Source organism: Enterobacteriaceae endosymbiont of Donacia bicoloricornis, from assembly GCF_012567955.1.
In the GTDB taxonomy this organism is placed as follows: domain Bacteria; phylum Pseudomonadota; class Gammaproteobacteria; order Enterobacterales; family Enterobacteriaceae.
Genome location: NZ_CP046186.1, coordinates 239,712 through 297,382, shown reverse-complemented (window position 1 = coordinate 297,382; position 57,671 = coordinate 239,712). Strand labels below are relative to the sequence as shown.

Sequence of the window (57,671 nt, the reverse complement as noted above, 5' to 3'; positions counted from 1 at the left end):
ATTTTTTCAAAAAAAAATATAAAAAAAATTACTCTTAATATTTCTATTGTAGAAAAAAATTCTATATTAAAAATTAATAAAAAATATTTAAAAATTTCTAAACCAACTAATGTTTTATCTTTTTTATTAGAAAAAAATTTTTTAAAAAAAACATTATTAGGTGAACTTATTTTGTGTAAAGAAATTATTGAATATGAAGCTTTTTTACAGGAAAAATTGTTAAAATCTCATTGGGCACATATTATTATACATTCATGTTTACATCTCTTAAATTTTAATCATAAAGATATTAAAGAAACGTGTATAATGCAATTAAGAGAGATAAAAATGCTGAATTTATTTGGATATAAAAATCCATACTTTTAATAAAATATATTTTATTAATATTAAATTAATAAATTTCAATAGTATATTTAGGAATTTTTTATATGAAAAAAGAGTACTTTCCTAAAGAAATAGAATTTTATGTACAAAAAGAATGGGAATCTAAAAAAACTTTTAAAGTAAACATAAATTATAATAAAAAAAAATTTTATTGTCTTTCAATGTTACCTTATCCTTCAGGTAAATTACATATGGGACATGTACGTAATTATACAATAGGAGATGTTATTGCAAGATATCAACGAATGTTAGGTAAAAATGTTTTACATCCAATTGGATGGGATGCTTTTGGTTTGCCTGCAGAGATCGCAGCTCATAATCATGGTATTGCTCCTAATATATGGACTAAAAAAAATATTAAATACATGAAAAAACAACTAAAATTATTAGGGTTTAGTTTTGATTGGGATAGAGAAATAACAACATGTGATCCTAATTATTATCGTTGGGAACAATGGTTTTTTTTAAAATTATATAATTTAGGTTTAGCATATAAAAAAAAAGATATAGTTAATTGGTGTCCTATAGATAAAACTATATTAGCTAATGAACAAGTAATTGATAAATGTTGTTGGAGATGCCATAGTCTTGTCAAAAAAAAATTAGTTGAACAATGGTTTTTAAAAATTACTAACTATGCTGAGGAACTACTTAGTGATTTAAATAAATTAAATTATTGGCCTCAAAAAGTAAAAAATATGCAAAAAAATTGGATTGGTAAAATAGAAGGAATAAACATTATTTTTCAACTTTATAACACTAATTATAAATTTAACGTATTTATTAAAAAAAAATATTTTTTTGCTCTTAAAAACATTTTTTTTATTAAAATTTTGTATAATCATCCAATATGTAAAAAATTTATAAAAAATAAAAAAATTAAAGATTTTATTAAAAGATATTCATCTTTATATCCTAATGATAAAGAAAATAAGTTTTTATTCAATCAAGTTAATTATATTAACAGTAAATTATTTGCACAAAATAATATTATTATTAAAAAAAAAATACAAATAATAATTGTAAATTATTTATCTAATTCTAATAAAATTAATGCAACTATTGGTATACCACAATGTAATAAAAAAGATTTTTCTTTTGTACAAAAATATAAAGCATTATTTTTGTCACAAAATAAAATATCTAATCTAGATAAATATACTAAAGGTAATAACAATTTACTTATTAAAAAACTAATTTTTAAAAAAAAAGCATTTTATAAAAAATATTATAATTTAAAAGATTGGAGTATTTCAAGACAAAGAATATGGGGAACACCAATTCCAATAATTATCAAAAAAAATAAAAAATTTGTACCACTACAAAAAAATGAATTGCCTTTAATTTTTCCAAAAAAAATTTTAAATGAAAATATCAAAGAAAATTACAATAAAAAAATTAAAAATAATTTAGATTGGTTTCAATATAATCGTAATGGTATAATAGGTCAATTAGAAACAGATACATTTGATACTTTTATTGAATCTTCATGGTATTATGCGAGGTATACTTCTAATAAAGAAAATAATAAAATGATAAATAAAAAATATGCTAACTATTGGTTACCAGTAGACCAATACATTGGTGGTATAGAACATGCAACCATGCATTTAATATATTTTCGTTTTTTTCATAAATTAATGCGAGATATTGGATTATTAAATACTGATGAACCAGTAAAAAAATTATTATGTCAAGGAATGGTATTAGCAAATTCTTATTATTATCTTGATAAAGAAAAAAAGTATCATTGGGTAAAAGAAAAAAATATTATTTTTGATAAAAAAAATAATATTTTTTTAGATAAAAAAGGAAGAAGATTAATTAATCATGGTATGATTAAAATGTCTAAATCTAAAAATAATGGAGTTAATCCCCAACATATTATTGAAAAATATGGAGCAGATTCTTTACGTTTGTTTATTATGTTTGCTGCTCCTCCTACTATAGATTTAGAATGGCAAGAAACTGGAATTAAAGGAATGCATAAATTTTTAAAAAAAATATGGAAATTTATTTATGAATATAAAAAATTATCTTTTAATTATGAAAAAATAAAAAAAGATAAATTGTGTTCTTTATATAATAAAGAACAACTAATAATGCAAGATTATGCAAATAAAACTATTATCAAAGTAACAAACAATTTTGAAAAAAATCAATCTTTTAATACAGTGATTTCTTCAATTATGATTTTTTTTAATAAAATTAAAAAATATAAAATACACAATAATGTTGATTATACTATAATTTTTGATAGTTTACTAATTATATTAAAAATGCTTTATCCTTTTACCCCTCATTTTTGTTTTGTATTATGGAAACATATGGGAAAAAAAAATGATATTGATCAAGCATCATGGCCTATAATTATAAAAATTAATACTAAAAAAATAAAAGATACATTTGATCTTGTAATTCAAATAGATGGTAAAAAAAAATATAATCTTTCTATACCAGAAAAAATTAAATATCAAGAAACTAATATTAAAAATTATGTATTATCGAATAATAATATATCGAAATTTTTAGTAAATATTAAAATTATAAAGATAATATATATTCCACAAAAAATACTAAATATAGTAACAAAAAAAAAATAATAATATTTAAAATATTATTAAAATTAAATATAAATCAACAATATACATTTTAATAAAAATGAATCAGATATTTTTAAAAAATTTTTATAAAAAAATATATAGTGAAAAACACCATTGTTACATCATAATGGGAGATGAATTATTTTTTATTAAAAAAAATATTAATATATTATTAAAAAAATTATTAGAATTAAGTTATATAAAAAATAATATAATTATTATAGATAATAATATTATTTGGGATAATATTTTTTCCAGATTTATAATTAGAGATTTTTTTTGTAAAAAACAGATAATACATCTAATTTTTTTAAATAAAAAAGATTTTATAAAATCAAAAAAAAACATTAATATATTAATTAAATATATAAGTATTAATAATATTCTAATTTTAGAAATTCATGACTATATTAATTTATATATTGAAAAAAATTTTAAAAACATTATAAATAATCAGTGTATAATACTTTATGAATTTAATAAATTAAATAATAGTCAACTTCTTAATTGGATCTATTTTCGGTTTAAACAATTAAATTTATTTATAGATAAAAATGTTTGTATTACATTATATAACTTGTATTCAAAAAATTTAATGATATTAAATCAAGTTATAAAAAATATTTATATACAAAAAAAAGATCTTGGTTATTTAAAAAATTTTGTTTTTAAAAAAAATAATAATTTAACTAATTCTATTTTAGAAAATCAAATAGAAAATAGTTTTAAAATAATTCAAAAAATGAAAAACAATAAAGAAAATATTTTTATTATTTTTAATAAATTACAAAAAAATATTTTTTTAATTTTAAAAATATATAGAAGTTTAAAAAAATATCCTTTAAACATAATTTTCAGAAAATTTTCAATATTACCAAAAAAACAAAATTTTTTTATAAAAATTTTAAAAAAAATTAATAATAAAAAAATATATTTAATAATTAAATTATTGTTAGAAATTGAAATAAATATTAAAAGTTTTATAATAAATAATTATGTAGAAAAATATTTCTGGATTGATTTAGAGAGATTAATTTTATTTTTTTCATAAAAAATATTAAATAATATAGGTTAAAATAATAATGTATATAAAATATAATTTTTCACAAAATTATAAAATAAAATCAAAAATCTTTTTCCAAAGAACAAAATTTTTAATTAAAACTTTCTTAATATTATTCAGTATTCTAATATTTAATTTATATTATTTACAAATTAGATCTTATAAAAAATATAAATTACAAGCCGAACAAAATTATGTTGGTTTTTTTTTTTTAAAGCCTAATAGAGGTTTAATTTATGATAGAAATGGTATAGTTTTAGCAAAAAATAAAAGTTTTTATCAAATTAAAATACAAACTAATAATATTAATGATTTTTTACAAAAAATTATTTTTTTACAAAAATTTTTAAAATTAAAGATTAATAAATCTGATATTGCAAAAGTAACAAAATCAAAAAAAGAAAAAAAATCATTAAAAAAAATAATTTTTAAAATAGACTTAAATAATCGTCAAGCATCAAAATTTTTAGTAAATAAATATTTATTTCCTGAAATACCTCTGAAAATTTATCAAAAACGTTTTTATCCACAAAAAAAATTATTTGCACATGTAGTAGGTTACATACATTCTGATGCTAATAAAAAAAAAAATATTTTTAAGAAAAAAAAAACAATAAAAAATTATACTGATAATTCTTCAGTAGGAATAAATGGTATTGAAAAATATTACCAAAAAAAAATGTATGGAACTAATGGTTATCAAAAAATCGCCATAAATAATAAAGGTTTTTATAAATATACAATATGTAAAGAAGAATCATATACAGGAAAAGATATTTTTCTAACTATTGATTATAAATTACAAAAATATATCTATTCATTAATGAAAGATAAAAAAGGAGCTGTCATTATTAGCGATACAAGAAATGGAGAAATTTTAGCTATGATATCAACTCCTAGTTTTGATCCTAATTTATTTCTTAATAATAAAAAAGAAAAAAGTTTACATTTTTTATTAAAAAATAAAATGATTGCTAATCATCCTTTAATTAATCGTGCTATTCAAGGTATTTATCCTCCAGCTTCTACTGTTAAGCCATATATGACTTTATTAGCATTAAAATTAAATTTAATAAATGAACATACAATATTATTTGATCCAGGATGGTGGAAAATTCCTAAATTTAACCAAAAATATAAAGATTGGAAAAAAAATGGTCATGGTTATTTAAATGTTAATAAAGCAATACAAGAATCATCTGATTTTTTTTTTTATAAATTAGCCTATAATATAGGTATTAATAAAATACATACATGGATGGATAAATTTGGTTATGGTAAATTAACAAATATTGATCTTTTTAACGAAAAATTAGGTAATTTACCAACAAGACAATGGAAATTGAACAGTACAGATACTCCTTGGTATATTGGAGATACTATTTCTGTTGGTATAGGGCAAAGTTATTGGAATGCTACTCCTATACAAATTCATAATGCATTAACTATTTTAGTTAATAATGGTATTAGTAAACCTCTACATCTTTATAAAAAAGAAAAATTAAATAATATTTTTAGTTATTATATACATAAGAAATATAAAAAAGTAGTAAATTTTCCCATCCAATATTGGAATATTGTTAAAAACGGTATGTTTAATGTAGTAAATAAAAAAAATGGAACTTTATATAAATATTTTCTTAATATAAAAAATTATAGTATAGCTGCAAAAACGGGAACTGCACAAGTTTTTAATTTAAATAATTTAAAAAAACATAATATTAATAAAATAAAAGAAAAATTAAGAGATCATAAGCTTATAATAGCTTTTGCTCCTTTTAAACATCCTAAAATAGCTATGACTATTATTATAGAGAATAGTAATAAAGATATATTTATTGGCAATATTGCAAGAAAAATTTTCGATTATATTTTTGAAAATAAAAAAGATTTGTTAATATAAAAAAATTTAATTACGTAATTTTATTATGAAAAAAAAAAACTTGAATAAATTTATTCATTATGTATTACATACAGATACAATATTATTGTTATTAATTATAATACTTTTAACAATTAGTTTATTTATAACATGGAGTTCAATAGGTTCTAAAAATCATATTTATTTAAAACATAAAATAATACAAATTTGTATCGGTTTTATAACTATGTTAATAGCTGCGCAAATTCCTCCACATATTTATAAAAAATATTCTTTTTTATTTTATTTTTTAACTATATGTTTATTAATTGCAGTAAAATGTTTTGGTTCTACTATAAAAGGAGCACAAAGGTGGTTACATATTAATTTTATTACATTCCAACCATCTGAAATAGCCAAAATATCAGTTCCTTTAATTGTATCTTATATTCTTGATAAACATAATTATCATATTCTTCAAAAAACATTCTTTCAAATAATAATTTTAATATTAATCCCTACTATATTAGTAGCTAAACAACCTGATTTAGGTACTGCTATATTAATTAGTTTATCCGGGGCTATTATATTATTTTTAGCTGGATTATCTTGGAAAAGAATTTTAAACAGTATTATTTTATTTATAATATTTCTTCCCTTTGCATGGATCTTTTTACTACATGATTATCAAAGAGAGAGAATGTTAATGTTATTACAAATGAATTATGATTTATTAGGAAAAGGATACCATATTTTTCAATCTAAAATAGCAATTAGTTCTGGAGGATTATTTGGAAAAGGATGGAAAATGGGAACACAAGCACAATTAAATTTTTTACCAGAAAAACATACTGATTTTATATTTTCTGTATTTGCAGAAGAATTTGGTTTTATAGGAGTATTATTATTAATTTTTTTATATTTATTAATAATAGTAAGAATTTTATTCTTATCATTAAAGTGTCGTGATATTTATAATCAATTAATTATTAATGGAATAATATTAATATTTTTTTTATGTATATTTGTTAATATAAGTATGGTAAGTGGTTTATTACCTGTTGTAGGTATACCATTACCTATATTAAGTTATGGGGGGACATCTCTTGTAGTTATTATGGCTAGTTTTGGAATTATAATGTCTATGTATACACATAATAGTATTATAACTTAATATTTTAAAAAAAAATTATTTTATGACTTATAATATGTTTAATAGGATTATTACTATGCAAAAAATATTTAATTTTAGTCCTGGACCAGCTTTATTACCTTATGAAGTTTTAAAAAAAGCACAAAATGAATTAATAAATTGGAATAATTTAAATGTTTCTGTTATGGAAATTAGTCATCGTACTCATGATTTCATGAATTTAATTAAAAATATAAAAAAAGATTTAAGAGAACTGATTGATATCCCATCAGAATATGAAATATTATTTTGTCAAGGAGGTGCTAGAACACAATTTTCAGCTATACCAATGAATTTATTATATTATGATGAAACAGCTGATTATGCAAATATTGGACATTGGTCAAATGAAGCAATAAAAGAAGCTACAAAATATTGTAAACCACATATTATTAATCCATTAAAAAAAAAAAATGGATTATATTATATCGAAAAAATGAAATACTGGAGTTTAAATAATAATTCAAAATATATACATTATTGTCCTAATGAAACAATAGAAGGTATTGCAATTAATGAAGAACCTAAATTTGAAAATAAAACTGTTATAGCAGATTTATCATCTATTATTCTTGCTCAAGAAATTAATATTAAAAATTATGGTATGATTTATGCAAGTGCACAAAAAAATATTGGTCCTGCTGGTTTAACTATTATAATTATAAAAAAAAAATTAATTTTGAATAACAAAAAAAGAAAAGAATTACCTTCAGTATTAGATTATAAAATTATGTCTCAACATAATTCAATGTTTAACACACCTGCTACTTTTTCTTTATATTTATCAGGATTAGTTTTAAAATGGTTAAAAAAAAAAGGAGGAATAAAATTTATTAGTAAAATAAATAAAAAAAAAGCAAAACTACTTTATTCTACTATAGATAGAAGTAAATTTTATATAAATAAAATTAAATATCGTAATAGATCAATAACAAATGTTGTTTTTCATTTACAAGATCCAGAAAAAGAAAATTTATTCTTAAAAAAATCACAAGAAAATGGATTATTTTATCTTAAAGGACATAAAAAAATAGGAGGTATAAGAGCTTCAATATATAATGCTATGCCTATAGAAGGAATTAAAAAATTAATAAATTTTATGAATGATTTTGAAACAAAATATATATAAATGATATGATTATTTTAAAATTTAATTAGATTATTAACAATATGAAAAATATTTTAACACTTCAACCTATTAATAAAGTTCAAGGTTCTATATTTTTACCTGGTTCTAAAAGTATTTCTAATAGAGTATTATTACTATCAGCCCTAGCTAAGGGTACTACTAAATTAATTAATTTACTTAATAGTGATGATATTAATCATATGTTAAATGCATTAAAAAATTTAGGTATTAACTTTTTTTTATCTACTAATAAAAAAGAATGTTTAATTATGGGAAATAATGGAATTTTTAAACCTCAAAAAAATCTAAAATTATTTCTTGGAAATGCAGGAACTGTAATTAGACCATTAACAGCTTTATTATCATTAAATAATAAATGTGATGTTATTTTAACAGGTGAACCAAGAATGAAAGAAAGACCTATAAAACATCTTGTAGATTCTTTAATAAAAGGTGGAGCTGTTATTGAATATTTAGAAAAAAAAAATTTTCCTCCAATACATATAAAAGGTGGATTTAAAGGTAATAAAGTTATTAAAATAAATGGTTCTATTTCTAGTCAATTTTTAACATCATTACTAATTATTAGTCCCTTAATAAAAGGAGATACAATAATTAATATATATAATAATTTAGTATCTAAACCATATATTGATATAACTATTAAATTAATGAAAATTTTTGGTATACATGTAAAAAATAATAATTATAAACAATTTAAAATTTATGGACAACAAAATTATATTTCTCCTGGAGAATATATTATAGAAGGTGATGCTTCTTCTGCTTCATATTTTTTATCTGCTGCAGCTATTAAAGGAGGAACAGTAAGATTAGAAAATCTAAATAAAAACAGTATTCAAGGAGATATTAGATATATTAATATTTTAAAAAAAATGGGAGCAATAATAAATTATGGAAAAAATTATATTAGTTGTACAAAAAATACTCTAAAGTCCATAAATATGGATTTAAATGATATTCCAGATGTAGCTATGACTCTAGCTGTTACTAGTTTATTTGCCAAAGGAACTACTACTATAAAAAACATATATAATTGGAAAGTTAAAGAAACGGATCGTTTACAAGCAATGTCTACTGAATTAAAAAAAACTGGTGCAAAAATTATTACAGGTAATGACTATATTACTATTTTTCCTCCTAAATATATTAATAAAGTTATAATTGAAACATATAATGACCATCGTATTGCTATGTGTTTTGCACTATTATCATTATCTAATAATTCAGTAAAAATTATTAATCCTGGTTGTACTAGTAAAACATATCCAAATTTTTTTAAAGAATTTAAAAAAATAAGTTTTTATAATTAAATTATAAATATGTAATTAAATAATTAAAATTTATAAATTTAATAATTTAAAAAAAGTATATGTATATAAAGATATACAGTTGCAGAAAAAAATTTTTAATGTTAACTTTATATATATAAATACTATTTATATAAAATTTATAGTATTAAATTATATTTAATTATCTCTCATAAAAGGAACATATGAGTTTTTTAAAAAATAAGACTTAATATGATTTAAGTGGATATTTATTATAAAACATTTAAAAGTTACTAATATGAATGAGTGTTTTGCAGAGTTATTTGAGAAATCATTAAAAAATAAAATTATTAATTTAGGATCAATAATTTCTGGAACTATTGTTTCTATTGAAAAAGATATTGTTTTAGTAGATGCTGGATTAAAATCAGAATCTTGTATTCCTATTTCACAATTTAAAAACTCCCAAGGAGAGTTAGAAGTAAAAGTAGGAGATATTGTAGATGTATCACTAGATTTAATAGAAGATGGTTTTGGTGAAACTATTTTATCTAGAGAGAAAGCTAAAAGACATGAATCTTGGTTAATTTTAGAAAAAGCTAATATAGATAATAGTAACATAAAAGGGATAATTACTGGTAAGGTAAAAGGAGGTTTCACTGTTGAACTTAACAGCATCAGGGCTTTTTTACCTGGTTCTTTAGTAGATATTAGACCAATTAGAGATACTTCTCATTTAGAAGGTAAAGAATTAGATTTTAAAGTTATTAAATTAGATCAAAAAAGAAATAATGTAGTTGTCTCTAGAAAAGCAGTAATAGAATTAGAAAATAGTGCAGAAAGAAATCATTTATTAAATACTATATATGAAGGTATGGAAATTAAAGGTTTAGTAAAAAATCTTACTGATTATGGAGCATTTGTTGATTTAGGAGGAATTGATGGATTATTACATATTACAGATATGGCATGGAAAAGAGTAAAACATCCAAGTGAAATTGTTAATATTGGTGATGAAATTAAAATTAAAATATTAAAATTTGACAAAGATAAAACTCGTGTTTCGTTAGGATTAAAACAATTAGGAGAAGATCCATGGAAGTCTATTTCTAAACGTTATCCTGAGAATAGTAAATTATTAGGACGTGTTACAAATTTAACAGATTATGGCTGTTTTGTAGAAATTGAAGAAGGAGTAGAAGGATTAGTTCATATATCAGAAATGGATTGGACAAATAAAAATATACATCCTACTAAAATAGTAAATGTTAATGATAAAATTGAAGTTATGGTATTAGATATTGATGAAGAAAGAAGAAGAATTTCTTTAGGAATTAAACAATGTACAAATAATCCTTGGTTAGAATTTTCTAAAAATTATCAAAAAGGAGATCATGTAAAAGGAAAAATAAAGTCAATAACAGATTTTGGTATTTTTATTGGATTAAATGGTGGTATAGATGGATTAGTTCATTTATCCGATTTATCATGGATAAATAATGGTGAAGATGAAGTTCATAAATATAAAAAAGGTAATAGTATTACAACTATAGTTTTACAAGTAGATTCAGAAAGAGAAAGAATTTCTTTAGGAATTAAACAATTACAGGAAGATCCTTTAAATAAATATTTAATAGAACAAAAAAAAAATAAAACAGTAAAAGGAATTATATCTAACATAGATAATAAAAATATTAAATTAAAATTTAATGATGAAATATTAGGTAATGTTAAATTATCTGAATATAAAAATAGTAAAATTGAAAATATTATAAAATATTTTAAAGTAGGTCAAAATATAGAAGGAAAAATAAATAACGTTGATCGTAAAACTAGAATTGTTAATATAATTATTGATTTAAAAAATATAGAAAGTAAAATTTTTAAAAAAAATAAAAAAAATAATTTTTCTAATATAATGACAGAAGCTTTTAAAGCTGCTAAAAAATATGAGTAATTAATATTATTAATTTTAATTAATATATTAAGAATAATTTTAAAAAAAATTAAAGTAAGTAAATTAATTGTAATAATTATGAATTATTTAGTTATCCCAGTTACAAATTTTAATCAAAATTGTTATATAATATGGTGTAAAAAAACATTAAGCGCAGCTCTTATTGACCCAGGAGGAGAATATTTAAAAATTTTAAAAATTTTGAATAAATATAAACTAAATATAGTTAAAATTTTAATAACTCATTGTCATTTAGATCATATTGGGGCGGCTTATGTTTTATCAGAAATTTTAAATATACCTATATTAGGCCCACATAAAAAAGATATTTTTTGGATAAAAAATCTAAAATTACAGAATAAACTTTTTCAACTTCCATCTTGTATTTTTAAAAAAAATATATGGCTAAAAAATTATCAAAAAATTTATATAGGAAAAATCATTTTCCAAACATATCATTGTCCAGGGCATACCCCAGGACATGTTATTTTTTTCAATAAATTAAATAATATTTTAGTATCAGGAGATACTATTTTAAAAAATAGTATAGGTCGAACAGATTTACCAAAAAGTAATTTTAATATTTTAATTAATTCTATAAAACAAAAAATCCTATCATTAGGAATGGATACATTAATCCTTCCAGGACATGGAGAAAAAACATATATTTATTATGAATTAATGAATAATCCTTGGTTAAAAAATTATAAAACTAACTACTTCTAAAATTTATTTTTTAATAAAATTATTAAATTTAAGAAATAGCTAGTAATTAATAAATATTTTATTTTATCATTTTTTAAAAATGATAAATTAAACCAACACCAAAAAGATTATTTGTAAAAATATGATTTGATTTTATATATCTATTATTTTTATTTAATAAATTAATACGGTAATCAAAATAAGCGGATAAATTTTTATTAAATTTATAAATTGTATTAATTGTTACATATTTTAGAAAATTTATATTTCCTCCATCATAATGATATCCAGCAGGAATATTACTTCCTTCTGACTGAATATATGAAATAGTAGCTTTTAAATTATTATTAAATTTATATTGTCCAATAATTTCTAAATTTGTCATTTTGTTAGCAAAATAATAATTATTTCTATCTAAATATGTTAATGAATTTTTTGCTTTACTAAAAACAGTAGCTAAATAAATATTATTTTTTTCATATTTAGCACCAATTGAAAAAGCACTTATATCATCATTTTTATTATTATTTTTTATGAAAAAAATTTTTTTTAATTCATCATTTTTATCAATTATTTTGGAAGAGTTAAAATAAGATCCAGTAATACTAACTCCAGAATCTCCTATTTTATATTTAAATGATGCTCCCCATCCTTTCTTATTTTTTTCCTTCTCTATAAAAATATTACGGTTTTTATTATCATTTTCATTATGAAAAACATCATTTTCAGTATACAATAAAGGACTTTTATATTGTAAAGCAATATCTAATCCTTTAATTAGACCAAAAAAATTTTTATTTCTATATGTTAGAAGATTATTTGCTCTTCCAAACATAAACTTATCATTGTAATTATACATTAAGTCACTTATAAAAAAAGATTCTTTTTTAATTAAAGAAGTTGTATCATACAAAATTCCATAATTCCTTCCAAAATCAATAGAACTATTTCCATTATTAAAGTTAAAACCTATAAATCCTAACCGTATTGAGGGAAAAATGTTTTTATCCATTTCAGTTTGATTTATTGGTAAGCTATATTCAAATTGTGCATAACCATCAATATTATTAAAAATATTTGTGTTACTTTTAAAACCCAGAATCATATTTGAGATAATATTTTCATATTTTTTTGGTATATCTTCTCTATCTTTATTAGAAGAAGCTTTTTTAATATCTAAAAATCCATATAAATCTATTTTTTGTCCATTTTTATTATAAATTTCACTTGCATTAACAGTAGTAATACTACTAATTGTTAATAAAAAAGATATTAAAATTTTTAATATATTACATTTCATCATTTTTATCCTTATTAATAATAAAAATTTTTATAAATTTTTTAAAATTTTGCATTATAAGGAGTTCTTGGAAAAGGTATTATATCTCTAATATTATATATTCCAGTAATATACGATATCAGTCTTTCAAAACCTAAACCAAATCCAGAATGAGGTATAGTGCCATATTTTCTTAAATCACGATACCACCAATAATTATTTTTATTAAGTTTTAATTCTTCTAATCTTTCATCTAGAATATTTATTCTACTTTCACGTTGAGAACCTCCTATAATTTCTCCAATATCAGGAAATAAAACATCTATAGATGCTACAGTTTTTTTATCATTATTTAAATACATATAAAATGCTTTAATATTTTTAGGATAATTATATATTATTACTATATTCTTAAAATATTTATTTGTTAAATATTTTTCATGTTCTATTAAAAGATCTTCCCCCCAGGTAATTAAATGAGAAAAATTTTCTTTACATTTTGTAAGTATATTTATTACTTCATTATATTCAATAATATTAAATTTATTTAATAATATTTTATTTATTTTATTAAATAAATTATTATCTTCTCGTTGAGATAAAAAAGAAATTTCACTTTCATGAAAATTTAAAAAGTATTTAAAAATACTTTTTAACATTTTTTCTATAAAATTAATAATATATTCTAAATTAGAAAATGCTATTTCTATTTCTAGCATCCAAAATTCGGCTAAATGACGTTTAGTATTTGAATTTTCAGCTCTAAAAGTAGGACCAAATGTATAAACTTTAGACATAGAACAAGCATATGTTTCTAAATTTAATTGTCCTGAAACAGTTAAAAATGCTTCTTTCCCAAAAAAATCTTTTTTAAAAATATTTTTATTTTTTTTATATTTAATATTAGATAAGTCTAGAGTAGATACTCTAAACATTTTTCCCGAACCTTCAGTATCTAATGTGGTAATTAAAGGAGTATTTACCCAAAAAAAATTTTTTTTATTTAAAAAATTATGTATATACAAAGCTATGTTATGTTTTATTCTTGTAATACAACTGATTATTTTTGTTCTAGATCTTAGATGAGATACTTCTCTTAAATATTTTAAACTATGTTTTTTAGGAGAAATAGGATATTTTCCAGGATTATAAACCCAACCTATAACTTTTATTTTTAATGCATGTATTTCATATTTTTGTAAATTTTTAGGAGAATATTTCAATATTCCTTTTACTGTTAAAGAACATCCACTAGTAATATTTAAAATTTCTTTTTTATAATTATTTAATTTATTATTTGCAATAATTTGTATATCATTAATACATGAACCATCATATAAATTAATAAAAGAAATACCTAATTTAGAATGTCTTTTATTACGAACCCAACCACCTATAAATACTTTACTATTAATTTTTATTTTTTCAGTCATTAATTGAGATATATTAGAAGTTAAATACATTATTGTTTTCTCTTGAATAAAATTTTAAATTTAAAAATTAATATTATTATTCACTATTAAATAAATTTAAATCTATAAAAATTAAAATTTAAAATATTTATATTTAATTTAAATTAAAAATATTAAAAGCATTTTTTTCTGTTTGAATATCTAAAATTGAATATGTTTCTTCTCTTAAAGATACAATTTTTTTTAAAAGATTAGGTAATAATGAAGGTTCATTTCTCCCTTTAAATTTTTTATATATTTTAAAATACATTTCTTTAAATAATAAAAATGGAGAATCAGTTCCAATTAATAATTTTTCTTTAGGAATTAATTCAACATCATTTATAGATCCTATTCTATATTTTTTATTAAAAAATAATTCACTTAAACCTATTGACATATTCATATCTAAACATTTTTCTAATTCATATTTATTACCAGAAAAACAATGTATTATAATTTTAGAAATTTTATAATTCCAAAATTTTAATATTTTAAAAAAAAAACTAAAAGCATTACGACAATGTAAATATATAGGTACAGAATAAGATGCAGCTAATTCAAGTTGTGTATTAAAAGCTAATAATTGTTTTTTTTGAGATGAAAAATTTCTATAAAAATCTAATCCACATTCTCCTATTGCTACAATATTTTTATATTTTAATAATTTTTCTATTTTGTTAATAGAATTATTTTCCCATAAATTAGCATAATGAGGATGAATTCCTACTGTAGACCAACAATAATTTTTATATTTTTTAGTTATATTATAAGCATTTAAGCTATCTTTTAGATTACAACTAATAATTAACATTCCATTAACTTTATTTTTAATAGCTCTATTTATAACAGTACTTATATCTTTTTTAAATTGTTTATTTGTTAAATTAACACTTATATCGAACATAAGTATACTCTTTATATATTTTTTTTAAAACTATTTTATTTTTTTTCTATAAAATTTTTATTAATTTTATTTATTACTTTAATACCTAAATTACGAAAATTTTCTGCTTGAGAAATTATATTACCTTTACCTTTAAATAATTTTTTAATCACTAAATTATAATTTAATTGTAGTTTATTAATATTTTTTTCCAAAAGATGTATGTCATCTACAAACAATCTGATTTTATCATATAATTTTGTAGCTTTACTTGCAATAATTAAAGAATTTTTATTTTGTTTATCAAAACGCCATAAATTTTCTATTGTCCTTAAAGAAATCATTAAAGTTGTAGGACTAACTAACATAATATTTAATTTTAAAGCTTCATATAATAAATTAGGCTTAAAATTAATTGCTAAAGAAAATGCAGATTCTATGGGAATAAACATTATAATATAATCTAATAATTTTAGTTTTAATAGACATTGATATTCTTTATTACTTAATAAATGTAAGTGCGTACGAATAGCTAATATATGTTCATTTAATGCTTTTTTTTTTTTGTTTTTATCGTTAGTATTAAAATAACGTTCATATGCTATTAAAGTCATTTTTGAATCTATGATTACTTTTTTATCATATGGTAAATTTATAATTACATCCGGTTGTATTATTTTTTCATTTTCTAATTTAATTTTTTTTTGTGTTTCATATTCATATCCTTTTCTTAAACCAGAAGATTCTAAAATTTTATTTAATATTAATTCTCCCCAAATACCTTGAATTTTATTATTACCTTTTAAAGCATTAGTAAGATTAATAGCTTCTTGAGATATATGTATATTTAATTTTTTTAAATTTTTAATTTCATTAGTTAATATATTTCTTTCTAATGATTCTTGATTTAAATTTTTTTGTAACTGTTCTTTTAAAGATTCTAACTGTATATTTAAAGGATGAATAATATTTTTAATATTTTGAGTACTATATTCGTTTATTTTTTTTTCACTATTTTTAAAAATTTTATTAGCTAAATTTTGAAATTCTATATTTAGAAAATGATTATTATTAATTAATAATTTTTCTTTTTTATCAAAAAAAATAATAGTATCATTGAGTTTTGTTTGAAGTTCTTTAATTTTTATTTTTAAATTTAAAATAGTTTCAAATTGATTAGATATAATCTTATTTAAATTTTTATTTTTTATTTTTATTTTTTGTAAAAATTCAATTTTTTCTGTTTTTTTAATCAATTTAATCTCTAATTCTCTATTTTCTTTTATTTTTTTTATCAAGTAATTTTTAGAAATTTTTTTTTGTTTTTTAAAACAAAAAAATATAATAATAATTAATATAAATTGTATAAAAAAATAAATAAAATTTTTATCAAAAAACATTAAATTTATAACCTAAATATAAAAATATCATTATTATTTTTTTTTTTAAAAAAATAAAGTTTATTTATTAAAATAAATATTATATTATTATTGACATTTATTGATAAATATGAATTAATTAAAGTCTATTTATGATAGTAAATAGGCTTGTAGCTCAGAGGTTAGAGCACACCCCTGATAAGGGTGAGGTCGGTGGTTCAAATCCACTCAAGCCTATAAAATTTAATGGGGCTATAGCTCAGTTTGGTAGAGCATCTGCTTTGCACGCAGAGGGTCAGCGGTTCGACCCCGCTTAGCTCCAACATTATTATTTTAATAAAACTAAAAATTATTATTTTTAAATAAAAAATTTATCATTTCCTGTTCTAAAAAGGAAATATCTTTTTCTTTTGTCATATTTAATTTTTTTTCATTAATTAATTTAGTTTGATATATTAACCATTGCATCCACGCTTTTTTAGAAATATGATTATAAATTATTTCTCCTATATTACCGGGATATACTTTATAATTTAATTTTTGCATTTTACATTGAAAATATACACAAAAAATTTTTTTTGACATAAATTTTCTTTTATATTTTTTTATTAAAATAATATAATATATAATCTATTTTTTTCAACATTGTCTATTTATTTTAAAGCATGAATAATATAAAAAGTTTTGTTTGTCGTTATAGAAAATTAAAAAAATTAAAACAAATAATTTTTAATAAATATTTTAATTTTTTTAATATTTCTTATAAAGAAAAAAAAATAAATTTTATAAATATTTTTAATAATAAATTACCAATTATAATTGATATTGGTTTTGGTAGAGGTAATAATATAATTAATTTTGCTATGAATAATACTAATTATAATTTTATTGGAATAGAAGTTTATATACCAGGAATTATAAATTGTTTACAAAAAATAAAAAAAAATAAGATTAAGAATCTAAAATTAATTTATTATGATGCTTTTTATGTATTAAAAAATATGTTTCCAAATTACTCAATTGAATTAATTCAATTATATTTTCCTGATCCTTGGCCAAAAAAAAAACATAAAAAAAGAAGATTATTAAAAATAGATTTTTTAAAAATTATTTTTTTTAAACTAAAAAATAATGGATTGTTGTATATAATAACTGATTGTTTAGATTATAAAAATAGTATTATATCAAACATAAAAAATATTAATAATATTAATAATAAATTTATTATTTTAAAATCTAATCAATATCAAAATATTTATAAAAACTTTAACTTAAATTTATTAAAAACTAGATTTTTAAATCAAGCAAAAAAAAAGAAAAGAAATATTTATTGTATAGAATATAAAAAAATTTTACTTATTAAATAAAAATTTCTAATAGATCATTTAAATATAAATGTCCTTTATTAGTTATAAACCAATAATTATTATTTTCTTTTAAATAATTTAATTTTAATGCTTTTTTTATTAAAGGTAAAATTTTTGTGATTTTTATTCCAGTAATTTTAAAAAATTCTTTTTTATTAATTTTTTTATATAATCTAAAACGATTTAAGAAAAATTCGAATATTATTTCTTTATCTAAAATTTTTTTTGTAGAATAAAAATAGTAACCGTTTATATATTGTTTTATATTCTTATTTTTAATAATTCTAATAATTTTTTTATTTAATAGAGTAATTTTACTATGAGAATTACAACCAATACCCAAATAATTACCAAAATACCAATAATTTAAATTATGTTTACACACAAATTCTTCTTTTCTTACAAAAGAAGAAATTTCATATTGAAAATATTTATGCTTAAAAAGCATTTTTTTACCCTGTAAAAACATTTTCCATAATAAATCATCATTTAATAAATTTTTAGGTTTAATTTTTTCAAATATTGTATTTTTTTCAATAGTTAATTGATACCATGAAATATGACTAGGCTGAAATAAAATTGCTTTGTATAAATCATCATAAGAATTTTTTAATGATTGACCTGGTATACCATAAATGATATCTAAATTAAAGTTTGATATATTATTTTGAATTAAAATATTAATAGCATTAATAGCTTCTTCAGAATTATGTATTCTTCCTAAAATTTTTAAACTTTTATTATTAAAACTTTGAATACCAATAGAAAAACGATTAATACCACTATCAATATAACTTCTAATTTTTTTTTCAGAAATAGAAGATGGATTTATTTCAATTGTAATTTCTGCTGTTTTTAAAACATTCACATTTTTTTTTATTTTATTTAAGAGTAATGAAATTAGTTTTTTATTTAATAAACTTGGTGTGCCTCCTCCTAAAAAAATACTTTTAATATAAATTGTTCTTTTAATTAAAAATAAGGTTTTTTTTAAATCTAGTAATAAACTATTTATATATTGTTCTTGTACTTGTTTATTTTTTTTTATAAAAATAGTTGAGTAAAAATCACAATAAGGACATTTTTTTAAACACCAAGGAATATGAATATATAAACTGTAATATTTATTAAAATTTATCATATTTTTTTTATATTAAAAACCAAAATTGTGGAAATAAATCTATTAATAAATTACTTAAAAAGTATAAAATTATATTAGTGATTAATAGAATTATATTAATATTATAAGTATTAAAAAAATTATTTTTTTTAAAATTATATATTTGATTTATAAATATTTCTAAAAGATCGATTAAATCATTATTTTTAAAATTAAAAATGTTAGAAATTAAATATATAGTAATTAACCAAAAAAATAAATATCCTAAAAATTTTAATAAAGTTAAAATACTAACAAAAAGATAAGCATTTAATTTATAAAAAAATAAATTTTTATCTTGTATTAAAATTAATATTGGATATTTTAAAAATAATAGTAATATAATTATTACTAATATTAGTAATAATTCATTTTTTTTTTTTTTTAAAAAAAAAATTTTAAAATATTTTAAAATAAAGTTTGTTAATAACATAATATATCTTACAAAAGAATTATAATAATCATTAATTGAAAAATATATCCATAATCTTAATAAAAAAATAAAAAGAATAATTTCTATTAGATGTTTATAAAAACATATTATTGTTATCATAATATAATAACCTCAAATTATATAAAATATTTTTTATAAAAAAAATTAATTATTTTCAAACCAACTTTGTAAAATAATACATGCTGATAATGAATTAATATCATCTGTTTTTAATTTTTTCCAACCTCCTTTTGAAAACAAAATATATTTAGCTTCAACTGTACTTAATCTTTCATCATGAAAAATTATTTCTATATTAAATTTTTTTTTTATATTAAAAGCAAAATTTTTAGCTAAAACAGTAGTATATTGTTGGCTTCCATCCATTTTTAATGGTAATCCAACTATAATTTTTTTAGGTTTCCACTGATTAATTAAATCATCAAATTTCATCCAATCAATATTTCCTATTTTTTTATTTTTTATAACTTTTAATTTATGTGCTATACGAATTAAACTATGTCCTACTGCAACTCCTATATTTCTAACACCATAATCAAAGGCTAATAATGTTATGTTATTATTATGTTGTTCATTCATTTTAAGTAATAAGTCTTTATATTAAAAGATAATAATTTTCATTATACTTAATAAGTAATATTATATAATTTTTTATATTTTATAAATGAAATATATTGCTTTAATGATACTTTATAAGTCATAATAATATGATTTTTATTTTTTATAAAATCAAATAGGTCTCTCAATATATATTTTATAGAGAGTTATTTTTATTTTTAAACAAGAGGCTCTGGTCTAATGCAGAACCAAAGAATCCGTATTCGTCTAAAAGCTTTTGATCATCGTTTAATTGATCAATCAACAGCCGAAATTGTTGAAACAGCTAAACGTACTGGTGCTCAAGTTCGTGGTCCAATACCTTTGCCTACTCGCAAAGAAAAATTTACAATATTAATATCACCTCATGTTGATAAAGATGCAAGAGATCAATATGAAATCAGAACTCATAAACGTTTAGTTGATATTATAGAACCAACAGAAAAAACTGTAGATGCATTAATGAGATTAGATTTAGCTGCAGGTGTTGATGTACAAATAAGTTTAGGTTAATAAAATCTATTATAATTTTTTTAACATATAAATAGAGTATATATACAATATGATTGGATTAATAGGGAAAAAAATGGGTATGACTCGAATTTTTACTAAAGAAGGTTTATCCATTCCAATAACTGTTATACATTTTGATACAATTCGTATTACTCAAATTAAGACAATTTTAAATGATGGATATAATGCAATTCAAATGACTACAGGATTTAAAAAAACAAGTCGTATTAATAAAGCTGAAATGGGACATTTTTTAAAAGCACAAACAGAAGCAGGATATATTTTATGGGAATATCGTCTTAAAAAAAATAATCTTGAAAAATTTTATGTAGGACAAAAAATTAATATTGATATTTTTAAACAAATAATAAAAGTAGATATTACTGGAATATCTAAAGGAAAAGGATTTTCAGGAACTGTAAAAAGATGGAATTTTAAAACTCAAGATGCAAGTCATGGAAATTCTCTCTCACATAGAGTTCCTGGATCTATTGGACAAAATCAAACTCCTGGAAGGGTATTTAAAGGTAAAAAAATGGCTGGACAATTAGGTAATAAAAAAATTACTATTCAAAATTTACATATAATAAAATTAAACACTATAAAAAATTTATTACTTATAAAAGGAGCTGTTCCTGGATATACTGGGAGTAATGTTATTGTTAAACCAGCAGTAAAAAATTTAATTTAATAAAATTATTACATTAATTAATTAGGCATTTATAATGGAAATTATAACAGAAGATACTAAAGATATAGTTATAGTTTCAGATAATATTTTTAATAGGAATTATAACAAATCATTAATACATCAATTAGTAGAATCATATAGAACAATAGGCAGACAGGGTACTAAAGCACAAAAAACAAGAGGAGAAGTAAAAGGATCAAGTAGAAAACCCTGGAAACAAAAAGGTACAGGTAAAGCTAGAGCAGGATCTTTTAAAAGCCCAATTTGGCGTTCTGGAGGTGTTACTTTTGCAACAAAAAATAAAATATACAATAAAAAAATTAATAAAAAAATGTTTCGTAACGCATTAAAAAGCATTTTGTCAAAATTAATTAAAGAAAAAAGATTAATTTTAGTAAAAAATTTTACTATTAATCAACCAAAAACTAAAATATTAATTGAAAAATTAAAAAAATATTTATCTCATAAAATAATGATTATTACAACATTTATTGATCAAAATTTATTTTTGGCATCAAGGAATTTATATAATATCAAAATTAAAAATTCTATCAATATAAATCCTATTTATTTAATAAATGCTAATAAGATTATTATAACCGTTAATGCTATTAAACATATAGAAGAGATATTAAAATGATTTTTAAAGATCATGATTTTAAAATCATAAAAGGAACACATATTTCTGAAAAATCTTCTTTTGTTACAGAAAAAACAAATACTTTAATTATAAAAGTTTTAAAAAAAGCAACAAAAATAGATATTAAAAAAGCAATAAAAAAAATTTTTAATATAAAAGTTAAACATGTTAATACTTTAATTGTTAAAGGTAAAAAAAAGAAAAACAAAAGATATAATTATAAACGTAGTAATTGGAAAAAAGCATATATAATTTTAGAAAAAAATCAAAAAATTGATTTTAATATCAACAAAAATTTATAAGGATTAAATTTATAAAACATGATAGTAAAAAAATATAATCCGACATCTCCTGGTAGACGTCACATGATTAAGGTTATTAATCGTCATTTATATAAAGGAAGACCTTTTTCTTCTAAAGTCGAAAAAAAAAATAAAACAGGAGGAAGAAATAATAATGGTCGTATTACAACTCGTCATATTGGAGGAGGTCATAAAAAATTATATCGTATTGTAGATTTTAAAAGAAATAAAGATAATATTCCTGCTATAGTAGAACGTATTGAATATGATCCAAATCGTTCAGCTCATATTGCATTAATTAAATATAAAGATGGAGAAAAAAAATATATTTTATCTCCTAAAAATCTTAAAGTTGGTGATATTGTAGAATCAGGAATAAATGTTAATATTAGAATCGGCAATACATTACCTTTAAACAATATTCCTGTTGGAACTATTTTACATAATGTTGAAATGAAACCAGGAAAAGGTGGACAAATAGCAAGAGCAGCAGGAACATATGTGCAATTAATTGCAAAAGAAGGAACTTACATAACTTTAAGATTAAAATCAGGAGAAATTCGTAAAATTTTATCTAATTGTAGAGCTACATTAGGAGAAATAGGGAATAATGAACATATGTTAAAAACTTTTGGTAAGGCAGGAGCAAAAAGATGGAAAGGAATTAGGCCTACAGTTAGAGGAACAGCTATGAATCCTATAGATCATCCTCATGGTGGAGGAGAAGGTAAAAATTTTGGGAAACATCCCGTAACCCCATGGGGAATACAGACTAAAGGAAAAAAAACAAGAAAAAATAAAAGAACAGATAAATATATTATTAAAAATCGTAACAAATAATTTTAATAAAAGGGAATAAAAAATATGCCACGTTCTTTAAAAAAAGGTCCTTTTATTGATCAACATTTATTAAAAAAAGTTGAAAAATCAATAAAAAATAAAGATAAAAAACCATTACGGACATGGTCCAGGCGTTCAACTATTTTTCCTAATATGATTGGATTAACCATTGCTGTACATAATGGTAGACAACATGTTCCAATATATATTTTAGATGAAATGGTTGGTCATAAGTTAGGTGAATTTGCACCAACACGTACATATAGAGGACATACAGCTGATAAAAAAATTAAAAAAACTTTAAAAAAATAAATATATATATGAAATATATTTTACTTAAGGTAAAAAATGGAAATTCTTGCAAAATATAAATATGCTCCTTCTTCTGCACAAAAATTAAGATTGGTAGCTAATATTATTAGAGGTAATAATATCTCTAAAGCTTTAGATATATTAAATTTTTCTAATAAAAAATCAGCTTTTTTAATTAAAAAAGTATTAAATTCAGCTATAGCTAATGCTGAACATAATTATGGATTAGATATTGATAGTTTATTTATATTTAAAATCTTTATAGATTTAGGTACAAATATAAAACGTATTATGCCTCGTGCTAAAGGTCGTTCAGACCGAATTTTAAAATATACAAGTCATATTACTATTGTGTTATCAGATAAAATAATTGGGGAAAAAAATTAATGGGGCAAAAAACACATCCTAATGGATTAAGATTAGGAATTACAAAAATATGGAATTCTATATGGTTTGCAAATACAAAAAATTATGCAAATTATTTATACAGTGATTTACAAGTCAGAGAATTTTTAAATAAAAAATTAATAAAGGCTTCTGTATCTAAAATTATTATAGAAAGACCATCAAAAAGTATTAGGGTTAATATACATACTGCACGTCCTGGTATTGTAATTGGTAAAAAAGGAGAAGATGTAGAAAAACTTAGAAAAATAATTTCTAAAATTACAGGAGTCCCTGCTCAAGTAAATATAACAGAAGTTAGAAAACCAGAATTAGAAGCAAAATTAGTAGCTGATATAATTTCAGCACAATTAGAAAAAAGAATAATGTTTAGAAGAGCCATGAAAAGAGCTGTACAAAATGCTATGAGATTAGGTGCTAAAGGAGTAAAAGTAGAAGTAAGTGGACGCTTAGGTGGTGCAGAAATTGCACGTACAGAATGGTATAGAGAAGGCAGAGTGCCATTACATACTTTAAGAGCAGATATTGATTTTAGCTTATCAGAAGCAAATACTACTTATGGAATAATAGGAGTAAAAGTATGGATTTTTAAAGGAGAGATATTAAAAAATACTTTTAAAAAAAAATTAATTTTTACAAAATCTATTACACATCATCCACAACCTTATAGGTTACAACGTAATAAAGGACGTAAATAAAAAAGAGGATTTAAAATAATGTTACAACCAAAACGTACAAAATTTAGAAAAATGCATAAAGGTAGAAATCGTGGTGTCATCATAGGAATGAATATTAATTTTGGAAGTTATGGTATTAAGGCAATAAATAGAGGAAGAATTACATCTAAACAAATAGAATCTGCAAGAAGAGCGATTAGTCATTCAATGAAAAGACAAGGAAAAATATGGATTAGAATTTTCCCAGATAAACCTATAACAGAAAAGCCTTTAGAAGTAAGGATGGGGAAAGGTAAAGGTAATGTAGAATATTGGGTAGCTTTAATTCAGCCTGGTAGAATTTTATATGAAATTGATGGAATATCTGAAATTATAGCACGTAAAGCACTTAAATTAGGTGCTGCAAAATTACCTATTAAAACTATTTTTTTAACAAAATAAAATAAATTTTATATGAAAATACATGATATTTTAAAAAAAAATAATAAAGATTTAGAAAATGAGTTATTAAGTTTGTCTAGAGAACAATTTAATTTAAAAATACAATTAACATCTGGTAATTTAAAACAAACTCATTTACTTAAAAAATCTAGAAGAAATATTGCAAAAATAAAAACAATCTTATCTCAAAGAAAAGGAAAAATAACAAAATTATGCAAAAGAAAATAAAAATTTTAAAAGGAAAGGTAATAAGTAATAAAATGCAAAAATCAATAATTGTCAGTATTAATAGATTAATAAAACATCCTATATATGGTAAATATATTAATCGTACAACAAAATTACATGTTCATGATGAAAAAAATATATGTAATATTGGTGATTTTGTTGAAATTAAAGAATGCCGTCCATTATCAAAAACTAAATCTTGGATTTTAGTTAATATTATAAAAAAATCAATAATATAATAAAATATCTATATTCATTAATTTTCAAAAAATTTAAAATTACAATTTTTATTTTTCAAAAATAGAGATAATATATGATACAAGAACATACTATATTAAATATAGCAGATAATTCTGGAGCTAAAAGTGTTATGTGTATAAAAGTTTTAGGTGGATCAAGACGTCGTTATGCAAATATTGGAGATATAATTAAAGTCACTGTAAAAGATGCTATTCCTAGAGGAAAAGTTAAAAAAGGTGATGTATTAAAAGCAGTAATTGTTAGAACAAAAAAAGGGATAAGACGCTCTGATGGTTCTATCATAAGATTTGATCATAATTCATGTGTATTATTAAATGATACTAATGAACAATTAATTGGTACAAGGATTTTTGGTCCTATTACTAGAGAATTACGACATGAAAAATTTATGAAAATTATTTCATTAGCTCCTGAAGTTATTTAATTAAATAAAGAGATAGAAATATATGATACACAAATTTCGTTGTAATGATGAAGTAATAATTTTGGCAGGTAAGGATAAAGGAAAAAAAGGAAAAATTAAATTTTTTATAAAAAAAGAATTAGTAATAATTAAAGGAATTAATATAGTTAAAAAACATAGTAAACCTAATCCTGCGATATCGCATACAGGAGGTATTTTAGAAAAAGAAGCTGGAATTCATATATCTAATATTGCTATTTTTAATAAAAATACAGGTAAAGCTGATCGTATTAAAATTAAAAATAATAAAGGAATAAAAAAAAGATTTTTTAGATCTAATAATAAAAATATAAAATAAATTCGAGATAATATTTAATGTCAAAATTATATAATTATTATAAACATAAAGTAAGAAAAAAATTGATGCTAAAATTTAAATATAAATCTATTATGCAAGTTCCTTGTATAAAAAAAATTACTTTAAATATGGGAGTTGGGAAAGTAATATCTGATAAAAAATATTTAGATAATGCAATAAATGATTTAACTATTATTAGTGGACAAAAACCAATAAAAACAAAATCACATAAATCAATAGCTGCTTTTAAAATAAGAAAAGGATATCCAATAGGATGTAAAGTTACTTTAAGAAAAAAAAAAATGTGGAATTTTTTTGAACGTTTACTATGGATAGTTATTCCTAGAATTAGAGATTTTAGAGGATTATCTAAAAAATCTTTTGATAAAGATGGTAATTATAGTATAGGAATAAAAGAACAAATAATTTTTCCAGAAATTAATTTCGATAAAATCGATCGTATTCGTGGATTAAATATTACAATTACAACTAATAATATTTCAAAAGCAGAAAGTTATTCTTTATTTAAAGAATTTAAATTCCCATTTAGATCATAAAAAAGGTTTATAAAATGACTAAAGAATCTATTAAAGCACGTGAATTAAAAAGAATTAAACTAGGAAAAAAATTTTTTTTAAAAAGAAAAAAATTAAAAAAAATTATTTTAAATATAAATACTACTGATAAAGATCGTTGGAATGCTGTATTTAAATTACAATCCTTACCAAGAGATTCTAGTTTATCAAGACAAAGAAATAGATGTAAAATAACTGGACGACCACATGCTTTTTTAAGAAAATTTGGACTAAGTAGAATTAAATTAAGAGAAGCAGCAATGAAAGGAGATATTCCAGGATTAAAAAAATCTAGTTGGTAAATTTTATTATAAATTAGTATAGGACAATTTTAATATGAGTATACAAAATCCCATTGCAGATATGTTAACACGTATACGTAACGGACAATTATCACATAAATCTAAAATTTTTATGCAATATTCAAAATTAAAGAAGTCTATTGCTCAAATTTTAAAAGATGAAGGATATATTAAAAATTTTAATTTTATTAAAGAAAAAAATTTTTTATTAGAAATTACTTTAAAATATTTTAAAGGAAAAGGAGTTATAGAAAAAATACATTGTGTTAGTCGTCCTGGATTAAGAATTTATAAAAAAAAAAAGTTTTTACCTAAAATTATGGCCGGTTTAGGTATCGCTATTATTTCAACATCTAAAGGAATAATAACAGATCATACTGCACGTTATTATGGAATAGGTGGAGAAATTATATGTTATGTATCTTAAATAAAAAAGGTATATGAATAATGTCTAGAATAGCTAAAAAATTTATTATTATTCCTAGTAATATTAAAATTAATATTAATGGACAAAACATAAATGTTAAAGGGAATAATGGGATATTAGAAAATACTTTTAATAAAAAAATTAAAATAATCTTTAATAAAGATAAATTATTATTTAAACCTAAAAAAAATTGTAAAAAAAGTTGGGCACAAGCTGGAACAGCTAGTTCTATTATGAACTCAATGATTATTGGAGTAACAATAGGATTTTCAAAAAAATTGATATTATTTGGTGTAGGTTATAAATTTTCAATTAAAAATAATATACTTAATTTAATTTTAGGTTTTTCACATACTATAAATTTTAGTTTTCCCAAAGGTATTTTTGGAAAATGTTTAAATCAAAATGAAATAATTTTAACAGGAGCTAATAAGCAACTTTTAGGGCAAGTAGCTGCGAAAATAAGATCTTATCGTCCTCCTGAACCATATAAAGGTAAAGGTATTCGTTATACTAATGAAATAATTAAAATTAAAGAAACAAAAAAAAAATAAAATAAAGATAGAAGGTTTAAAATTAATGAATTTAAAAAAAATTGCTCGTATACGTAGAGCTACTAAATTACGTAAAAATTTAAAAAAGTTAAAAATGATACGTTTATCCATACATCGAACTTCTCGTCATATATATGCACAAATAATTTCTTTAAATAATAAAGTTTTAGTTACTGCTTCAACTTTAGAAAAAAAAATTAGAGAGAAATTAACATATACTGGAAATATAAAATCTGCTATTTTTATAGGGGAAACAATAGCTATCAGAGCTATAAAACATGGTATTTTAAATATATCATTTGATCGTTCGGGATTTAAATATCATGGACGTATTAAAGCATTAGCAAATGCAGCACGTCAAACAGGTTTAAAATTTTAAACATTTTTTAAAAGAAAAAATATGAATATTTATGAAAATAAAAATCAAAATTATGATCTAAAGGAAAAATTAATTTCTGTTAACAGAGTATCTAAAACCGTTAAAGGTGGTCGAATTTTCTCTTTTACAGCTTTAACTGTAGTAGGTAATGGAAATGGAAGAATTGGTTTTGGATATGGAAAAGCAAAAGAAGTTCCTAATGCAATACAAAAAGCAATGGAAAAAGCTAGAAAAAAAATGATTAATATTATTCTTAATAATAATACAATCCAATATCCTATTAAAGGATATCACACCGGATCTTTTGTATTTATGCAACCGGCTCATGAAGGTACAGGTATTATTGCAGGTGGAGCAATGAGAGCTGTATTAGAAGTAGTAGGAATATATAACATTTTAGCTAAGGCTTATGGTTCTACTAATCCTATTAATATAGTAAAAGCAACTATTAAAGGTTTATCTAATATACAATCATTAAAGATGATTGCTGCTAAAAGAAATAAAACTATAGAAGAAATAAAAAGGAATATGAATAGTGTTAAAAAATATTAAAATTACACAAATTAAAAGTTCTATAGGGAGATTACCTAAACATAAAGCAATTTTAATTAGTTTAGGGTTAAAACATATTGGACATACTGTTGTAAAAAAAAATACACCTAGTATTTTAGGAATGATTAAAAAAATATCTTATATGCTAAAGGTTTTATATTAATATGAATTTAAATAATTTATCTTCTAAAATTAGAAATAATAAAAAGAGATTAGGAAGAGGAATTGGGTCAGGAAAAGGAAAAACAAGCGGTAGAGGTCATAAAGGACAAAAAGCTAGATCTGGTTTTAATATTAATAAAATATTTGAAGGAGGACAAAGTCCCTTACATAGGAGATTACCAAAATTTGGATTTAAATCAAAAAAAAATATTTTTTTAAAAGAAATTAGATTAGGAGATTTAGAAAAAATTCATGGTAATTATATTGATTTAAATATTTTAAAATCTACGAAAATAATTAGTAAAAAAATTAAATATGTAAAAATTATTAATAAAGGAAATATTAAATCTCCAAAAAAAATTATCAAATTAAATTGTACAAAAAGTGTTAAAATAATTATAAAAAAATTAGGTGGTATAATTGAGGAATAGATAATAAATGATTAAATCATTTAAAAAATTAAATTTTCAAAGTACTAAAAAAGGTTTTATTGAATTAAAAGAAAGATTTATATTTTTAGTAACATCTATAATTATTTTTCGCATAGGTTCATTCATACCAATTCCAGGTATTAATATTAGTATTTTACATTCTTTAATTGTTAAACAACATGGTACTATTATTGATATGTTTAATATGTTTTCTGGAGGTGCTCTTAGTAGAGCTTCTATTTTTGCTTTAGGAGTTATGCCTTATATATCATCATCTATTATTATGCAACTTTTAACAGTAGTTCATCCATATTTTATAACTTTAAAAAAAGAAGGAGAAGAAGGGAAAAAAAAAATTAATAAATATACGAAATATACTACATTAGTTTTAGCGTTTATTCAAGCTATAGGTATAACAACTGCATTACCTAAATTACCTGGTATGAATAATTTAGTTATTAATCCTAATATTTATTTTTTTATAATTTCTAATTTGAGTTTAATTACAGGTACTATATTTTTAATGTGGTTAGGAAGACAAATAACAAAAAGAGGAATTGGAAATGGAGTTTCTATTATTATAGTAATTGGTATAATAACTACATTACCTTTAAATATAGGACAAATTATAGAACAAATAAAACAAGGAAATTTAAAATTTTTTATGGTTTTTGTTTTATTATTTTTAGTATTTTTAATAATTTTATTTATTGTTTTTATTGAAAAAGGACAAAGAAAAATTAATGTGCAATATGCTAGAAGATATTTTGGAAAACAAATGTATAATATACAACAAAGTACTCATTTACCATTAAAAATTAATATGGCTGGAGTAATCCCCGCAATATTTTCTTCTAGTATTATTTTATTTATTTCTACTATATTTTCATGGTTTAGTAATATTACTAATTATAGTTTACTTAAAAAAATTGCTATATTTCTACAACCTAGACAACCACTATATATTTGTTTATATATTTTAGCAATTATATTTTTTTGTTTTTTTTATACTATTTTAGTATTTAATCCTCAAGAAACTGCTGATAATTTAAAAAAATCTGGTGCATATATTTCCGGTATTAGACCAGGTGAACAAACAGCTAAATATATAAAAAAAATTATTATGAGATTAACATTTACTGGTAGTTTATATATTACTTTTATTTGCCTTGTACCAGAATTTTTAAAAAATATAATTAATGTTCCATTTTATTTAAGTGGTACATCATTACTTATAGTAATAGTTGTAATTATTGATTTTATTACACAAATCCAAACATTAATTATGTCTACTCAATATGAGTCTATACTTAAAAAAATTAATTTAAAAGGATAATATTTATATAATATTATTTGGAGATGTAATACAATGAAAGTTCGAACTTCGATAAAAAAAATGTGTCGTAATTGTAAAATTATTCGTAGAAATAGAATTTTATATGTTTTTTGCAAAACAGATCCCAAACATAAACAACGTCAAGGATAATTATTTTCTATTTTTTTTAAAAAAATTATAAAAATTAAATAAAGGATTTAATATGGTTCGTATAGCTGGTGTAAATATTCCTGATAATAAACGGACAATAATAGCATTACAATATATTTATGGTATAGGTAATTCACATGCAATTCGTATATGTAAAATTGCTAATATTTCTCAAAATATTAAAATTAATCAACTTACTAAAGAAAAAATAGATTTATTAAGAAATTTTATATTAAAATTTAAAGTAGAAGGTGATTTAAGAAGAAATATTAATTTAAATATTAAAAGATTAATTGACCTTAATTGTTATAGAGGTTTACGTCATAAAAAAGGATTACCAGTTAGAGGACAACGCACTAAAACTAACGCACATACTAGAAAAAAATTATATAAATATTCCAAAAAATAAATTTCTAATTATAGAAGAGTATATATAATGAAAAAAAAATCTTTGAATTTTAAAAAAAAAATCAAAAAACAAATTGTAGACGGTATTGCACATATACATGCTTCTTTTAACAATACAATTGTTACAATTACAGATAGACAAGGTAATTCTTTAGGATGTGCAACAGCCGGAGGTTCTGGTTTTAGAGGATCAAGAAAATCAACTCCATTTGCGGCACAAGTAGCTGCAGAAAAATGTGCTGAAATTGTTAGACATTATGGTATTAAAAACTTAGAAATTATGGTAAAAGGCCCAGGTCCTGGTAGGGAATCTACTATTAGAGCATTAAATAATGCTGGTTTTAAAATTACTAATATTACAGATATTACTCCTATTCCTCATAATGGATGTAGACCTCCAAAAAAAAGAAGAGTATAAATTATTATTAATAATTAAAATATTTTAGGAGAAAATATAATGGCAAGATATTTAGGACCAAAATTAAAATTATCTCGGAGAGAAGGTACTGATTTATTTTTAAAATCTAATGTACGTGCTATTGACACCAAATGTAAATTAGAACAAATTCCAGGGCAACATGGGATAAAAAAATCTAGATTATCTGAATATGGTATCCAATTAAGAGAGAAGCAAAAAATACGTAGATTATATGGTATATTAGAAAAACAATTTCATAATTATTATAAAAAAGCTTTACATATAAAAGGAAATACTGGATTTAATTTATTATGTTTGTTAGAAAAAAGATTGGATAATATTGTTTATAGAATGGGTTTCGCTGTTACAAGAGCAGAATCTAGACAATTAATTTCTCATAAATCTATACAAATTAATAATCAGATTGTTAATATAGCTTCCTATCAAGTATCTTTAAATGATAAAATTTCTGTATGTAAAAAATCTCAAAAACAACTAAGGATTAATGCTTCAATTGATTTATACTCTCAAAGAGAGAAACCTAACTGGTTAGAAGTGAATAATAAAAAAATGGAAGGAATTTTTAAAAGACTTCCTGAACGTTCTGATTTGCCTGCAGATATTAATGAACACTTAATTATTGAATTATATTCAAAATAATTTTTTAAAAGAAAGAGAGAGTATATACATGGATCAAAATTCTGTAACAGAATTTTTAAAACCTAAATTAGTTGATATAGAACATATTGGTAATAATTCTATAAAAGTTACTTTAGAACCTTTAGAACGTGGTTTTGGTCATACTTTAGGAAACGCATTAAGACGTATTTTATTATCTTCAATTCCTGGTTATGCAGTAACAGAGGTAGAAATAGAAGGAATATTACATGAATATAGTATTAAAGAAGGGATTAAAGAAGATATAATTGAAATACTTTTAAATTTAAAAAAATTAGCTATAAAAATAGAAAATAATAAAAAGGAAGTTGTTTTAATTTTAAAAAAAACAGGAATTGGAATTGTAAGAGCTTCTGATATTTCTTATGGAAATGATATAAAAATTGTAAATAAAAATCATATTATTTGTCATATTACTAATATAAATACATCAATTAATATGAAAATAAAAATAGAATTAGGACGAGGATATGTAGCAGCACATACAAAAATTAATAATAATTTTCAAAAAGATCATAAAATAGGAAGATTATTATTAGATGCATCTTATAGCCCTATTAAAAAAATAATATATAATGTAGAATCAGCTAGAGTAGAACAAAGAACAGATTTAGATAAATTAATAATAGAAATGGAAACAAATGGAACAATTGATCCAGAACAAGCTATTAGAAAAGCAGCAACTATTTTAGCTGAACAATTAGAATCATTTGTAAATTTAAAAGATATTAAACAAAAAAAAGAAATAAAAGAAGAAAAACCAGATTTTGATCCTATCTTATTACATTCTGTAGATGATTTAGAATTAACTGTTCGTTCGGCAAATTGTTTAAAAACTGAATCAATTCATTTGATTGGCGATTTAGTACAAAGAACTGAAGTAGAATTATTAAAAACTCCAAATTTAGGGAAAAAATCTCTAACAGAAATAAAAGATATTTTAGCGTCTAGAGGATTATCATTAGGAATGAGACTAGATAATTGGCCTCCAATTTTAAAAAATAATAATCAAAAATAATTAATTTAATTAGGTAAAAATATGCGTCATCGTAAAACAGGTCGTTATTTTAATAAAAATAGTTCACATCGTAGTGCAATGTTGTTTAATATGGTTAATTCATTAATTAATAATGAAATTATTAAAACTACTCTAATGAAAGCAAAAGAACTTAGAAAAATTATAGAACCAATAATTACAATTGCTAAAAAAAATACTATTTCTAATAAAAGATTAATAAGATCTAAAATAAATAATAAAATCAATATGATTAAACTTTTTAATGTTATTGCTCCTAAATTTCAAAATAGATTAGGAGGATATACACGTATAATAAAATGTGGTTTTCGTAATGGAGATAAAGCACCTATGGCATATATAGAATTAATAGGAAGAAAAATAATGCTAAAAAATAAAAATCTTAAATAATAACAGTATTTTTTGTAAAAAGATTTTTATAATGTTTAAAATTTAAAAAATTTTGAATATTCATTTGTTTTTTACCACTAGGTTGAATAATTTGAATATTTAAAATTCCATTTATAGTATTTATTTGTATACCATATCTATTAATTAATAATATTGTACCAGGTACTTTATCTACATAATTACTGTTAAAGCTATTAATAACTTCTGCTTGCCATACTTTAAACCTTTGTTTTTTTATCATAAAAAAAGTACCTGGTCTAGGATTAAAGGCACGAATCATACATTCAAGTTTTTTAGCAGATAAATTCCAATCTAATTTACATTCCATTTTAGATATTTTTTTTGCATATGTAGGTTTTATCATATTTATATTTTGAGATTTAAATTTTATTTGTTCTCCTTTGGAAATTTTTTTTAAAATAAACAATAATCCTTGTAATCCTAATATAGCTAATTTTTTATATAATGAACCATATGTATCATAAAGTAGAATACTATATTCTATTTGATAAATAATATCGCCTTCATCTAAAAAATTATTCATTTTTATTATACTAATACCTGTTTTTAAATCATTTGCTAATAATGCTCTTTGTATTGGGGCAGCTCCTCTCCATCTAGGTAATAATGAAGCATGTATATTCATACAAAATAACTTAGGTATATTTAATATTTTACTAGGTATTAATAAACCATAATCTACAACTATAATAATATCACAATTATAATTAATAAGATTTTTAATTAATTTTAAAGAATTTAAAGATTCTGGTTGTAATATATTAATTTTATATTTTACTGCTAATTTTTTTACAGAATTAAAAGTTAATTTATATCCTCTATTAGCATAAGTATCTGGCTTAGTAATAACACAAGATATTGTGTAGATATTATTTATTAATCCTTTTAAATGATAAGCGGCAAATTTTGAAGTACCTATAAAGATAATTTTTATTTTTTTTTTCATTTTATGTAATTCTGTTTTTTTAAAAACATTATTTTATGATTAATTTTATTTATTTTATCATAAATTCTTTGATATTTTAAATTTGATAAATAATCGATGAATAAAATTCCATTTAAATGATCAATTTCATGTTGTATGCAAAAAGATAATAAATTATTTGCTTCTATTTCAATGATTTCATTCATTAAATTTTTAGCTTGAATTTTTATTTTATTAAACCTTGGAACAAAATATTTTTGTTTTATAGGTATAGATAAACAACCTTCTTTACTATTAATTTTTAATTTATTAAATTTTATTATTTTAGGATTAATAAGAATAATAGGATTATTTTTTTTTTCAGTTATATCAATAACTATAATTCTTTTATTTATTCCTATTTGTGTAGCTGCTAAACCAATACCATTGTAAGTATACATAGTTTTAAGCATACTACTTCCTAGTAATTTAATATCCTTATTAATATTTTTAATTGATTTAGCTATATTTCTCAATTTTTTATTAGGAAAATATAGTAATTTAAGTATAGACATATTTAATATCTTTTTTAAAGATGATTTTTCTAAAATAATAAAAATTTTTTTAATTTTTAATATAATTATACTATTAATATATAATTCATTTACAACTTTATCAAATAATTTATAAAAAAATTATGGATATAAAAATTTTTATTAATGCATTAAAAATGGGTAAAATTATAGCTTATCCAACTGAATCTGTTTTTAGTTTAGGATGTGATCCAGATAATAAAAAAGCAGTATATAAATTATTAAAAATAAAAAAACGTAGTATAAAAAAAGGATTAATTTTAATAGCATCTAATTATAATCAATTATTAAAATATATAAATGAAAAAAAAATTCTTAAAAGCCAAAAAAAAAAAATTTTATCTACTTGGCCTGGTATTATTACATGGGTTATGCCTATTAAAATAAATACTCCTTATTGGTTAATTGGAAATTTTAATTCTATAGCGGTTCGTGTAACTAATCACTATTTAACTAGTAAATTATGTAATTATTTTGGCAAACCTATTATTTCTACCAGTGCAAATATTTCAGGTAAAAAACCATGTTTAACACATCAAGATGTATTACATCATTTTTATGATGTTAAAGAACATATTTTAATTCTAAATGGAAAAACTGGAGGTTATTTAAAACCATCTGAAATCAGAGATAGTTTTACTAATTTAGTTATACGTAAAGGATAAATATGAACATTTTTGCGGTATTAGGTAATCCTGTTAAACATAGTAAATCTCCAATTATACATCAACTATTTGCAAAACAAACAGGAATATTACATAATTATAAAAAAATTTGTATTCCATTGAATAATTTTTATAAATCTTTTTTCCATTTTTTTAAAAATGGAGGGATAGGAGCAAATATTACAGTTCCATTTAAAAAAAAAGCATATAAGTTATGTGATTTTGTAACAAAAAGAGCTAAATATTCTGGTGTAGTAAATACAATAAAAATTATTAATTCAAAAAAAATTTTAGGTGATAATACTGATGGTATTGGTTTATTAAAAGATCTACAAAATTTAAAATTTATTAATTCTAAAAGTAATATTTTATTAATAGGTGCTGGCGGAGCTGCACAAGGAATTATATATCCGTTAATTAATTTTGGTTGTAATATTACAATTATTAATCGTACTTATCAAAATACTAAAAAAATTGTTAAATTTTTTAAAAATATAAAAAATATTAATTATCTAAAATTAGAAGATTTATTTATATTTTATAATAAATTTAGATATAATTTAATTATTAATGCTACATCTAGTAGTATTAAAGGAAATATTCCTAATATACCTTCTAATATTATTGGTCCTGATGTTTTTTGTTATGATCTTTTTTATAATTCTAATAATACACCATTTTTAAAATGGTGTATTATTAATGGAGCTAAAAAAGTATCAGATGGTATTGGCATGTTAATTGAACAAGCAGCACATTCTTTTTATTTATGGCATGGTATCATGCCCAATACTAAATTAATAATTAAAAAATATAAAAAATATGATTAATAATTATATTTTATTTTAAAGGATTTTTATGACTTATAAACTACCTAATTTGTTATATAAATATTCAGATTTAGAACCATTTTTTGATACAAAAACAATGGAAATACATCATAAAAAACATCATCAAAATTATATTAATAATACAAATTTAATACTACAAGAAAATAATATAGAAAATATTAAAATTAATAAATTAATTTCCAATTTAAATAAATTATCAATTCCTTCTTCACAAAGAATATTTTTACGTAATAATGCAGGAGGACATGCTAATCATAGTTTTTTTTGGAAAATTTTAAAAAAAAATATTCAACCAAATAGTATTATTTTAAATATTTTAAAAAATGAATTTGGTAATTTAATAAATTTTAAAAAAGAATTTGAAAAAAAAGCTTTAAATTTTTTTGGATCTGGATGGATTTGGTTAATAAAAAAAAAAAATATGTTAAAAATAATTACAACAATAAATCAAGATAATCCATTAATGGATGATAATACATCAACAAGTTTACCTATTATAGGATTAGATTTATGGGAACATGCATATTATTTAAAATATCAAAATCAAAAAAATTTATATCTTAATGCTTTTTGGAATGTTTTAAATTGGGATAAAGTTACACAATTATTTTTAAATAAATAACTATTTATGATGTATTTTATAAAGAAATAAAATACATCATTTTTTTAAAAAATTTATATAATAAGATAATTATCCTTAAGTAAGGGATACTATGTATTTTTATACATTATAAATATAATAATATACAAAATTTGTATTAATAAATTACCAAGTTTTAAAAATTCTAATTTAAAAATTAAAAAATATTTAAAACATCCATATCATCTAATATGAAAATAAAAAAATTAATAATTTATTGAGAAAGATAAAATAATATTTAATAATAATTAGAGTATTAATTAATGCTTTTAAATTATTAACTTTAGATAAACTTATTGCAAGTATTAATTGTAAATTACAATAATTTTAATATTTTCTTTCCTACAAGAAAAGAATTTTTAAAATTGTTAATATTGGTGGAATACTTTGAAAAACCTTAATGTATATAATAAGATGGATAGTGCAACTCTACCTGACACACTAAATAACCCTGACGCGTTTAATACATTCTTCCAGAATTCTGCCCCAAACATTCCATTATCTAATGAAATACTGCATAAATATAGCCACTCCAGTTCCAAAACAAAATTTACTCTAAGACTCCGTCCTGTAGGTAGTAAGGAAATTATTGATTCCATATCTTTGATAAAGTCGAACTCCTCGGGTGAGGACACATTTACTACACACATTCTGAAATTATTTCTACCATATAGCCTTCCTACCATAAAACATATTATAAATTATTCAATTACAAAAAATGTCGTTCCACTTTCATGGAAGACTGCAATTGTTGTTCCCCTGCCAAAAAAATCCAACCCTGAGGCTTATAGCGACTGTCGCCCAATAAGCTTATTAAATGTTATGTCTAAAATTCTCGAAAGAGTTGTTCAGAATCAATTATTGACTCATGTAAATTCAAATCAGTTATTACCGCAAAATCAGTCAGGTTTCAGAAAAGCACACAGTACCATTACAACACTGCTTGAGGTAACTGATGATATTCTGAAGAGCTTTGATGAAGCAAAAGTAACCACTAGTGTTCTACTGGACTACACAAAAGCCTTTGACTCTATTAATCATAAACTACTAATTGCAAAGCTCCGCTATTTTGGAGTCCATGATGATTCAATAAATTGGTTTCATAGTTACTTAACAGATCGTAAGCAAAAAGTTAAACTATGCGGAGAAAATGGTGTTGTTTTTTCACAGTATTTAAATATAAAATCTGGTGTGCCGCAAGGTTCAATTTTGGGTCCCTTACTCTTCGCAATTTACATTTGTGATCTACCTAACATTGTCAAATATACAAAAATTCATTATTATGCTGATGATAGTCAAATGTATATATCTTATCACCCTGATGAAATGGACGTCGCAATGGAACTTTTAAACATAGATCTGCAAAATATTCTCTCCTTTTCTACATCACATTGTTTACAGCTAAATGCAACCAAATCGGTTGTTATAAATTTTCATTCAAAACATGTTAAATTTACCCCACAGAGGCAGGATGTTAAAATAGGGAGCCAAAATCTTTTAGTTGTCAAATCATCAAGAAACTTAGGAATTACTTTCGATCAACACTTAACCTTCCAAAATCACATAACAAATATTGTAAAGTCATCATACGCGAAACTTAGACAGCTATACAATTTTAGGTATGTACTTCCTACGGATACAAAAATAAAGCTGACCGAGTCTCTCATTATATCTACCTGTGAATATGGCAGTGTAGTTTTCGGTTCTTGTATTACCACGTCTGAAGCACACAGACTACAGAAAATACAAAACTCATGTCTTAGATTTGCGACATTAACGAAAAGGTCCCAGCATGTTACACCACTCTATATAAATAATAACATACTAAATATGAACCAAAGATGGAAATATCGGTTAATCTGCTTGGTGCATAAAATTCTGCAAAATCGTATGCCATTGTATCTGTATAAAAGATTAGTGTTTAGAGGTAGCTTACATCAAACTCAGCTTCGTTATGTTGATAGAACACTGCATACACCAAGGCATAGAACGGAAATGTATAAATCTTCGTTTTCCTTTTCAGCAGCCTTCCAGTACAATAATATACCGGAAAATATTAAGTCTTTAAGTCTTCGAAACTTTAAATTAGAACTTTGTAAATTTTTATTTGCTCAGAAATAATTGTTCAATACCACAACATATAAATGTCCAAGAATTAATAAGCCTTTTTTATATTAATTTCTTATATTTTTAAAATATTATTTATTATCTTGCAATACAATTATTATTTATATATAATGAAAATAAAATATTAATTAATTTTAAATAGAATTTAATCAAAAAATCTATTACAAAATTAAAATATTTATATTCATCTTATAAAAGATAATTAAATATAATATTTATACAGGAATATTAAATTCATGCAACATAAGAATAACGTTTTAATACATTTAAATGATAAAAATTTTCAATCTGAAATAGAAAAAAAAAAATTGGTTTTAGTTGATTTTTGGGCAGAATGGTGTAATCCATGTAAAATATTTTCTGAGGTTTTAGAAAAAGTATGTCATAAATATGAAAATATAGTTTTTACCAAGTTAAATATTGAAAAATATAAAAATATTGCAGAACGATATAATATTCGTAGTATACCAACAGTTTTTTTATTTAAAAACGGAAAAATTATTGATAAAATAATTGGATCTATAAATATCACACAATTAGAAAATTTTTTAAATAAAAATTTAAAATAATTTATTTAAATAATTACTTATCTTATAACAAAAAAATATATTAATTATTAATATTTGTTTTAGTAACTAATAAAATTATTTAAAAATTTTATTATATTAAATATAAATGTTATTAAATTATATAAATTTTATATAAATATTTAAGAATTATTCAAGTTTAAGACCTCACCATTATGAATCTTACCGAATTAAAAAATAAACCAATATCTGAATTAATAGATTTAGGTGAAAATATTTATCTAGAAAATTTAGCTAGAATGAGAAAACAAGATATTATTTTTACTATATTAAAACAACATTCCAAAAGTGGAGAAGATATTTTTGGTGATGGAGTGTTAGAAATATTACAAGATGGATTTGGATTTTTACGTTCTTCTGATAGTTCTTATTTAGCAGGACCTGATGATATTTATGTATCTCCGAGTCAAATTAGACGTTTTAATTTACGTACAGGAGATACTATTTCTGGTAAAATACGTCCTCCTAAAGAAGGAGAAAGATATTTTGCATTATTAAAAGTAAATCAGGTAAATTTTGATAAACCAGAAAATGCTCGAAGCAAAATTCTTTTTGAGAATTTAACACCATTACATGCAAATTCTAGATTAAGTATGGAAAGAGGTAATGGATCTGCAGAAGATTTAACAGCACGTGTTTTAGATTTAGCTTCACCAATAGGTAGAGGACAAAGAGGTTTAATAGTAGCTCCTCCTAAAGCAGGAAAAACTATGTTATTACAAAATATTGCACAAAGTATAGCATATAATCATCCTGATTGTGTATTAATAGTTTTACTTATCGATGAACGTCCAGAAGAAGTTACTGAGATGCAAAGATTAGTTAAAGGAGAAGTTATAACTTCAACTTTTGATGAACCTCAATCTAGACATGTCCAAGTATCAGAAATGGTAATTGAAAAAGCTAAAAGATTAGTAGAACATAAAAAAGATGTTATTATTTTATTAGATTCTATAACACGTTTAGCTAGAGCATATAATACTGTTGCTCCTGCATCTGGGAAAGTTTTAACTGGAGGAGTTGATGCAAATGCATTACATCGTCCTAAACGTTTTTTTGGTGCGGCAAGAAATGTTGAAGAAGGAGGTAGTTTAACAATTATAGCAACAGCATTAATTGATACAGGATCAAAAATGGATGATGTTATTTATGAAGAATTTAAAGGAACTGGTAATATGGAGCTGCATTTATCACGTAAAATTGCAGAAAAACGAGTTTTCCCCGCTATAGATTATAATAGATCTGGAACTAGAAAAGAAGAATTATTAAGTTCACAAGAAGAATTACAAAGAATGTGGATTTTAAGAAAAATAATTCATCCTATGAATGAAATAGATGCAATGGAATTTTTAATAAATAAATTGTCAATGACAAAAACTAATAATGATTTTTTTGATATGATGAAAAGATCTTAATATTATTTATATTTTTTTATCAAAAATTATTTTTAATTAAATATTATTTAATATAAGTTATTATTTTTAAATATAAAAATTATTAAAAATTTTATAAAAAAACTAGACATTAAAGAAATGAATTTGTATTATATAATATAATAATCTGTTGCACCCGTAGCTCAGTAGGATAGAGTACTGTTTTCCGAAAACAGAGGTCTCAGGTTCAATTCCTGTCGGGTGCAAAATTATAAGATTGTTTATTATATTTTTAAATTAATTGTAATGGTGGTTATAGCTCAGTTGGTAGAGTACTGGATTGTGGTTCCAGTTGTCATGGGTTCGATTCCCATTAACCACCCAAAAATAAATATTTATACGGCGAGTAGCGCAGCTTGGTAGCGCAACTGGTTTGGGACCAGTGGGTCGGAGGTTCAAATCCTCTCTCGCCGAGGTTTTTTATAATTTAAAATTAAGTAATAATATTATTTTTAATAATATATTTTTTTATATCATTAATAGTAATTAATTCCATTTTATTTTTTTTGGCAAAAGATATAGCATCAAAAATTTTTGCCATGGAACCATCCTCGTTTGTTAATTCACATAATACTCCAGTTGGTTTCATTTTAGCAATTTTTAATAAATCTATTGTAGCTTCAGTATGTCCCTCTCTTTTTAATAAACCTCCATTAACTGCTCTTAATGGAAAAACATGACCAGGTTGATTTAAATCTTCAGGAATAACATTATTTGAAATAGCTGTTTTAATTGTTGTAAATCTATCTTTTGCAGATACTCCAGTAGAAATTCCTTTTGCTGCTTCAATAGTAACTGTAAATCCTGTTTTATAAAAACTGGTATTTTTTTTTACCATCATAGGTAATTTTAATTTTTTCCGTAAATATTCTGTAATACATAAACAAATAATACCACTACCATATCTAATAGAAAAAGCTATATCTGATATAGATATATTTTCTGCTGCAAATACTATATCACTTTCATTCTCTCTTTTTTTATCATCTAGAATTAAAATACCAGATCCTTTTTTTAAAGAAGAAATGGCATTTTCTACACGTGTTTTATAATTACCAAATTTTTTATCAAGTATATTCATAAATAAAATTTTTATTATTATTATTTAATATTATTATATATTAATTTTATTAAATAAATTTTCTTTAAGAAAGACAAATACTATACTAGTAGTAATAATTTATTTTTTAATAAAAAATATAATGTTATTTTCAGGAGTAAAAATTGAAAATTTATTTAGTTGGTGGAGCTATACGTGATAGTCTTTTAAATATCAAAGTAACTGATAAAGATTGGGTTGTTGTAGGATCAAATATTGATTCAATGTTAAAATTAGGTTTTAAATTAGTCGGCAAAGATTTTCCTGTTTTTTTACATCCTAAAACTCATGAAGAATATGCATTAGCTAGAACAGAATATAAATTTGGACATGGGTATAAAGGTTTTAAATATTGTGCATCTTCTAAAATTTCTCTTAAAGAAGATTTATTACGTAGAGATCTTACTATTAATGCTATAGCAAAAGATGAATTAGGAAATTTTTATGATCCATATAATGGTTTACAAGATATTAAAAATCGTTTATTAAAACATGTTTCCTCATCTTTTCAAGATGATCCATTAAGAGTTCTACGTGTAGCTAGATTTGCTGCAAAATTAAAATATTTAAAATTTAGAATTCATAATAATACATTAAAACTAATGAAAATTATGAGTCATTCAGGAGAATTATCTTATTTAAAACCAGAAAGGATTTGGAAAGAAACATATAATGCTTTACAAGCAGCACATCCTCAAGTATTTTTTCAAGTTTTAAAAAAATGTGATGCTCTACCTATTATTTTCCCAGAAATAAATTCATTATATGGGATTCCGGCACCATTAAAATGGCATCCAGAAAAAGATACCGGAATACATACCATGTTAACATTAAAAATAATATCTAAACTTACTAAAGATATATCAACTAGATTTGCAGCATTATGTCATGATCTAGGTAAAGGATTAACTCCTAAAAAATTATGGCCAAGACATCCTGGACATGGAGAAAATGGAATCCCTTTAATAAAGGGATTATGTAAAAAATTAAAAATTCCTAGTAATTTTAAAAAATTGTCTATTTTAGTTGCTAAAATACATGATATTATTCATGATATATATAATCAAAAACCAGAAGATATATTAAATATATATAATATAATTGATGCATGGCGAAAACCTGAAAGAGTTAAACAAATTGCTTTAGTTAGTGAAGCTGATGCTAGGGGTAGATTAACATTAGAATCTATGAAATATAAACAAGGAAAATATTTTATTAATATGTATAAATATATTTCTAAATTAAATATAAAAAATATTATTAATAAAAATAATTTAAAAGGAGATAATATAAATAAAAAAATTCAAAATGAAAGACTAAAATTAATAAAATGTTTTCTTGAAATAAAAAATCAAAAATATTTTATAAAAAAATAATTAGTTTAAAACTAATAATATTATTATTAAAAATAAACGATATAAAATAAACCATTTTAAAGAAATATTTTTTATCATATAAATTAATTTTTTAATAATAATTAAACTAATAAAAAATGAAATTAAAAAACCTATAAAAAATATTTTTATATTATAAAAATCGATTACTGTATAATTTTTATATAATTCTAATAAATTAGCTCCAAAAATAATAGGTATGGATATAATAAGACAGAACTTAATCGCAATAGTACGTTTTATTCCAAGTAACAAACTAATTGATAATGTTGAGCCTAACCTTGAAACACCCGGTAATAAAGCTAAACATTGAAAACATCCAATAAAAAAAGTATTTATATATAAAATATTATTAATATTGTTAATTTTATATTTTATAGGTTTAAATTTTTCAGAAATATATAATAATATATTGCCAATAAATAACCCATAAATAACATAATTAATATTATTTATTATTTTAATTTTTTTATAAAAAGTTAATCCAACCAATATTATTGGGAATATAGATATAAATATATGTAAAATATTTATTTTTTCTTGAAGAATAGAATTATATTTAATTTTATTAAATATAATTTTAATAATTTTATCCCAAAAAAATATTAATATTGCTAATGAAGATCCTAATTGGATAATAATTTTAAAAAATTTAAAATTATTATTTTCCATAATATTTAATATTTTAGAAAAAATAATAATATGAGCATTTGAAGATATAGGTAAAAATTCGGTTAAACCTTGTATAATACTAAGTATTATACAAGAAAAATAATTTAATAACATTATTATTATTCTCAATTAAATTAATAAAAAATATTTTTGTTTAAAATGTTTTTTACAAAAATTTTTATAAAATTTTAAATTTAAATTTTATCTTCTAAAGATAACTTAGAATTAATACTAATAGTATTCAATATATATTTATTTTTTTTTAGAATTTTTTTTTTTGATCCGAGATAAGCAATCATTGCTGCATTATCAGTACATAATTTTTTATTACTATAAAATAATTTAATATTATTTTTTTTTAAGTTTTTATATAAAAATTTTCTTAATTTTTGATTTGAACTAACTCCACCTGCAATTACTAATTGATTAATATTATATTTTTTTAAAGCCCACAAACTTTTAATATAAAGAGTTTCTATAACTGCATCTTCTAATGCACAAGCAATATCTGCTTTTATTTTAAAATCATTTAGATTTTGTTTTTTTATAAAATTTATTACAGAAGTTTTTAATCCAGAAAAACTAAAATTAAAATTATTTTTTTTTGATACCATAGGTCTTGGGAAAAAAAATTTTTTTGAAGTTCCAAATTTAGATAATTTGAATAAATTTTTACCTCCAGGATAATCTAATCCTAATAATTTAGATACTTTATCTAAAGTTTCTCCTACTGCGTCATCTATATTTGTTCCTAATATTTTATATTTTTCAAATTTATGTGCATAAATTAATTGTGTATGTCCTCCAGAAATTAATAATCCTATAAAAGGAAAAATTGGTTTTTTTTTTTGTAACATAATGGAAAATAAATGTCCTTCCATATGATTTATAGGGATAACAGGAATATTTAAAGAAAAAGCTAAAGTATGAGAAATAATTGCTCCTATTATTAAAGAATTTATTTGCCCTGGGCCTGAAGTATAAGCTATTACATCAATATCTTTTAATTTCTTTTTTATTTTTATTAGTGATTTTTTAATTAAAGGAATCATTTTTTTTAAATGATTTCTTGCAGCTAATTCGGGAACAATACCTCCATATTTAGAATGAATTTTTTGTGTATAAATATTATTACATAATATTCCTTTATTTTTATCATAAATCGCTACTGCTGTATCATCACATGATGTTTCTATACCCATGAAAAGCATATTTAATCTTCTATTAATTAGTTAATCGATTATTTTAAACAATATAAAAAATTATTTATATATTCTTCATTATATATTATAATAATTTATTACGATAATAAAATAAATATAAAATAAATTTAGGTTTATATATGCCAATTATAAAAGTACGTGATAATGAACCATTTGATTTAGCTTTAAGACGTTTTAAACGTGCATGTGAAAAAGCAGGGATTTTATCCGAAGTAAGACGTAGAGAATTTTATGAAAAACCAACAACTGAAAGAAAAAGATCTAAAGCTTCTGCAATAAAAAGACATGCTAAAAAAATATCTAGAGAAAATGCTAAAAGAATACGTTTATATTAAAACTATTTTTTTTAAAAAATAATAAATTATAAAAAATTATTTTTATGGTTAGATATATATCTCGTTTATTTATTAGTAATTTATTAGATCAAATTGATATTGTATCTTTAATTAAAAATAAAATAAATTTAAAAAAAAAAGGAAAAAATTTTTTTGGTATTTGTCCTTTTCATTTAGAAAAAAATCCTTCATTTGTAGTTAGTTCTTCAAAACAATTATATCATTGTTTTGGATGCGGGATACATGGTAATATTATTGATTTTATTATGAAATATGATAATTTATCTTTTCTTGAAAGTATAGAATCTATAGCAAATTTATTTAATATTCCTATTATTTATAATAATAAATCTAATTTTTCACAAAAAATTTTTCAAAAAAATAGAATTTATTATAAACTAATTGCTAATTTAAGTTTTTTTTATAAAAATTCTTTGCTAACTCCCTTAGCGAAAGAAGCATATCAATATTTATTAAATAGAGGATTAAATCCATATATTATAGAGTATTTTTCTATTGGATTTTCTCCTTTATTTTGGCAAAAAAAAATTTTAAATAATAAAAAAATTATAAAAATTTTATATAAAAAATTAGGTATTTTAAAAAAAAATACTAAAAATAATAATTTTTATGATATTTTTTACAATAGAATAATATTTCCAATAAAGAATATAAATGGTATTATTATTGGATTTGGGGGAAGAGTTTTTAAAAATATTAACCCTAAATATTTAAATTCTGCAGAAAATCATATTTTTCATAAAAGTCAAGAATTATATGGATTATATGAAACTAAAAAAGAAAATAATATTATAAAAAAAATATTAATAGTAGAAGGATATATTGATGTTATCAGTTTATTTCAATTTAATATAAAATATGCTGTAGCTATATTAGGATCTTCTATTACTAATATTCATATAAAAAAATTGTTTAGTATAACAAACAAAATTATTTATTGTTTTGATGGTGATGAAACCGGGATAAAAGCACAATGGAAATCTTTAAAAATTAGTTTACCTTATTTAGTTAATGGGAAAAAAATAAAATTTATGATTTTACCTAATGGAGAAGATCCTGATAGTTTAATCAGAAAAGAAGGTCAAATTCTTTTTAAAAAAAGAATTAAAAACACTTTATCTTTTTCCAAATTTTTTTTTAAACAATTATTTTTAAATAATGTTTTTTCTTCTTGTGAACAAAAAACAAATTTTATTTATAAAGCTTTGTCATTTATTAAAATAATTCCTGATTATTTATTTCAAATAAATTTAATTAAAAAATTAGGAGAAAAAATAGGTATTATCAATCTTGTAGATATATATCATTCATTTAAAGTTAAAAAAAAAATAATTATAAATAATAATTTTAAAAAAACTACTATTCGTATATTATTAAGTTTATTAATACAAAATCCCAAATTAATAAAATTCGTTCCTCAATTAAAATTTTTTAAAAGTTCAAATATTAATGGATTATTTTTTTTAATAAAATTTGTAAATTTTTATAAAAATAAAAATATAACAACAGTTAATATATTAGAACAGTTTAGAGGGACAAAATTAAAAAAAATTTTTGAAATTTTAGTTACATGGAACCATATGATTCCTGATCATAAGATAGAACAATTTTTTATAAATTTAATAAAAAAATTAAAAATAAATATTTTAGAAAATAGAATAGATTATTTAATATCTTTAGATAGAAAAAAAGGATTAGATCATAAAAAAAAAAAAGAATTATGGTCTTTAAATCAAAAATTAATTAAAAAAAAAATAATTTTAAAAATTTAATAAAATATATTTAAAATATTATTAATAATAAATAAAATTTTATTTATTAAATAAATAATTTGTTTTTAATTTTATTTAATTTAAATTTATTTAAATATTAGTAAATACAAGTATGGAACTATTTATGGATCATAACTCAAAATCACAGCTTAAAATTCTTATAACACTTGGAAAAGAAAAAGGTTATTTAACTTATTCTGAAGTTAATGATCATTTACCTGATAATATTATTAATTCTCATCAAATAAAAAATATTATTCAAATGATTAATGATATGGGTATCCAAGTAATGGAAGAAGCTCCTGATAATGATGATTTAATATTAAATAATAATACAAATAATTTAACAGCATCAGAAGATGCAGTACAAGTATTATCTAATGTAGAATCGGAAATGGGAAAAACTACAGATCCAGTACGGATATATATGCGCGAGATGGGGACTGTAGAACTCTTAACAAGAGAGGGAGAGATAAATATAGCTAAACGTATAGAAGAAGGTATTAATCAAGTACAATATTCTATAGCAAAATATCCTTATTCAATTAAATATTTATTAGATAAATATAATAAAGTTAAATCTGGAGATATTCGTTTATCAGATTTAATCCATGGTTTTATTAATTATGATATTAAAGAAAAAATTATATCTTCTTTTAACCATCAAGAATTATCTCACAATATTAAAACAGAAAATAATGAAAATATTATAGATTATAATTTAGCAGAAAAAAATTTTTTAGAATTAGAAAAACAATATTATAGAACATTAATTTTTATTAAAAAAAAAGGTAGAAATCATCGTCAAACATTGATTGCATTAAAAAATCTTGCAGAAATTTTTAAGAAATTTCGTTTGGTTTCAAAAGAATTTAATTATTTAGTATCTAAAATACGTTCTATAATGTTACATATACGTATAGAAGAATTTAATATATTAAAAATATGTTTAAAAAGATATAATATATCAAAAAAAAAATTTTTATATATATTCTATAATAATGAAACAAATACAGATTCTTTTTTAAAAAAATTAAAAAATTCTAAATTGAGAAAAAAATTTTATTTAAATGAAAAAAACAATTTTTTTAATAAAATTAACAAAAGTATTATTAAATTAATTAATATTGAAAAAAAAACAGGATTAAAAATTAAAGAAATTAGAGAAATCAACAAAAAAATTTCTATGGGTGAATTAAAATCACAAAAAGCAAAAAAAGAAATGATTGAAGCTAATTTAAGATTAGTTATTTCCATTGCTAAAAAATACACCAATAGGGGTTTACAATTTCTTGATTTAATACAAGAAGGTAATATAGGTTTGATGAAAGCAGTAGATAAATTTGAATATAGAAGAGGATACAAATTTTCTACATATGCCACATGGTGGATTAGACAAGCTATAACAAGATCTATTGCTGATCAAGCTAGAACAATAAGAATTCCTGTACATATGATTGAAACTATAAATAAACTTAATAGAGTTTCCAGAAAAATTTTACAAGAACTAGGTAGAGAACCTACTCCTGAAGAATTATCTTCATATATGCTTATTCCAGAAGATAAAATCAGAAAAGTATTAAAAATAGCTAAAGAACCTATTTCAATGGAGACACCTATAGGAGATGATGATGAATCACATTTAAGTGATTTTATTGAAGATAGTACTTTAGAACTACCATTAGATTCCGCAACTTCAGAAAGTTTAAAAACAGCAACATATAATATTTTATCTAGTTTAACACCAAGAGAAGCAAAGGTATTAAGAATGAGATTTGGTATTGATATGAATTCCGATCATACATTAGAAGAAGTTGGGAAACAATTTGATGTAACAAGAGAAAGAATTAGACAAATAGAAGCAAAAGCATTAAGAAAATTACGACATCCTAGTAGATCAGAAATATTAAAAAGTTTTTTAGATAATTAAAAATTACAAAATAAATTCTGATATAGTTAAGCAACTATAAACTTATAATTACTTAACTATATCAAATCTATAGATTATTAAATATCTCTTTCTCTTCTTTACGTAAAGTTAAAATTTTTTTCCCCAAATTAGTAATAAGTACAGTATGCTCATATTGAGCTGAATTAGTTCTATCTTTAGTTTTCACAGTCCAATTATCATTAGTTAAATATACACTATGATGTCCTACATTTATCATAGGTTCAATAGTAAATATCATTCCAGGTTTTAATAAAATTCCATAATCATATGATTTATAATGTAAAATTTGTGGATCTTCATGAAAATTTTCCCCGATACCATGTCCACAATAATTTCTTACAACAGAAAATTTTTTTGATTCTACATATTTTTGAATTATTTGACCAATTTTATATAATCTAATTCCTGGTTTTAAAATACTGATAGCTTTATATAAACTTTTTTGAGCAGTTAAACATAATAATTTAGATTGTTTTGAGATTTTTTCTCCAACAAAAAACATTTTTGATGTATCACCATAATAATTATTATATAAAATAGTAACATCTATATTAACAATATCACCTTGTTTTAATATATCATTTTTATGTGAAATTCCATGACATACAATATCATTTTTAGAAATACATACAGATTTTGGGAAACCATTATATCCTAAAGTTGCAGGTATAGCTTTTTGAATATTTGTAATATAATTATGACATATATTATTAATTTCTTCTGTACTAATACCTGGAATTATATAATCTTTAATCATTTCTAATACTTTTGCTGCTAATTGGCAAGATTTGTAAATTTTTTTTATTTCTTTAGAATTTTTAATTAAAATTTTCATTATTTTATTTTATAGATTTCTTAATTTTATATATATAAATGTTATATTATAATAACTAAATTAAATTTAAATATTATTAAATTTAATCAATTAAATTATTTTTTGTATAAATATTAATTTTATAATAATATTTTAATATTATAATAAATAAGGATAAATAATAATGTCTATATCTGTTAATAAAATGTTCAAAGTTGGGGCCCATTTTGGTCATCAAACTCGTTATTGGAATCCTAAAATGAAAAAATTTATTTTTAAATATAAAAATAAAATACATATTATTAATTTAGATAAAACTATTTTAATGTTTAATAATGCATTAAAAGAACTTAAGAAGATAAGTTCTCGTAGAGGTAAAATTTTATTTATTGGTACTAAAAAAGCAGCATCTGAACTTATAAAACAAACAGCAATTAATTGTAATCAATTCTTTGTTAATCATCGTTGGTTAGGAGGCATGTTAACTAATTGGAGAACTGTAAAACAATCTATAAAAAAATTAAAAGAACTAGAATTACAAAAAAAAAATGGAATTTTTAAACAATTAATAAAAAAAGAAGCATTAACACGAAATAGAGAATTATTAAATTTAGAAAAAAGTTTAGGTGGTATAAAAAATATGGGAGGATTACCCGATGCTATATTTGTTATAGATGCAAATTATGAAAAAATTGCTATAAAAGAAGCTAAAAAATTAAATATTCCTATATTTGCTATTGTAGATACTAATTCAAATCCTGAAGGAATAAATTTTGTTATTCCTGCTAATGATGATGCTATTCGTGCAATAAAATTATATTTATATTATGTAACTAAGGCTATATTAAAAAATAATTTAAATATTTCTAATAAAAAAGAATTAAAAATTAATTAGGAGTCAAGATTGAAAATTGATATTAATAAAATTAAAAAATTAAGAGATATAACGAATATTAGTATTATAGAATGTAAAAAAGCATTAATTATAACAAAAGGAAATATTAATGAAGCATTAGATCATATAAGAAAATATTCAAAAATAGAATCTATTAAAAAATCAAAAAATAAAACAAAAGAAGGATTAATTTTAGATTATGTAACTAAAGATTTCGGAATATTATTAGAAATAAATTGTCAAACAGATTTTGTAGCAAAATCAATACAAATAATAAACTTTGGAAAAAAAATTTTAACATATGTTTTTAAGTATAAACAAGAAAATATTTCTATAATAAGAAAAGTATTTAATCAAGAAAGAATAAAATTAATTGGAATTTTAAAAGAAAATATATATATTCATCGTATAGGTTATATTAAAGGGGAATTTATAGGTAAATATATACATCATAGTAAACGTATTGGTGTAATTATTAAATCTAATATAAATAATAATTTATTAATGAAACAAATTTCTATGCACATAGTAATGTTAAAACCTAATTATATTTGTGAAAAAAATATTCCAAAAAATATTATCAATCATGAATATGATTTACAAAAAAGTATTGCGATAAAAAATAATAAATCAAAAATAATTATAAAAAAAATAATAGAAGGGCGTGTAAAAAAATTTATAAATAATATTACTTTATATAATCAAAAATTCTTATTTAACAATAAGAGAACAGTATTTGATGTTTTAAGTGAAAATAATATGAAAATTTCTGAATTTATATGTTTTGAATTAGGTTCAAAATATAACTAAAAATTAATTGTTTTATTTATATAATTTAATAAAATATATTCTATCTAAAAAATAGAATAAGTAATATATGAATATTAAACCAAAAATAATCTATAATCGTATAATATTAAAAATAAGTGGTGAATTTTTACAAGGTAAAAACTTATCTGGTATAGATAATAAATTATTAGATTATATCATAAAAGAAATAAAAAGTATTTTACCTTTAGGTATTGAAATAGCAATTGTGATAGGAGGAGGGAATTTATTTAGAGGTAAATATTGTAATGGAAATAATAATTTAAAAAGAGTTTTAGGTGATCAAATTGGGATGTTATCAACCATTATTAATGGTTTAATATTATATCAATCAATTAGAAATAAATTAATTAATGTGTATTTAATGTCATCTATTCCAATACAGGGAATATGTAAAGAATATAATACTTTTAAAGCAATTGATTTAATTAAAAAAAATATAATTATTTTAACAGGTGGTATTGGTAACCCCTTATTTACTACAGATACTACAGCATGTTTAAGAGGAATTGAATTAGAAGCTAATGCTATATTAAAAGCAACAAAAGTTAATGGAGTATATTCAAAAGATCCTATTAATTATTCTGATGCTAAATTTTTTAATAAAATAGATTATGATTATGTAATAAAAAAAAAAATTAAAATTATGGATAATACAGCTTTCATTTTAGCACGTGATTATAATGTTCCTATACATATTTTTAATATAAAAAAACCAGGATCACTTTATAGAATTTTAACTGGTAAAATTGAAGGAACAATAATTAAAAATAATTAAATAAAATATATAATTTAAATTAAGGTGATTATATGTATAATAATATTATAAATAATAATAAAAAAAATATGCAGAAATGTTTAGATTTATTTATAGATAAAGTTAATCATCTATCGCAAAATAGGTTATCTTCTAATTTATTAAATAATATTTCTTTAAAATTAAATAATAAATTTACATTAATTCATCATATTTCTTCTATAGTTGTAGAAAATTCTTCTACTCTTAAAGTAACTCCATTTGATTATACAATAATTAAAAATATAGAAAAAAGTATTGTACTTTCAAATTTAGATTTACTAACTAAAGTAGTAGGTTCTAGTATTTATGTTAAAATTCCTATTATGACTGAAACTAGAAAAATAAAGATTTTTAAAAATATAAAAATAGAAGCAGAACTTTATAAAATAAATATTCGTAATATACGTAGAAAAACAAATAATAAAATTAAATTTTGTTTAAAAAAAAAATATATTGATGAAAATCAAGAAAAAAAATTATATAATCTTATTCAGAAACAAACTATATTTCATATTGATAAAATAAAAATATTTTTAAAAAAAAGAGAAAAAGAATTATTTAATTAATAATTTATATTAAAAAAAATTTTATATTTTTTTTAAATATAAAAATTTTAATTTTAAAAAAATGAAAATAAATAAAATTAGTAAAGAAAAAAATAATATTGTTTCTTATCCTAATCATATTGCAATTATTATGGATGGTAATAGAAGATGGGCTAAAAAAAATAAAAAATTAAATTTTTTAGGTCATAGAGAAGGTGTAAAAACTGTAAAAAAAATAATTGGTTTATGTTTAAAATATGATATAAAAGCATTAACTTTATATGCTTTTAGTAGTGAAAATTGGAAAAGATCTATTGATGAAGTGTCATTTTTAATGAATTTATTTAAAGAAATATTAGATCTTGAAACAAGAAATTTAAAAAAAAAAAAAATACGTTTGAAAATTATTGGTAATAAAAAAAAATTTAATTTTGATTTACAAAAAGCAATCATCAAAGCAGAAAATTTAACAAAAAATAATAGTAAATTATTACTAAATATAGCTGCTAATTATGGTGGTCGTTGGGATATTGTAAATAGTATAAAAAAAATTGCTGTAAACATTAATAAAGGATTATTAGATCCTGAAAATATTAATGAAAATATTGTAAATAATTATATTTGCTTAAATGATATTTCTCCCGTAGATTTAGTGATAAGAACAGGTGGTGAATATCGTATTAGTAATTTTTTAATTTGGCAAATTGCATATTCAGAGTTATATTTTACTAAAAAATTATGGCCTGATTTTAATAAAAAAGATTTTAAAAAAGCACTAAATTCTTTTACAAAAAGAAATCGTCGTTTTGGTGGAGATTAATAAATTTTAATTTTATTAAAATTTATTTAACAAATAAATTTTAGTTTACATTTTATTAATATAAATAATGAATCCTAATTTTTAGGAGTACAATTTTGTTTAGTATTTTATATGATATAATTATATTTATTATAACTATAAGTAGTTTAATTATAATACATGAATATGGACATTTTTATATAGCACGATTATTTAATATTTATATAGAATGTTTTTCTATAGGTTTTGGTAAAAAAATTTTTCAATATCGTGATAAATATGGAACTAATTATGTATTAAGATTAATCCCATTAGGTGGTTATATTAAAATGCCTAGTATTATTAATGATAATGATAAAAAATATACAAAAAAATTTAAATTATTATTTTTTAAAAAAATAAATTTTTTTAAACAATTATTAATTATTTTAGGTGGCCCCATTGCAAATATTATTTTAGCGATATTAATTTATTGGATAATTTTTTTTATAGGATTACCGATAAAAAAAAATATTATTAATGAAATTAATTATGTTTCAATTGCTAATATAGTTGGATTAAAACCTAATTCAGAAATTAGAAAAATTAATAATAAAAATATTAATAATTGGAATGTTTTAAATTCAAAACTTAATCAATTTACTAATTTAAATAATGAAATAAATATAGAAATTAATAAAAATAATTTTAATTTTATTCAAAATAAAAAATTAAATATTGATAAAAATTTTATAAGATTTTCAAAAGAAAAAAATTTAATATTAATGTTAGGAATTATACCTAAAGGATTAAAAATTAATCCTGTTATTACATATATAATTCCTGGATCACCAGCAGATAAATCAAAATTACATATTGGTGATAGAATTCTAAGTATAGAAGGAAAAAAATTTATTTATTGGTATAACTTTCAGAAATTAATATATAATAATCCAAATAGATTTATTCATATTAAAATAAAAAGAAAACAAAAAAACATGAATTTTGTTATATTAACTTCTGTTAGAAAATCCAAAAAAATAGGTTTTTTAGGGTTTTTACCACAAGTAATAAGAGTTAAGGATACTTCAACAAGTATATATAAATTAAATTTAATTGAATCATTAAAAAAATCTATCAGTGAAACTTTAAAATCAATTAAATTAATTTTAAATTCTTTATTTTTTTTATTAAAAAATAAAAAAAATTTTTATAAATTAAATGGTCCTATTTCAATAGGACATATTGCAAGTATATTAATTCGTAATAATTTTATTTATTATTTTATGTTTTTTTCTTTAATAAATATTAATTTAGGTATAATTAATTTATTACCTATTCCAATTTTAGATGGTGGCCAATTATTATTTTTGATTTATGAAAAAATTATTGGTAAAAAAATACCATATAAAATTAAACAATTAATTTATACTATTAGTATAATTATTTTAACCATAATTATGGGGTTTACATTTATAAATGATTTTAAACAGTTTTAATAAAAAAAAATATTTTATAAAAAATTTTAAATATTATAAATATTTACTTATTTTTTTCTTATTTTTTTATACAAATCATGTTTGTTATTCAAATATTTTAAAAAAAAAATCTTGTATTAACAATATAATATATTTTGGTTTAAAAAATATTAAATTACAAGATTTGGGAATACCTTCATATATAAATATGAAAAATTGTATTTCTTTAAAAAAAATATCTAACATCATGCATATGTTATTAATAACTAATAAAATAAATAATATTAATATTTTCCAATATAAAAATTTTATTTTTATAAACATTAAAGAAAAACCAATTATCGATAACATAATAATTAAAGGAAATAAAGTTATTAATAATGATGTTCTTAATTTTTTATTAAGTAAATTAAAAATAAAAAAAGGGGCAATATTAGATAATAGTTCATTATTTTTTTTTAAAAAAAATATAGAAATATTTTTTTTAAAATCTTCAATGTTTTCTTCATTTGTAAAAATAAAGATCATAAAAAAAAAAGATAATAAAGTAACCATTTTAATAGTTTTAAAAGAAGATGGTTTATCAAAAATTCATCAAATTAATTTTATCGGTAATAAAAAC

At 20.8% G+C, this 57,671-nt stretch carries 69 protein-coding genes and 5 tRNA genes (1 of these 74 only partly in view); 60 read left to right on the top strand and 14 right to left on the bottom strand.

Features of this window, described 5'->3' with window-relative positions; translation table 11 throughout:
- From ybeY to GJU03_RS01440, 9 genes are all read left to right on the top strand, one after another.
- Nucleotides 1-366, top strand: the 3' portion of a protein-coding gene (gene ybeY, locus GJU03_RS01480) for an rRNA maturation RNase YbeY (protein WP_168918926.1). It extends 93 nt beyond the left edge of the window; the window shows 366 of its 459 coding nt (coding positions 94-459); the start codon falls outside the window, past its left edge; the stop codon is at nt 364-366.
- A 62-nt stretch (nt 367-428) separates the two neighbouring features.
- Nucleotides 429-2,987 (top strand): leucine--tRNA ligase, encoded by a 2,559-nt coding sequence (gene leuS / locus GJU03_RS01475; RefSeq protein WP_168918925.1) that lies wholly within the window; start codon nt 429-431, stop codon nt 2,985-2,987.
- A gap of 127 nt (nt 2,988-3,114) precedes the next feature.
- Nucleotides 3,115-4,038, top strand: coding sequence for a DNA polymerase III subunit delta (gene holA, locus GJU03_RS01470; protein WP_168918924.1), 924 nt, complete (start codon nt 3,115-3,117; stop codon nt 4,036-4,038).
- 31 nt (nt 4,039-4,069) lie between these two features.
- The gene (gene mrdA / locus GJU03_RS01465; protein ID WP_168918923.1) at nt 4,070-5,953 is read left to right on the top strand and encodes a penicillin-binding protein 2; all 1,884 of its coding nucleotides are present in this window, start codon (nt 4,070-4,072) and stop codon (nt 5,951-5,953) included.
- A 25-nt stretch (nt 5,954-5,978) separates the two neighbouring features.
- Nucleotides 5,979-7,085: a rod shape-determining protein RodA gene (rodA, locus tag GJU03_RS01460; protein WP_168918922.1), complete on the top strand. Its 1,107-nt coding sequence runs from the start codon at nt 5,979-5,981 to the stop codon at nt 7,083-7,085.
- A gap of 55 nt (nt 7,086-7,140) precedes the next feature.
- Nucleotides 7,141-8,232, top strand: coding sequence for a 3-phosphoserine/phosphohydroxythreonine transaminase (serC, locus tag GJU03_RS01455; RefSeq protein WP_168918921.1), 1,092 nt, complete (start codon nt 7,141-7,143; stop codon nt 8,230-8,232).
- A gap of 41 nt (nt 8,233-8,273) precedes the next feature.
- On the top strand, nt 8,274-9,566 hold the full coding sequence (gene aroA, locus GJU03_RS01450) for a 3-phosphoshikimate 1-carboxyvinyltransferase (RefSeq protein WP_168918920.1): 1,293 nt from the start codon (nt 8,274-8,276) through the stop codon (nt 9,564-9,566).
- A gap of 256 nt (nt 9,567-9,822) precedes the next feature.
- Nucleotides 9,823-11,481: a 30S ribosomal protein S1 gene (gene rpsA, locus GJU03_RS01445; RefSeq protein WP_168918919.1), complete on the top strand. Its 1,659-nt coding sequence runs from the start codon at nt 9,823-9,825 to the stop codon at nt 11,479-11,481.
- A 78-nt stretch (nt 11,482-11,559) separates the two neighbouring features.
- Complete coding sequence (locus GJU03_RS01440; RefSeq protein WP_168918918.1) at nt 11,560-12,207, top strand: MBL fold metallo-hydrolase; 648 nt, start codon at nt 11,560-11,562, stop codon at nt 12,205-12,207.
- A gap of 73 nt (nt 12,208-12,280) precedes the next feature.
- Here GJU03_RS01440 and GJU03_RS01435 read toward each other — a convergent pair whose 3' ends face one another.
- From GJU03_RS01435 to rmuC, 4 genes are all read right to left on the bottom strand, one after another.
- Nucleotides 12,281-13,486 carry a porin gene (locus GJU03_RS01435; RefSeq protein ID WP_168918917.1) on the bottom strand — a complete coding sequence of 402 codons (1,206 nt, stop codon included), beginning with the start codon at nt 13,484-13,486 and terminating at the stop codon, nt 12,281-12,283.
- Between the two features lie 41 nt (nt 13,487-13,527).
- Nucleotides 13,528-14,928, bottom strand: a complete 1,401-nt coding sequence (gene asnS, locus GJU03_RS01430; RefSeq protein WP_168918916.1) for an asparagine--tRNA ligase — start codon at nt 14,926-14,928, stop codon at nt 13,528-13,530.
- Nucleotides 14,929-15,031: 103 nt separating this feature from the next.
- Nucleotides 15,032-15,823: a TatD family hydrolase gene (locus tag GJU03_RS01425; protein WP_168918915.1), complete on the bottom strand. Its 792-nt coding sequence runs from the start codon at nt 15,821-15,823 to the stop codon at nt 15,032-15,034.
- A gap of 35 nt (nt 15,824-15,858) precedes the next feature.
- Nucleotides 15,859-17,202 carry a DNA recombination protein RmuC gene (gene rmuC / locus GJU03_RS01420; RefSeq protein WP_168918914.1) on the bottom strand — a complete coding sequence of 448 codons (1,344 nt, stop codon included), beginning with the start codon at nt 17,200-17,202 and terminating at the stop codon, nt 15,859-15,861.
- Nucleotides 17,203-17,345: 143 nt separating this feature from the next.
- Here rmuC and GJU03_RS01415 point away from each other — a divergent pair.
- Nucleotides 17,346-17,418, top strand: a tRNA-Ile gene (locus GJU03_RS01415).
- Nucleotides 17,419-17,429: 11 nt separating this feature from the next.
- Nucleotides 17,430-17,503, top strand: a tRNA-Ala gene (locus GJU03_RS01410).
- 20 nt (nt 17,504-17,523) lie between these two features.
- Here the strand turns inward: GJU03_RS01410 and GJU03_RS01405 are convergent.
- Entirely contained in the window at nt 17,524-17,766 is a 243-nt protein-coding gene (locus GJU03_RS01405) for an oxidative damage protection protein (protein ID WP_168918913.1), read from the bottom strand.
- Between the two features lie 80 nt (nt 17,767-17,846).
- On the opposite strand from GJU03_RS01405, the gene trmB reads away from it, so the two are divergent.
- Nucleotides 17,847-18,548, top strand: a complete 702-nt coding sequence (gene trmB / locus GJU03_RS01400; protein ID WP_168918912.1) for a tRNA (guanosine(46)-N7)-methyltransferase TrmB — start codon at nt 17,847-17,849, stop codon at nt 18,546-18,548.
- On the opposite strand, the gene hemW is transcribed toward trmB, so the two are convergent.
- From hemW to ruvX, 3 genes are read right to left on the bottom strand one after another with little or no spacing between them, the layout of a single operon-like run.
- Nucleotides 18,541-19,689 (bottom strand): radical SAM family heme chaperone HemW, encoded by a 1,149-nt coding sequence (gene hemW, locus GJU03_RS01395; protein WP_168918911.1) that lies wholly within the window; start codon nt 19,687-19,689, stop codon nt 18,541-18,543. The two genes, trmB and hemW, sit on opposite strands and share 8 nt — an antisense overlap.
- A 7-nt stretch (nt 19,690-19,696) precedes the next feature.
- Complete coding sequence (locus GJU03_RS01390) at nt 19,697-20,260, bottom strand: hypothetical protein (protein ID WP_168918910.1); 564 nt, start codon at nt 20,258-20,260, stop codon at nt 19,697-19,699.
- Nucleotides 20,261-20,305: 45 nt separating this feature from the next.
- Complete coding sequence (gene ruvX / locus GJU03_RS01385; protein ID WP_168918909.1) at nt 20,306-20,740, bottom strand: Holliday junction resolvase RuvX; 435 nt, start codon at nt 20,738-20,740, stop codon at nt 20,306-20,308.
- A 219-nt stretch (nt 20,741-20,959) separates the two neighbouring features.
- On the opposite strand from ruvX, the gene rpsJ reads away from it, so the two are divergent.
- The 28 genes from rpsJ (at nt 20,960) to rplQ (ending at nt 34,627) form a co-directional block, all read left to right on the top strand.
- Nucleotides 20,960-21,271: a 30S ribosomal protein S10 gene (gene rpsJ, locus GJU03_RS01380; RefSeq protein WP_168821827.1), complete on the top strand. Its 312-nt coding sequence runs from the start codon at nt 20,960-20,962 to the stop codon at nt 21,269-21,271.
- 49 nt (nt 21,272-21,320) lie between these two features.
- Nucleotides 21,321-21,962: a 50S ribosomal protein L3 gene (gene rplC / locus GJU03_RS01375; RefSeq protein ID WP_168918908.1), complete on the top strand. Its 642-nt coding sequence runs from the start codon at nt 21,321-21,323 to the stop codon at nt 21,960-21,962.
- A gap of 34 nt (nt 21,963-21,996) precedes the next feature.
- Nucleotides 21,997-22,602 (top strand): 50S ribosomal protein L4, encoded by a 606-nt coding sequence (rplD, locus tag GJU03_RS01370; RefSeq protein WP_168918907.1) that lies wholly within the window; start codon nt 21,997-21,999, stop codon nt 22,600-22,602.
- Nucleotides 22,599-22,904 (top strand): 50S ribosomal protein L23, encoded by a 306-nt coding sequence (rplW, locus tag GJU03_RS01365; protein ID WP_168918906.1) that lies wholly within the window; start codon nt 22,599-22,601, stop codon nt 22,902-22,904. Before rplD ends, rplW begins: the two co-directional genes overlap by 4 nt.
- Nucleotides 22,905-22,922: 18 nt before the next feature.
- Nucleotides 22,923-23,744, top strand: a complete 822-nt coding sequence (gene rplB, locus GJU03_RS01360; protein WP_168918905.1) for a 50S ribosomal protein L2 — start codon at nt 22,923-22,925, stop codon at nt 23,742-23,744.
- A gap of 24 nt (nt 23,745-23,768) precedes the next feature.
- On the top strand, nt 23,769-24,056 hold the full coding sequence (gene rpsS / locus GJU03_RS01355) for a 30S ribosomal protein S19 (protein ID WP_168918904.1): 288 nt from the start codon (nt 23,769-23,771) through the stop codon (nt 24,054-24,056).
- Nucleotides 24,057-24,092: 36 nt separating this feature from the next.
- Nucleotides 24,093-24,443, top strand: coding sequence for a 50S ribosomal protein L22 (rplV, locus tag GJU03_RS01350; protein WP_168918903.1), 351 nt, complete (start codon nt 24,093-24,095; stop codon nt 24,441-24,443).
- Nucleotides 24,443-25,159, top strand: a complete 717-nt coding sequence (rpsC, locus tag GJU03_RS01345; RefSeq protein ID WP_168918902.1) for a 30S ribosomal protein S3 — start codon at nt 24,443-24,445, stop codon at nt 25,157-25,159. Before rplV ends, rpsC begins: the two co-directional genes overlap by 1 nt.
- An 18-nt stretch (nt 25,160-25,177) precedes the next feature.
- Nucleotides 25,178-25,579, top strand: coding sequence for a 50S ribosomal protein L16 (gene rplP / locus GJU03_RS01340; RefSeq protein WP_168918901.1), 402 nt, complete (start codon nt 25,178-25,180; stop codon nt 25,577-25,579).
- Nucleotides 25,580-25,591: 12 nt separating this feature from the next.
- Nucleotides 25,592-25,807 carry a 50S ribosomal protein L29 gene (gene rpmC / locus GJU03_RS01335; RefSeq protein ID WP_168918900.1) on the top strand — a complete coding sequence of 72 codons (216 nt, stop codon included), beginning with the start codon at nt 25,592-25,594 and terminating at the stop codon, nt 25,805-25,807.
- Complete coding sequence (gene rpsQ, locus GJU03_RS01330; protein WP_168918899.1) at nt 25,792-26,046, top strand: 30S ribosomal protein S17; 255 nt, start codon at nt 25,792-25,794, stop codon at nt 26,044-26,046. Before rpmC ends, rpsQ begins: the two co-directional genes overlap by 16 nt.
- Before the next feature lie 74 nt (nt 26,047-26,120).
- On the top strand, nt 26,121-26,492 hold the full coding sequence (gene rplN / locus GJU03_RS01325) for a 50S ribosomal protein L14 (protein WP_168918898.1): 372 nt from the start codon (nt 26,121-26,123) through the stop codon (nt 26,490-26,492).
- A 22-nt stretch (nt 26,493-26,514) separates the two neighbouring features.
- The gene (gene rplX / locus GJU03_RS01320; RefSeq protein ID WP_168918897.1) at nt 26,515-26,829 is read left to right on the top strand and encodes a 50S ribosomal protein L24; all 315 of its coding nucleotides are present in this window, start codon (nt 26,515-26,517) and stop codon (nt 26,827-26,829) included.
- A 17-nt stretch (nt 26,830-26,846) separates the two neighbouring features.
- Nucleotides 26,847-27,386, top strand: coding sequence for a 50S ribosomal protein L5 (gene rplE / locus GJU03_RS01315; RefSeq protein WP_168918896.1), 540 nt, complete (start codon nt 26,847-26,849; stop codon nt 27,384-27,386).
- A gap of 14 nt (nt 27,387-27,400) precedes the next feature.
- A complete protein-coding gene (gene rpsN, locus GJU03_RS01310) occupies nt 27,401-27,706 on the top strand; it encodes a 30S ribosomal protein S14 (RefSeq protein ID WP_168918895.1) in 306 nt (101 codons plus the stop codon).
- 34 nt (nt 27,707-27,740) lie between these two features.
- Complete coding sequence (gene rpsH, locus GJU03_RS01305; protein WP_168918894.1) at nt 27,741-28,133, top strand: 30S ribosomal protein S8; 393 nt, start codon at nt 27,741-27,743, stop codon at nt 28,131-28,133.
- 20 nt (nt 28,134-28,153) lie between these two features.
- A complete protein-coding gene (rplF, locus tag GJU03_RS01300; protein ID WP_168918893.1) occupies nt 28,154-28,687 on the top strand; it encodes a 50S ribosomal protein L6 in 534 nt (177 codons plus the stop codon).
- Between the two features lie 25 nt (nt 28,688-28,712).
- Nucleotides 28,713-29,066 carry a 50S ribosomal protein L18 gene (rplR, locus tag GJU03_RS01295; RefSeq protein ID WP_168918892.1) on the top strand — a complete coding sequence of 118 codons (354 nt, stop codon included), beginning with the start codon at nt 28,713-28,715 and terminating at the stop codon, nt 29,064-29,066.
- 21 nt (nt 29,067-29,087) lie between these two features.
- Nucleotides 29,088-29,618, top strand: a complete 531-nt coding sequence (rpsE, locus tag GJU03_RS01290; protein WP_168918891.1) for a 30S ribosomal protein S5 — start codon at nt 29,088-29,090, stop codon at nt 29,616-29,618.
- Nucleotides 29,602-29,781, top strand: a complete 180-nt coding sequence (gene rpmD / locus GJU03_RS01285) for a 50S ribosomal protein L30 (RefSeq protein WP_168918890.1) — start codon at nt 29,602-29,604, stop codon at nt 29,779-29,781. The genes rpsE and rpmD overlap by 17 nt, the downstream gene beginning before the upstream one ends.
- 1 nt (nt 29,782) lies before the next feature.
- A complete protein-coding gene (rplO, locus tag GJU03_RS01280) occupies nt 29,783-30,211 on the top strand; it encodes a 50S ribosomal protein L15 (protein WP_168918889.1) in 429 nt (142 codons plus the stop codon).
- A 7-nt stretch (nt 30,212-30,218) separates the two neighbouring features.
- The gene (secY, locus tag GJU03_RS01275; protein ID WP_168918888.1) at nt 30,219-31,547 is read left to right on the top strand and encodes a preprotein translocase subunit SecY; all 1,329 of its coding nucleotides are present in this window, start codon (nt 30,219-30,221) and stop codon (nt 31,545-31,547) included.
- Nucleotides 31,548-31,580: 33 nt separating this feature from the next.
- Nucleotides 31,581-31,697 carry a 50S ribosomal protein L36 gene (gene rpmJ / locus GJU03_RS01270; protein ID WP_168918887.1) on the top strand — a complete coding sequence of 39 codons (117 nt, stop codon included), beginning with the start codon at nt 31,581-31,583 and terminating at the stop codon, nt 31,695-31,697.
- Nucleotides 31,698-31,749: 52 nt separating this feature from the next.
- Complete coding sequence (gene rpsM, locus GJU03_RS01265; RefSeq protein WP_168918886.1) at nt 31,750-32,106, top strand: 30S ribosomal protein S13; 357 nt, start codon at nt 31,750-31,752, stop codon at nt 32,104-32,106.
- A gap of 27 nt (nt 32,107-32,133) precedes the next feature.
- Nucleotides 32,134-32,523, top strand: a complete 390-nt coding sequence (gene rpsK / locus GJU03_RS01260) for a 30S ribosomal protein S11 (RefSeq protein ID WP_168918885.1) — start codon at nt 32,134-32,136, stop codon at nt 32,521-32,523.
- Nucleotides 32,524-32,562: 39 nt separating this feature from the next.
- Nucleotides 32,563-33,183: a 30S ribosomal protein S4 gene (rpsD, locus tag GJU03_RS01255; protein ID WP_168918884.1), complete on the top strand. Its 621-nt coding sequence runs from the start codon at nt 32,563-32,565 to the stop codon at nt 33,181-33,183.
- 28 nt (nt 33,184-33,211) lie between these two features.
- On the top strand, nt 33,212-34,219 hold the full coding sequence (locus GJU03_RS01250; protein WP_168918883.1) for a DNA-directed RNA polymerase subunit alpha: 1,008 nt from the start codon (nt 33,212-33,214) through the stop codon (nt 34,217-34,219).
- Nucleotides 34,220-34,240: 21 nt separating this feature from the next.
- Complete coding sequence (gene rplQ / locus GJU03_RS01245; RefSeq protein ID WP_168918882.1) at nt 34,241-34,627, top strand: 50S ribosomal protein L17; 387 nt, start codon at nt 34,241-34,243, stop codon at nt 34,625-34,627.
- Here rplQ and fmt read toward each other — a convergent pair.
- Together fmt and def are read right to left on the bottom strand one after the other, a co-directional pair.
- Nucleotides 34,620-35,594, bottom strand: coding sequence for a methionyl-tRNA formyltransferase (gene fmt, locus GJU03_RS01240; protein ID WP_246208757.1), 975 nt, complete (start codon nt 35,592-35,594; stop codon nt 34,620-34,622). The two genes, rplQ and fmt, sit on opposite strands and share 8 nt — an antisense overlap.
- A complete protein-coding gene (def, locus tag GJU03_RS01235) occupies nt 35,591-36,127 on the bottom strand; it encodes a peptide deformylase (RefSeq protein WP_168918881.1) in 537 nt (178 codons plus the stop codon). Before def ends, fmt begins: the two co-directional genes overlap by 4 nt.
- Nucleotides 36,128-36,249: 122 nt before the next feature.
- On the opposite strand from def, the gene tsaC reads away from it, so the two are divergent.
- From tsaC to GJU03_RS01190, 9 genes are all read left to right on the top strand, one after another.
- Entirely contained in the window at nt 36,250-36,810 is a 561-nt protein-coding gene (gene tsaC, locus GJU03_RS01230; RefSeq protein ID WP_168918880.1) for an L-threonylcarbamoyladenylate synthase type 1 TsaC, read from the top strand.
- A gap of 2 nt (nt 36,811-36,812) precedes the next feature.
- Nucleotides 36,813-37,637 carry a shikimate dehydrogenase gene (aroE, locus tag GJU03_RS01225; RefSeq protein ID WP_168918879.1) on the top strand — a complete coding sequence of 275 codons (825 nt, stop codon included), beginning with the start codon at nt 36,813-36,815 and terminating at the stop codon, nt 37,635-37,637.
- A 28-nt stretch (nt 37,638-37,665) separates the two neighbouring features.
- Nucleotides 37,666-38,280 (top strand): Fe-Mn family superoxide dismutase, encoded by a 615-nt coding sequence (locus GJU03_RS01220; protein ID WP_168918878.1) that lies wholly within the window; start codon nt 37,666-37,668, stop codon nt 38,278-38,280.
- 405 nt (nt 38,281-38,685) lie between these two features.
- Entirely contained in the window at nt 38,686-40,419 is a 1,734-nt protein-coding gene (locus GJU03_RS01215; RefSeq protein ID WP_168918877.1) for an RNA-directed DNA polymerase, read from the top strand.
- A gap of 242 nt (nt 40,420-40,661) precedes the next feature.
- Complete coding sequence (gene trxA / locus GJU03_RS01210) at nt 40,662-40,994, top strand: thioredoxin (protein ID WP_168918876.1); 333 nt, start codon at nt 40,662-40,664, stop codon at nt 40,992-40,994.
- Nucleotides 40,995-41,167: 173 nt separating this feature from the next.
- Nucleotides 41,168-42,427 carry a transcription termination factor Rho gene (gene rho, locus GJU03_RS01205; protein WP_168918875.1) on the top strand — a complete coding sequence of 420 codons (1,260 nt, stop codon included), beginning with the start codon at nt 41,168-41,170 and terminating at the stop codon, nt 42,425-42,427.
- A gap of 150 nt (nt 42,428-42,577) precedes the next feature.
- Nucleotides 42,578-42,651, top strand: a tRNA-Arg gene (locus GJU03_RS01200).
- A gap of 43 nt (nt 42,652-42,694) precedes the next feature.
- Nucleotides 42,695-42,767 (top strand) — tRNA-His (locus tag GJU03_RS01195).
- An 18-nt stretch (nt 42,768-42,785) separates the two neighbouring features.
- A tRNA-Pro gene (locus GJU03_RS01190) sits at nt 42,786-42,859 on the top strand.
- A gap of 19 nt (nt 42,860-42,878) precedes the next feature.
- Here GJU03_RS01190 and ribB read toward each other — a convergent pair.
- Nucleotides 42,879-43,526: a 3,4-dihydroxy-2-butanone-4-phosphate synthase gene (gene ribB, locus GJU03_RS01185; protein ID WP_168918874.1), complete on the bottom strand. Its 648-nt coding sequence runs from the start codon at nt 43,524-43,526 to the stop codon at nt 42,879-42,881.
- A gap of 143 nt (nt 43,527-43,669) precedes the next feature.
- Here ribB and GJU03_RS01180 point away from each other — a divergent pair, with 143 nt between their 5' ends.
- Entirely contained in the window at nt 43,670-44,920 is a 1,251-nt protein-coding gene (locus tag GJU03_RS01180) for a multifunctional CCA addition/repair protein (RefSeq protein ID WP_168918873.1), read from the top strand.
- Here GJU03_RS01180 and GJU03_RS01175 read toward each other — a convergent pair whose 3' ends face one another.
- Entirely contained in the window at nt 44,921-45,724 is an 804-nt protein-coding gene (locus tag GJU03_RS01175) for an undecaprenyl-diphosphate phosphatase (RefSeq protein ID WP_168918872.1), read from the bottom strand. It lies immediately after the preceding gene.
- Nucleotides 45,725-45,804: 80 nt separating this feature from the next.
- Complete coding sequence (gene tsaD / locus GJU03_RS01170) at nt 45,805-46,821, bottom strand: tRNA (adenosine(37)-N6)-threonylcarbamoyltransferase complex transferase subunit TsaD (protein ID WP_168918871.1); 1,017 nt, start codon at nt 46,819-46,821, stop codon at nt 45,805-45,807.
- 131 nt (nt 46,822-46,952) lie between these two features.
- On the opposite strand from tsaD, the gene rpsU reads away from it, so the two are divergent.
- The 3 genes from rpsU to rpoD all read left to right on the top strand — a co-directional run bounded on the left by rpsU (nt 46,953) and on the right by rpoD (nt 50,891).
- Nucleotides 46,953-47,168, top strand: a complete 216-nt coding sequence (gene rpsU / locus GJU03_RS01165; RefSeq protein ID WP_168918870.1) for a 30S ribosomal protein S21 — start codon at nt 46,953-46,955, stop codon at nt 47,166-47,168.
- Nucleotides 47,169-47,212: 44 nt separating this feature from the next.
- The gene (dnaG, locus tag GJU03_RS01160) at nt 47,213-48,961 is read left to right on the top strand and encodes a DNA primase (protein WP_168918869.1); all 1,749 of its coding nucleotides are present in this window, start codon (nt 47,213-47,215) and stop codon (nt 48,959-48,961) included.
- A gap of 124 nt (nt 48,962-49,085) precedes the next feature.
- Complete coding sequence (rpoD, locus tag GJU03_RS01155; RefSeq protein ID WP_168919057.1) at nt 49,086-50,891, top strand: RNA polymerase sigma factor RpoD; 1,806 nt, start codon at nt 49,086-49,088, stop codon at nt 50,889-50,891.
- A 67-nt stretch (nt 50,892-50,958) separates the two neighbouring features.
- Here rpoD and map read toward each other — a convergent pair whose 3' ends face one another.
- Complete coding sequence (gene map / locus GJU03_RS01150) at nt 50,959-51,747, bottom strand: type I methionyl aminopeptidase (RefSeq protein ID WP_168918868.1); 789 nt, start codon at nt 51,745-51,747, stop codon at nt 50,959-50,961.
- Between the two features lie 163 nt (nt 51,748-51,910).
- Here map and rpsB point away from each other — a divergent pair, with 163 nt between their 5' ends.
- From rpsB to GJU03_RS01115, 7 genes are all read left to right on the top strand, one after another.
- Nucleotides 51,911-52,621 (top strand): 30S ribosomal protein S2, encoded by a 711-nt coding sequence (gene rpsB / locus GJU03_RS01145; protein WP_425482909.1) that lies wholly within the window; start codon nt 51,911-51,913, stop codon nt 52,619-52,621.
- 9 nt (nt 52,622-52,630) lie between these two features.
- Complete coding sequence (tsf, locus tag GJU03_RS01140) at nt 52,631-53,431, top strand: translation elongation factor Ts (RefSeq protein ID WP_168918867.1); 801 nt, start codon at nt 52,631-52,633, stop codon at nt 53,429-53,431.
- Nucleotides 53,432-53,498: 67 nt separating this feature from the next.
- Nucleotides 53,499-54,227, top strand: coding sequence for a UMP kinase (pyrH, locus tag GJU03_RS01135; protein ID WP_168918866.1), 729 nt, complete (start codon nt 53,499-53,501; stop codon nt 54,225-54,227).
- A gap of 32 nt (nt 54,228-54,259) precedes the next feature.
- Nucleotides 54,260-54,814 (top strand): ribosome recycling factor, encoded by a 555-nt coding sequence (locus GJU03_RS01130; RefSeq protein ID WP_168918865.1) that lies wholly within the window; start codon nt 54,260-54,262, stop codon nt 54,812-54,814.
- A gap of 61 nt (nt 54,815-54,875) precedes the next feature.
- Nucleotides 54,876-55,613: a polyprenyl diphosphate synthase gene (gene uppS, locus GJU03_RS01125; RefSeq protein WP_168918864.1), complete on the top strand. Its 738-nt coding sequence runs from the start codon at nt 54,876-54,878 to the stop codon at nt 55,611-55,613.
- 95 nt (nt 55,614-55,708) lie between these two features.
- Nucleotides 55,709-57,070, top strand: a complete 1,362-nt coding sequence (gene rseP, locus GJU03_RS01120) for an RIP metalloprotease RseP (RefSeq protein WP_168918863.1) — start codon at nt 55,709-55,711, stop codon at nt 57,068-57,070.
- On the top strand, nt 57,051-57,671 hold a 621-nt coding region (locus GJU03_RS01115), incomplete at its 3' end, for a hypothetical protein (protein WP_168918862.1). The genes rseP and GJU03_RS01115, both read left to right, overlap by 20 nt.

What these genes read in the sequence shown, in the direction of transcription:
- leuS (WP_168918925.1), top strand. Translation starts at nt 429, where the DNA reads ATGAAAAAAGAGTACTTTCCTAAAGAAATAGAATTTTATGTACAAAAA.
- holA (WP_168918924.1), top strand. Translation starts at nt 3,115, where the DNA reads ATGGGAGATGAATTATTTTTTATTAAAAAAAATATTAATATATTATTA.
- mrdA (WP_168918923.1), top strand. Translation starts at nt 4,070, where the DNA reads ATGTATATAAAATATAATTTTTCACAAAATTATAAAATAAAATCAAAA.
- rodA (WP_168918922.1), top strand. Translation starts at nt 5,979, where the DNA reads ATGAAAAAAAAAAACTTGAATAAATTTATTCATTATGTATTACATACA.
- serC (WP_168918921.1), top strand. Translation starts at nt 7,141, where the DNA reads ATGCAAAAAATATTTAATTTTAGTCCTGGACCAGCTTTATTACCTTAT.
- aroA (WP_168918920.1), top strand. Translation starts at nt 8,274, where the DNA reads ATGAAAAATATTTTAACACTTCAACCTATTAATAAAGTTCAAGGTTCT.
- rpsA (WP_168918919.1), top strand. Translation starts at nt 9,823, where the DNA reads ATGAATGAGTGTTTTGCAGAGTTATTTGAGAAATCATTAAAAAATAAA.
- GJU03_RS01440 (WP_168918918.1), top strand. Translation starts at nt 11,560, where the DNA reads ATGAATTATTTAGTTATCCCAGTTACAAATTTTAATCAAAATTGTTAT.
- GJU03_RS01435 (WP_168918917.1), bottom strand. Translation starts at nt 13,486, where the DNA reads ATGAAATGTAATATATTAAAAATTTTAATATCTTTTTTATTAACAATT.
- asnS (WP_168918916.1), bottom strand. Translation starts at nt 14,928, where the DNA reads ATGTATTTAACTTCTAATATATCTCAATTAATGACTGAAAAAATAAAA.
- GJU03_RS01425 (WP_168918915.1), bottom strand. Translation starts at nt 15,823, where the DNA reads ATGTTCGATATAAGTGTTAATTTAACAAATAAACAATTTAAAAAAGAT.
- rmuC (WP_168918914.1), bottom strand. Translation starts at nt 17,202, where the DNA reads ATGTTTTTTGATAAAAATTTTATTTATTTTTTTATACAATTTATATTA.
- GJU03_RS01405 (WP_168918913.1), bottom strand. Translation starts at nt 17,766, where the DNA reads ATGTCAAAAAAAATTTTTTGTGTATATTTTCAATGTAAAATGCAAAAA.
- trmB (WP_168918912.1), top strand. Translation starts at nt 17,847, where the DNA reads ATGAATAATATAAAAAGTTTTGTTTGTCGTTATAGAAAATTAAAAAAA.
- hemW (WP_168918911.1), bottom strand. Translation starts at nt 19,689, where the DNA reads ATGATAAATTTTAATAAATATTACAGTTTATATATTCATATTCCTTGG.
- GJU03_RS01390 (WP_168918910.1), bottom strand. Translation starts at nt 20,260, where the DNA reads ATGATAACAATAATATGTTTTTATAAACATCTAATAGAAATTATTCTT.
- ruvX (WP_168918909.1), bottom strand. Translation starts at nt 20,740, where the DNA reads ATGAATGAACAACATAATAATAACATAACATTATTAGCCTTTGATTAT.
- rpsJ (WP_168821827.1), top strand. Translation starts at nt 20,960, where the DNA reads ATGCAGAACCAAAGAATCCGTATTCGTCTAAAAGCTTTTGATCATCGT.
- rplC (WP_168918908.1), top strand. Translation starts at nt 21,321, where the DNA reads ATGATTGGATTAATAGGGAAAAAAATGGGTATGACTCGAATTTTTACT.
- rplD (WP_168918907.1), top strand. Translation starts at nt 21,997, where the DNA reads ATGGAAATTATAACAGAAGATACTAAAGATATAGTTATAGTTTCAGAT.
- rplW (WP_168918906.1), top strand. Translation starts at nt 22,599, where the DNA reads ATGATTTTTAAAGATCATGATTTTAAAATCATAAAAGGAACACATATT.
- rplB (WP_168918905.1), top strand. Translation starts at nt 22,923, where the DNA reads ATGATAGTAAAAAAATATAATCCGACATCTCCTGGTAGACGTCACATG.
- rpsS (WP_168918904.1), top strand. Translation starts at nt 23,769, where the DNA reads ATGCCACGTTCTTTAAAAAAAGGTCCTTTTATTGATCAACATTTATTA.
- rplV (WP_168918903.1), top strand. Translation starts at nt 24,093, where the DNA reads ATGGAAATTCTTGCAAAATATAAATATGCTCCTTCTTCTGCACAAAAA.
- rpsC (WP_168918902.1), top strand. Translation starts at nt 24,443, where the DNA reads ATGGGGCAAAAAACACATCCTAATGGATTAAGATTAGGAATTACAAAA.
- rplP (WP_168918901.1), top strand. Translation starts at nt 25,178, where the DNA reads ATGTTACAACCAAAACGTACAAAATTTAGAAAAATGCATAAAGGTAGA.
- rpmC (WP_168918900.1), top strand. Translation starts at nt 25,592, where the DNA reads ATGAAAATACATGATATTTTAAAAAAAAATAATAAAGATTTAGAAAAT.
- rpsQ (WP_168918899.1), top strand. Translation starts at nt 25,792, where the DNA reads ATGCAAAAGAAAATAAAAATTTTAAAAGGAAAGGTAATAAGTAATAAA.
- rplN (WP_168918898.1), top strand. Translation starts at nt 26,121, where the DNA reads ATGATACAAGAACATACTATATTAAATATAGCAGATAATTCTGGAGCT.
- rplX (WP_168918897.1), top strand. Translation starts at nt 26,515, where the DNA reads ATGATACACAAATTTCGTTGTAATGATGAAGTAATAATTTTGGCAGGT.
- rplE (WP_168918896.1), top strand. Translation starts at nt 26,847, where the DNA reads ATGTCAAAATTATATAATTATTATAAACATAAAGTAAGAAAAAAATTG.
- rpsN (WP_168918895.1), top strand. Translation starts at nt 27,401, where the DNA reads ATGACTAAAGAATCTATTAAAGCACGTGAATTAAAAAGAATTAAACTA.
- rpsH (WP_168918894.1), top strand. Translation starts at nt 27,741, where the DNA reads ATGAGTATACAAAATCCCATTGCAGATATGTTAACACGTATACGTAAC.
- rplF (WP_168918893.1), top strand. Translation starts at nt 28,154, where the DNA reads ATGTCTAGAATAGCTAAAAAATTTATTATTATTCCTAGTAATATTAAA.
- rplR (WP_168918892.1), top strand. Translation starts at nt 28,713, where the DNA reads ATGAATTTAAAAAAAATTGCTCGTATACGTAGAGCTACTAAATTACGT.
- rpsE (WP_168918891.1), top strand. Translation starts at nt 29,088, where the DNA reads ATGAATATTTATGAAAATAAAAATCAAAATTATGATCTAAAGGAAAAA.
- rplO (WP_168918889.1), top strand. Translation starts at nt 29,783, where the DNA reads ATGAATTTAAATAATTTATCTTCTAAAATTAGAAATAATAAAAAGAGA.
- secY (WP_168918888.1), top strand. Translation starts at nt 30,219, where the DNA reads ATGATTAAATCATTTAAAAAATTAAATTTTCAAAGTACTAAAAAAGGT.
- rpmJ (WP_168918887.1), top strand. Translation starts at nt 31,581, where the DNA reads ATGAAAGTTCGAACTTCGATAAAAAAAATGTGTCGTAATTGTAAAATT.
- rpsM (WP_168918886.1), top strand. Translation starts at nt 31,750, where the DNA reads ATGGTTCGTATAGCTGGTGTAAATATTCCTGATAATAAACGGACAATA.
- rpsK (WP_168918885.1), top strand. Translation starts at nt 32,134, where the DNA reads ATGAAAAAAAAATCTTTGAATTTTAAAAAAAAAATCAAAAAACAAATT.
- rpsD (WP_168918884.1), top strand. Translation starts at nt 32,563, where the DNA reads ATGGCAAGATATTTAGGACCAAAATTAAAATTATCTCGGAGAGAAGGT.
- GJU03_RS01250 (WP_168918883.1), top strand. Translation starts at nt 33,212, where the DNA reads ATGGATCAAAATTCTGTAACAGAATTTTTAAAACCTAAATTAGTTGAT.
- rplQ (WP_168918882.1), top strand. Translation starts at nt 34,241, where the DNA reads ATGCGTCATCGTAAAACAGGTCGTTATTTTAATAAAAATAGTTCACAT.
- fmt (WP_246208757.1), bottom strand. Translation starts at nt 35,594, where the DNA reads ATGAAAAAAAAAATAAAAATTATCTTTATAGGTACTTCAAAATTTGCC.
- def (WP_168918881.1), bottom strand. Translation starts at nt 36,127, where the DNA reads ATGTCTATACTTAAATTACTATATTTTCCTAATAAAAAATTGAGAAAT.
- tsaC (WP_168918880.1), top strand. Translation starts at nt 36,250, where the DNA reads ATGGATATAAAAATTTTTATTAATGCATTAAAAATGGGTAAAATTATA.
- aroE (WP_168918879.1), top strand. Translation starts at nt 36,813, where the DNA reads ATGAACATTTTTGCGGTATTAGGTAATCCTGTTAAACATAGTAAATCT.
- GJU03_RS01220 (WP_168918878.1), top strand. Translation starts at nt 37,666, where the DNA reads ATGACTTATAAACTACCTAATTTGTTATATAAATATTCAGATTTAGAA.
- trxA (WP_168918876.1), top strand. Translation starts at nt 40,662, where the DNA reads ATGCAACATAAGAATAACGTTTTAATACATTTAAATGATAAAAATTTT.
- rho (WP_168918875.1), top strand. Translation starts at nt 41,168, where the DNA reads ATGAATCTTACCGAATTAAAAAATAAACCAATATCTGAATTAATAGAT.
- ribB (WP_168918874.1), bottom strand. Translation starts at nt 43,526, where the DNA reads ATGAATATACTTGATAAAAAATTTGGTAATTATAAAACACGTGTAGAA.
- GJU03_RS01175 (WP_168918872.1), bottom strand. Translation starts at nt 45,724, where the DNA reads ATGTTATTAAATTATTTTTCTTGTATAATACTTAGTATTATACAAGGT.
- tsaD (WP_168918871.1), bottom strand. Translation starts at nt 46,821, where the DNA reads ATGCTTTTCATGGGTATAGAAACATCATGTGATGATACAGCAGTAGCG.
- rpsU (WP_168918870.1), top strand. Translation starts at nt 46,953, where the DNA reads ATGCCAATTATAAAAGTACGTGATAATGAACCATTTGATTTAGCTTTA.
- dnaG (WP_168918869.1), top strand. Translation starts at nt 47,213, where the DNA reads ATGGTTAGATATATATCTCGTTTATTTATTAGTAATTTATTAGATCAA.
- rpoD (WP_168919057.1), top strand. Translation starts at nt 49,086, where the DNA reads ATGGATCATAACTCAAAATCACAGCTTAAAATTCTTATAACACTTGGA.
- map (WP_168918868.1), bottom strand. Translation starts at nt 51,747, where the DNA reads ATGAAAATTTTAATTAAAAATTCTAAAGAAATAAAAAAAATTTACAAA.
- rpsB (WP_425482909.1), top strand. Translation starts at nt 51,911, where the DNA reads ATGTCTATATCTGTTAATAAAATGTTCAAAGTTGGGGCCCATTTTGGT.
- pyrH (WP_168918866.1), top strand. Translation starts at nt 53,499, where the DNA reads ATGAATATTAAACCAAAAATAATCTATAATCGTATAATATTAAAAATA.
- GJU03_RS01130 (WP_168918865.1), top strand. Translation starts at nt 54,260, where the DNA reads ATGTATAATAATATTATAAATAATAATAAAAAAAATATGCAGAAATGT.
- uppS (WP_168918864.1), top strand. Translation starts at nt 54,876, where the DNA reads ATGAAAATAAATAAAATTAGTAAAGAAAAAAATAATATTGTTTCTTAT.